The organism is Arthrobacter sp. S41 (genome assembly GCF_004320535.1).
Lineage (GTDB): Bacteria > Actinomycetota > Actinomycetes > Actinomycetales > Micrococcaceae > Glutamicibacter.
The window spans coordinates 1551420-1609090 of sequence record NZ_SIHY01000001.1 but is presented as its reverse complement, the minus strand read 5'-3'; the positions used below and the strand labels follow the sequence as shown (position 1 = coordinate 1609090).

Here is a 57671-nt window from a genome sequence, read left to right as displayed (position 1 = left end):
GTACCCGATGCTATTTATTCGTAGTGCCCGGGGCGGGTTTCGATAATGCCCTTTTTGTAATTGATGCGGTTGACCAGCCAGGTCACTGCCCAGAGCAGTACGCCAATAACCAGCAATAGGCCGGCAATTTCGTACTGCACCCAGTCCTCGCGCGAACGGGCCCACGGGCCGGCGAGGAACAGGCAGAAGGCTACGCCGAGAATCGGGATGACGGTCGGGGTACGGAAGGCATCTTCCGGTGCCTTTTCGCGGCGCAAGACCAGCAATGAAACATTAACTACGGCGAAGACGCAGAGCAACAGCAGTGCTGTGGTTCCACCCAGCGAGCCAACAATGCCGTTCTCGCTATCCAAGTTGACGTAAGCCACCAAAGCAATGGCCAGCGCGGTGCTGAACAAGATGGCTACCCAAGGGGAGCGGCGGGTGGAGTGCACCTTGCCCAAGAACTGCGGGAGCACGCCTTGACGGGCCATGCCGTAGAGCAATCGGCTTGCCATCAGCATGTTCATCAGCGCGGTGTTGACCACGGCAAAAACGGTCAAGAACGGGAAGATAGCGTCCACCGGAATGTTCGGGGCGCCCAGGCGCACCACGTCCAGCAAGATACCGGCATCTGGATTCTTCGGGTTCAGCAAGTCGCCGGTAGGGATCACCATGATCACGGTAACTGCCACGAGCATGTAGATCACTGCACACAAACCCAGACCAATAAACATGATCTTCGGGAATACCTTGTTTGGGTTCTTGGTTTCTTCCACCAAGTTCACCGAGTCTTCAAAACCAACCATGGCGAAGAAGGCGATGGCGGTACCCATGGTTACCGCGGCAAAAAGACTGCGGTCCGACGGGGTCTCGAAGACTACAAGACGGCTGATATCACCCTGACCGGACGCAATAACAGAGAAGCCGATGCCGATGATCACTGCCATGATGGCCAGCGAAATAATGGTCAAGACGAGGTTGAACCTGACGCTCTCACCCACACCTCGCAAGTTGATCAGCGCAAGGATCACGATGATGGCAATGGCAGCCCACATGCCCGCTTGTGGCGTGGTGGGGACACCATCAATGAACTGGCCAAAACCGATCAGAAGGTTCTGACCAACCAAGGTTGCTGAGGTCGCGGCACTAGTAATGCCTGAACAGGCCACGGTGAAAGCCACGATGAAAGTGACAAAATGGATGCCAAAAGCTTTGTGCACGTACAGAGCCGCGCCAGCGGCGTGTGGGTACTTGGTGACCAGTTCGAGGTAGCTAAAAGCGGTCAAAGTTGCGATGGCAAAAGCAACGAGGAACGGCAACCAGGCCGCGCCACCCACTTGGCCAGCAACCTTACCGGTGATGGCAAAAATGCCTGCGCCGATGATATCGCCCATGATGAGGAATAGCAGCAGCTTGGGGCCGATCACCCGCTTGAGTTCTGTATCCTGGCCCTGGGGTACTGGCGTGTCACTATTCACAGTCATGCGATCGAGATCATCTCCTTCAGTAGTAGGTGGCAAGCATGACAAATTTAGTTGTTGCACCCATAGTCGGCAAACCGTCTTCTGAGTTGGCTCACAGTATCACGAGTCCAAAGGTTGCAAAATGACGATAAGCGGTACTACGCCCCTCTAGCTGTGACCTGACATACGGATGGGATCTTAGTAGCATGTTGGCGAGCCAAGTGAGAATTGCGCTGGATCCGACTAGGGTTAGTTGAAAAGCGACAAGCACTTTAAGGACGTAGATGGACTCGGTGATTAGCGAAGATTTCGCACCTTTGGCTCAAGCTCTGGAAGCACGAGCTGCTGAAGAAGAAAACTACTCGGCACAGCTCGCTGTTTATCACCGGGGTGAACTCGTGCTCAGCCACAGCGTCGGTGAGCATTTAGCGGCGGATGCACTGACCTGTGTCTTCTCGTGTACCAAAGGCATGGGCGCACTGGTCATCGCCTTACTCGTCCAAGATGGCCTGATTGATCCAGCTGCCCCAATGACCACCTACTGGCCAGAATTTGGCGCCGGTGGAAAGAATAAGCTCACCGTTGGCGAGGTGCTCAGTCACCAGGCTGGCGTTCTTGGTGTTCCCGGCGGTGTACCAAGTGAAGTCCTACTGAACTCGGCTGAATATGCCAAGGTTCTGGCGTCCATGCCAAGCATCTGGCCGCTGGGTCAGAACATCGTTGGATATCACGCCATCACCATGGGCGTACTGATGGAAGAACTGGTTCGCCGCGTCGCCGGCAAAGAGCTTAAAGATGTTTTTGAAGAGCGCATCCGTAAACCTCTGTCGGCAGACGTTTATATCGGACAAGACCCGTCACTGGAATCACGCTACCGAGATGTCTTAGCTGGCGTTGAAGCGCCAAGCGAATTTTTTGATCCCTTCTCGCCAGCTGGCCTGGCGGTAAACTCCGCCTCCGGATTCGCCTTGGCAGACGGTCCGGTTTACAACTGGCATGAGCTGGCCAACTCAGCCCAGGTACGTCAGATCGGTCCGGCGTCCATGGGTGCGGTAGCCAACGCTCAAGGCCTGGCCGGAATCTATGCCGCATCCTTCGGCGCCGTTCCATCCCTCGGCGCGATGCAAGGATTCCTCAGCGCGGACACCTGGTCACAGGTCTCCACCGAACTGGTTTACGGACTGGATCGAAGCAACGGTTTGTTGCAGGCTTTTGCCTTGGGATTCATGAAGGCTACCGCCCGCAATAATTACGGCTCCATCTTCGCCTACGGTCACGACGGAGCTAACTCATCTTTGGCCTTTGCCGACCCTGCCTACCAGCTCGGCTTTGGCTTCATTCCCTCACGCAACGAAGGACCCAAAGACACATCTACCGGGGTCAAGCTCAGTCAGCTGGCGCGCCAGCTGATCCTCGCCAAGAACGCCAAGGCTAAATCAAACTGAACCTTGGCAAACTGAACCTTGGCAGTGAACAGAAAAATTTAGCAGATACAAAAGTGAGATTGAAGTGAAGAAGTATTTGGCATTGGGTGATTCGTTCACCGAAGGCGTCGGCGACGTAGATTCGAATCGACCTAACCAGGTGCGCGGATGGGCCGACCGAGTCGCTGAAGTGCTCAGCGCGCAGGGCGACTGGGAATACGCCAACCTCGCGGTACGCGGAAAGAAAATCGGTCAGGTCATCAACCAGCAACTGGACCAAGGCCTGTCCATGAAGCCAGATCTGGTGAGCATCTACGCCGGCGGAAACGACATCTTGCGCCCCAGAGCAGATCTTGATGCGCTGATGCGTGGTTATGAAGGGATGGTCCGACGCTTCACCGAGGCCGGAAGCACCGTTGTACTCTTCACCGGTTTTGACACTGTCGAATCTCCCTTGTTCTCCAAGACCCGTCCGCGTACTGCGATCTATAACGAGAAAATTCGCGAGATTGCCGATAAGTACGGCGCGGTCATTGCGGACTACTGGCGTTGGCGCGAATTCTCAGACTTGCGTTATTGGTCTGTAGATCGCCTGCACATGAACGAGCTGGGACATGCACTGATGGCCGCGAGGGTTCTTGACGTTCTTGGACGACACCAGGTCACCGACGAAAACTGGGCAGATAAACTTCAGGCTCCGGTTCTGCCGGATCACGCGGTGAACTCTCGCGGCGAAAAGCTGAAGCAAGAATTGGGTTGGGCTACCGAACATTTGGTTCCTTGGGTTAGGCGCAGGCTCTCGGGCACATCCTCGGGTGATTCCTTGTCAGCAAGGTATCCGCAGTACGTTCAACTCACGGCGGTCACGAAGTAAAACTTTTGTGACAGTTCAACGCAGCGCGACTCTTTGACCTAAAGCGCGAGGCAGGTAACATGGTTGTGTGCTGCAGATCTAAGATCAGCAGCACACGCCATAGACGGATGGCGGGAGAGTCCCGTTCACACCATGGACGGGCGCCGTAGGAGCAATTCCTCCCCAGGAAACTCTCAGGCCCCCGTACCGCCATCACGAGGCAACTCTGGAAAGTAGCCGGCCAGATCCGGTTCACCGAAGGTGCAAGTGCTCGGCTTTGTTGGCCGAACACGTAAAACTCTCAGGTAGTGCAACAGGGATGGGGAGGCAAAGCGTCCTTCCTTTGGCATGCGCCAAGACAGATCCCGTGGAGACTCCAGCACCATGACCATCACGCAGACTTCGGCTTCTACGAACAGTGAATTCGTTACTCGCCACATCGGCCCGCGTCCTTCTGACGTCGCCACCATGCTTCAGACTCTTGGCTACGACAGCCTAGAATCACTGATTGATACCGCAGTTCCCGCAGATATCCGACAAGGTGCCGCACTGGATATTCCAGCAGCACTAAGTGAAACCGAAGCGCTGGCCCACCTGCGTGCGGTAGCCTCCAAAAACGTCATGAAGACCCAGATGATTGGTCAGGGCTTCTACGACACCCTCACCCCAGCGGTGATTCGACGCAACATTGTCGAAAACCCAGCCTGGTACACCGCTTACACCCCGTACCAGCCAGAAATCTCCCAGGGCCGCCTCGAAGCCCTACTGAACTTCCAGACCATGGTGATGGATCTGACCGGTCTGCCAATCGCCAACGCTTCTTTGCTGGACGAATCTTCGGCCGCCGCAGAAGCCGTGCTGATGATGCGCCGTGCTAACAAGAAGAAGGCCAAGGGCAAGACCGTCCTGGACTCCAACATCTTCCCGCAGACCATCAAGGTTGTGCAGGGCCGTGCCGACGCACTGGGCTTCGAAGTTGAAGTTGCTGACCTCTCCGCAGGCCTGCCAGAAGGCGACATCTCCGGCATCGTATTGCAGCAGCCAGGTAACAACGGCTCCATCGCAGAACACGCAAGCATCATCGCAGCCGCCAAGGACGCCGGCGCAATGGTCACCGTCATTGCTGACCTTTTGGCTTTGACCATGATCACCCCTCCGGGTGAACAAGGCGCCGATATCGCTGTGGGCAACACCCAGCGTTTTGGTGTTCCACTGTTCTTCGGTGGTCCACACGCGGCCTACATGGCCGTTGCCGATGGTCTGACCCGCTCGATGCCAGGGCGCTTGGTTGGTGTCTCGGTTGATGACGCTGGCGTTCCTGCCTACCGTCTGGCACTGCAGACTCGCGAGCAGCACATCCGCCGCGAGAAGGCGACCTCCAACATCTGTACCGCTCAGGCATTGTTGGCCATTTGTGCCTCGATGTACGCGGTGTACCACGGCCCAGCCGGGCTAAAGCAAATCGCAACCCGCGCCAACAACCACGCTCGCGTGATTGCCACCTCGCTGGTAGCAGGCGGCTTCACCCTCGCATCCAATACCTTCTTCGACACCGTTGTGGTGAACGTGAAGAACGCCGAGGAAATCATCTCCAAGGCGATCACCGCGGGCATCAACCTGCGCAAGGTCAACGACACCCAGGTTGGTATCTCCACCGATGAGGCCACCACCTCAAGCATCGTCAAATCCCTTCTTGAGGTCTTCGGCGTAGAGCTTTCGGCTCCAGAAGGCTTTGAGATCCCAGAGTCGCAGGTTCGCACCAGCGACTACCTGACCCACCCGATCTTCAACACCATCTCTTCCGAGACCCAGATGATGCGTTACCTGCGTCGTCTCTCGGACCGCGACCTGGCACTGGACCGCACCATGATCCCATTGGGGTCGTGCACCATGAAGCTGAACTCGGCTGCCGAAATGGAATCCATCACCTGGCCAGAGTTCGCTTCCATCCACCCTTACGCGCCGGCAGAGCAGACCGAAGGTTGGCGTGAACTGATCACCGACCTTGAAGGTCGACTGACCGCGATCACCGGTTACGCTGGCGTCTCCATCCAGCCAAACGCTGGTTCCCAGGGTGAATACGCGGGCCTGCTAGCCATCTCGGACTACCACGCATCACGCGGCGAGGGTCAGCGAAATGTCTGCCTGATCCCAGCCTCGGCTCACGGCACCAACGCGGCTTCCGCGGTACTGGCTGGCATGAAGGTTGTCGTTGTAAAGACTGCTGCCGATGGCACCATCGATTCCAATGACCTGGATGCCAAGATCGAAGCCAACAAGGACGTGTTGGCTGCGATCATGATTACCTACCCATCCACTCACGGTGTGTACGACGCTGACGTACGCGAAGTGTGCGACAAGATCCACGCCGCCGGCGGCCAGGTATACATCGACGGTGCCAACATGAACGCACTGGTTGGTCTGGCACAGCCAGGTTCCTTCGGTGGCGACGTTTCGCACCTTAACCTGCACAAGACCTTCTGCATCCCTCACGGTGGTGGCGGCCCAGGCGTTGGCCCAATCGGCGTAGGCGAGCACCTCTTGCCATTCCTGCCAGGCGACGCTTCGGGCACCTACACCGAACGTGACGGTGTGCCAGTGGTTGCTACCGCTTTCGGTTCGGCCGGCGTACTGCCAATCTCTTGGGCTTACATTGCGATGATGGGCGGCGACGGTCTGACCGAAGCTACCAAGCATGCAATTTTGAACGCCAACTACATTGCCAAGCGTCTGAACGAGCACTTCCCAGTACTGTTTACCGGTAACAAGGAATTGGTTGCCCACGAGTGCATCCTTGACCTGCGCGAATTGACCGCCAAGACTGGGGTGACCGCAGAAGATGTGGCCAAGCGCCTGATCGACTTCGGCTTCCACGCACCAACCTTGTCCTTCCCAGTAGCAGGCACCCTGATGGTGGAACCAACCGAGTCTGAGGACTTGGGCGAGATTGAGCGCTTCATCGAAGCGATGATCACCATCCGTCAGGAAATGGAAGAAGTGCTCTCGGGCGTTTACACCATTGAACAGTCGCCACTGCGCCACGCTCCACACACCGTTACCGCCGTGGTCAACAGCAACTGGGACCGCAAGTACTCGGTAGAGCAGGCTGCGTTCCCGGTATCGCGTCTGAAGTTCGACAAGTACTTCCCGGCTGTTGGCCGTATTGATGGTGCTTCCGGCGACCGTAACCTGATCTGCTCCTGCCCGGCTCCTGAAGCCTTTGAAGACTAAGAGGATTTCACGATGACTGAGACTACCCACGAACTAAAACGCACCGCCCTCTATGAACAGCACAAAGAGCTGGGCGCAAACTTCACTGACTTCGGCGGCTGGGATATGCCACTGAAGTACGGTTCAGAATTGGCCGAGCACAAGGCTGTTCGTTCCACTGCTGGGCTTTTTGACCTGTCCCATATGGGCGAGGTGTACCTGGCTGGACCGGAAGCGGTCACCGCGCTGAACACCGCGCTGGCAGGCAACTTTGGCATCATGAAGGTGGGCAAGGCCAAGTACTCGCTGATCCTCAATGATGACGGCAAGATCATTGATGACTTGATCGTGTACCGCCTTGAAGAAGAAAAATTCCTTGTGGTTCCTAACGCTGGCAACGCTGTGGTGGTAGCCGCAGCCCTTGCAGAGCGTGCAGCTAAATTTGATGTCCAGGTCGATAACGCTTCGGAGCGTCAGTCGCTGATTGCAGTGCAGGGACCGAACGCGCAGGACATCGTCTCCAAGCTGGCAGCTGACCAAAGCACCGTTGACTCCGTCACAGAGTTGAAATATTACGCAGCGGTTTATCTGGTGCTCGGCGGTCTTGACGTTCTGGTTGCGCGCACAGGATACACCGGCGAGGATGGCTTCGAATTGATCATCAACAATGATCAAGCGGCCGAGCTGTGGGAAAAAATTGTCACAATTGGTGCGGATCACGAGTTGGTTCCGTGTGGCCTTGCCGCACGTGACTCGCTGCGTCTGGAAGCTGGCATGCCGTTGTACGGCAACGAGCTAAGCCTAGAACGCACCCCATTTGATGCGGGATTTGGCCCTGTAGTCTCCTTCAAGAAGGAAGAAGACTTTGTGGGCCGAAAGGCTCTTGAAGCCCTGCGAGAGCAGACTCCAGCACGCAAGCTGGTCGGTCTGAAGGGTCTGGGCAAGCGCGCCGGACGCGGTGGCTACGCCATCGTTAAGGACGGCGCTACTGTTGGTGAAATCACCTCAGGACAGCCATCTCCGACCCTCGGCTACCCGGTAGCCCTGGGGTATGTGGATGCGCAATACAGTGAAGTTGGCACCGAGCTAGAGGTCGATCTGCGAGGTAAGACTTTGCCATTTGTCGTCGTCGAACTGCCGTTCTACACGCGAGCCAAGTAACGTTAAACATCAGTAGGGCCTAGCCATACGCCCGCTTATTCCCTTGGGAGAGGAAATACCGTGAGTAAAGTTCTTTCGTCATTACGCTACTCGGCAGAACATGAGTGGATCGATGCATCGTCCCCAGCCAAGGTCGGCATCACCCAGATCGCTGCTGACGCCCTGGGCGACGTTGTCTACGTAGACCTGCCAGAGGTTGGCGATTCGGTCAGCGCAGGTGAAACCTGTGGTGAAGTTGAGTCCACCAAGTCGGTTTCCGACCTGTTCTCGCCTGTTACCGGCACCGTAGTTGCGATCAACGACGAGGCTGTAGAAAACCCGGCAATCTTGAACGAAGACCCATATGGTGCCGGCTGGCTGTTCACCGTAGAGGTCGCCGAAGAAGGTCCGCTACTTTCGGCAGCAGACTACGCAAGCGCGAACGGTGGAGATGTCCAGTAATGAGCAACCAGAATTTTGAATCTCTGGCACCAGCATCGCTGACCCAGTCCCTAGCAACTCTGGATCCTGAGATAGCACAGCGCATCGACGCCGAGCTAGCTCGCCAGCAGCGTGGCCTGGAAATGATCGCTTCGGAGAACCACACCGCCCAGGCTGTTATGCAGGCTCAGGGTTCGGTGCTAACCAACAAGTACGCCGAAGGTTACCCGGGACGCCGCTACTACGGTGGTTGCGAAGAGGTTGACGTCATTGAGACGCTGGCCATCGATCGCCTCAAGGCTCTTTTTGGTGCCGAGTACGCCAACGTTCAGCCACACTCCGGTGCTCAGGCTAACGCTTCGGTTTACCACGCACTGGTTCGCCCAGGCGACACCGTACTGGGTTTGAACCTGGCGCATGGTGGTCACCTGACCCACGGCATGAAGATCAACTTCTCCGGTCGTCTATTCAACATCGTTCCTTACGGTGTAAATGAAGAGACCAACCTGGTGGACATGGACGAAGTTGAGCGCCTTGCCGTGGAGAACCAGCCAAAGATGATCGTTGCTGGTTGGTCCGCTTACCCACGTCAGCTGGACTTCAAGCGCTTCCGCGAAATCGCTGACAAGGTCGGCGCTTACCTGTTCGTGGATATGGCTCACTTTGCAGGTCTGGTTGCAGCTGGTCTGCACCCATCGCCTGTGCCTTACGCCCACGTGGTTACCTCCACCACCCACAAGACCCTTGCCGGTCCTCGTGGTGGCATCATTCTGTCCAACGACGCGGATATTGCCAAGAAGATTAACTCTGCAGTCTTCCCAGGCCAGCAGGGTGGTCCACTGGAGCACGTCATCGCTGGTAAGGCTGTAGCTTTCAAGATTGCAGCTTCCGAAGAGTTCAAGGAACGCCAGCAGCGTACCTTGGCTGGTTCGCGCATTCTTGCTGAGCGTCTGACCCAGGAAGATGTTGCTGCCAAGGGCATCAGCGTTTTGACCGGTGGCACCGATGTGCATCTGGTGCTCGTTGACCTTCGTAACTCGGAGCTTGACGGACAGCAGGCAGAAGATCTTTTGGCACAGGTGGAGATCACGGTTAACCGCAACGCGGTTCCATTTGATCCACGTCCGCCAATGACCACTTCGGGCTTGCGCATTGGTACTCCAGCACTGGCAACCCGTGGCTTCTCGGAAGCTGCATTTGCTGAGGTCGCGGAGATCATCGCGCAGACACTGATCGCCGGTGCCGATGGTAATACTGCAGTTTTGCCAGAGCTGAAGGACCGAGTTCTGAAGCTGGCCGAGTCTCACCCGCTGTATCCGGAGCTTGCTAAGGTTTCCGAGTAACATCATCAGCTATTGATGAGGGCCCGGAAGGCGGAAACATTCGCTTTTCGGGCCCGCAGTTTTTCCTCCACATTTGTCCACCCATAACTGTGTGGATGTCCCGTTGCAAGGATGACCTCTTGCGCACCCCTTCATCTTTCCGGCAGTTAGCTATCGGAATGCCCAAGTTCTAAGGATGTGACCCGCCATGGCGGTAAGCGTATTCGATCTTTTCTCGGTTGGTATTGGACCGTCCTCCAGCCACACCGTGGGGCCAATGCGTGCGGCACACGCATTCATTGCCCAAGTAATCCGTGAAGAGAAGATAGCAGCCCTGGAGACTATCCGGGTTGATGTCTATGGGTCACTGGCCGCTACCGGTCGTGGGCACGGAACATTCACCGCCATCATGTTGGGACTTGAAGGTTTTGAGCCTGAAAAGGTGCTTCCTGCCCAAGTTGATGAGCGACTGGCGCAGATGGAAGAAACTGGCATTTTGCAGCTAGCTGCTCAGCTAGATCAGCGCAAAGATTTGAAGTACACGGTGGGGGACATGGTTCAGCACCCGCTGACCGTTTTGCCTCGCCACACCAATGGTGTGAAGTTTGTGGCCCTCGATGCCCAGGGTAACGAGCTGGTCAATGAAACCTTCTTCTCCGTTGGTGGTGGTTTCATCGTGCGCGAAGGTTCCGAAGAGCGCATCGAAAAGAACCTTGAGGAAAAGCTGCAGAAACAGCCTTATCCATTCACCACCGCGGCACAGTTGTTGGAACATGTGAAGGACACCGGCAAGTCCATTGCCGAAATCATGATGGCCAATGAGCTGACCTACCGCAGCCGTGAAGAAATTCGTTCGGGCCTGATCCACATTTACGCGGTGATGGAAGAGTGCAAGGACTCTGCCTTGGAGCGTACCGGCGTGCTGCCCGGTGGGCTCAAAGTTCGTCGTCGTGCACCAGAATGGCATGAGCGTTTGCGTAAGGAAGACAAGGACCGTGATCCTGTGTATTGGCAGGAATGGATCAACCTTGTGGCCTTGGCGGTTAATGAGGAAAATGCTTCCGGCGGTCGTGTTGTTACGGCGCCGACTAATGGTGCTGCTGGCATCATTCCGGCGGTGCTCTTCTATGCCACTCACTACGCTCCGGGCGCTAAGTACTGGAACGATGAAGAGAAGAACGATGCAGTTGTGAACTTCTTGCTGACCGCTGGTGCTGTTGGTGTGCTTTATAAGGAACAGGCTTCGATCTCTGGTGCAGAGGTTGGTTGTCAGGGTGAGGTTGGTTCGGCGTCGTCGATGGCGGCAGCTGGCCTTGCCGAAATTTTGGGTGGTACTCCAAAGCAGGTGGAAAACGCTGCTGAAATTGCGATGGAGCACAATCTTGGACTGACGTGTGACCCAATTGGTGGTTTGGTGCAGATCCCTTGTATTGAACGCAATGCGATTGCCGCGTCCAAGGCTGTTAACGCAGCGAAGATGGCGCTGATGGGCGACGGTGAGCACCACGTCACCCTTGATGAAGTGATCATCACGATGCGTGAAACGGGCAAGGACATGAGTGATAAGTACAAGGAGACGGCCATGGGCGGCTTGGCCGTTAACGTGGTTGAATGCTAATCACTAGCTGATTTTTGGTTTCGGGAGGTCGGGTAATCCGGCCTCCCGAAGCACTTTAATGCACGGATTCACTGTCTTAGTCCTGATTTCTATCGCTTGTCAGATACTGAATGATTTATCCCCTAGATGCCATACGTCTATTTCGTCATTAGCACTTTGAGTAGGTATTATGAATTCTTGTCGATTCTCTGTTCGGTGCCAGTGCGGACGAGAAATAAGTAGACTTTTCCACTATTTGTCGAGGGTGGAAGCGTGGGATTGATACGAAGTCCAAGCCATTGGAATGCAGCGTCTGAGCGAAGAGGCAGGCAGGTCCAAGGCATACTCCTGCTCCCGACACTGGGGCACCGCGAAAGAATCGCCCACGGAATAAAACGGCCTTTCACAACGTCTCACTATGTATGCCTCAAAGCAAACTATTCTCACCAGTGACCATCCCAACCAAGAGTGGAAACGGTCTGCAGCTACGCAACCGTGTTGTTCTGCCGCCCATGTGTCAGTATGCAATCGATAAGCGTGACGGTGTTCCAACCACGTGGCAACTAGCTCACCTTGGCTCGATGGCACACGGCGGTTTCTCGTTGGTGATTTCCGAAGCTACCGCAGTGGCAGCTGAAGGGCGCATCTCTGACCGTGATGCCGGGCTGTGGAATGAGGAGCAGGTTGAAGCCTGGAAGCCCATTACGCAATACGTTCGTTCCCATGGCGCAGCCGTAGGCGTTCAGCTTGCGCACGCTGGCGCTAAAGCTTCGACCTATGGATGGTTAAAGGAACTGGAAGATGCCGGAAAGCTCGGCAGCATCAGTGACGAAGACGGTGGCTGGGAAACTTTCAGTTCCTCATCCTCGGACGTATTTGGGCTGAAGCCGGCAACCGCCATGAGCACCGAACAAATCGCAGCCTCAGTCCAAGATTGGGCAGACGCAGCACAACGTGCTGACGAGGCCGGATTCGACCTGATTCAGATTCACGCGGCCCACGGTTACCTGATCCACCAGTTCCTCTCGCCACTATCCAATGAGCGTACCGATGAGTACGGCGGAAGTTACGAAAACCGTACCCGTTACCTACGAGAAGTTGTTGAAGCCATCACCGCCGTATGGCCAGCGGATAAGGCCCTAGGCATTCGCTTCTCGGGTGAAGACTGGGTTGAAGAGGGCTGGCGCATCGCCGATACCGTGAAGCTTGCCAAGCAAATGTATGACCTTGGCGTGCGGGCCTTCGATCTGTCCAGCGCAGGTATCGGTGCTTTCGCCGGTCCTACGGGTCCCGGATACCAGGTGCCGCTGGCTCAAGCGGTGAAACAAGCATTGCCAGAGGACGCGTTTGTGACGGCCGTTGGTGTCATCACTGATCCGACTCAAGCAGAACATATTGTGGTGACCGGTCAGGCTGACGGGGTTAGCATCGCCCGAGCCGCCTTAGGCAATCCGCAGTGGCCAAACCATGCCGCTCAGCAGCTAGGTGCGCAGAAATCTCACCCACCTCAGTACTGGCGCGGCCGCTGGTAAAAGGCGTTGCCATGCTGAATTCTTCCGAATCCTCAGTTAGTTTCTGGTTACCTCTTCCAGCCGTTGAATAGTGATGTTAGGTTAGTCCCACGGATCTAGTCGCAACGCGGCCAGGAGTCGCGTGCGGAAGGGAGTCAGCATGGCACTACGCGCGGATTCTAATGGAATCGACGCTTCGCTCTATCGAAGGAATGGTTCTTGGAGCACAGCTCTCGTTGATGCTTCGTTGGGGACAACTGGAGCACAGGAAGCCGCTGATCGACTTCCAGACGAGGTCGCAAAACTGCTTAAGTCCCAGCAGGCTCAGCCTCAAGATGTACAAGCGCTCATTGGCGTATTGGAACCAGCAAGTGGGCTACGTGCACCAGTTGCACGGTTCGTCGCAGTTCATGATGGCGAAGTAGTTCTTAACGAAATCATTCCGGGTCTCAAGGTCTCCTCTCCTTCAGTTGACGTAGGACCGTTCCCGAATTTCACAGCCATCGCCCGTGCCCGCGGGGGTCTTTCTCTTACCTCGTCGCTGAGGTCGGAAAAGATGGCGGCGAGGTTCATCTGTATAACACTGCCTCTCCGGAGCGCATTGCTAGCCAAGGTATCGTCGGACTGCCTGAAGAAATCCATCACGCCCGAAAAGTGCCCGGCGAATATGACCAACCCAAGGCGCAGTCCGCAGCCGACGAAATGGTTCGCCGCAATGCTGACGAAGTCGCTGAGCTGATCAGAAACATGTTTGCCGAGAACTACGTGCGATTGATCGTGGTTTCTGGTGACATCAAGGCGCGCGAAGCGGTTATCGCTCAGCTACCGGTTGCCCTACGTGACTATGTTGAAGTCATTGATTCGCATACCCGAACCGGTGGCGCCGACTCCAAACAAGTAGATGCCCAGATCTCCAAACTGATTGATGACGTGAAGTCCAAGGATCTTGCGGATCTGGAGGCCAAGGTCTCCGCGCAGTCCGGCAATGGACGAGCCTTGTTAGCAGTTGGACTTGATGAGGTTGTCACGGCTCTGCAATCGGCTCAGGCAGATACCGTGCTGGTCGGACAGTATCAGGACGAGCACACCCTACGGGCACTAAGTGCTGAACCGTGGATTGCTCACCAGGAAGGCGATGACCACGCCGAGTTGGTTGCTGGTGAATGGCCTGCACCGGAAGTGCTGTTGCGTGCCACGGCACTAACGGATGCGACAATCCGTTACGTTCCTGATTCGCTAATCCCTGATGGTGCCGGAATCGCCGCCCTGCTGCGTTGGGCAAAATCCTAAACAGTCACCAAAACAACAATTGGGTTCTTGCTACGAAGATGATCTTCGTGGCAAGAACCCAATTTTAGTGTTCGACACTTTCTAGCCCACCGAATCGTTACCTACACCGACAGTTAATTAGTCCTGGTCGTGTTGCTGCGGATCGTTGTGCGTCGGTTCGCCCGGTGTTGGGCCAACCTGAGGTGAGCCGCTAGGAGGCTGAGAACCAGGGCCCAGCTGATTTGGATCGTGGAGCATAGGCGGTGGTGGCGGTGGATAGTTGCCCTGCGGATGGTTCTGCTGAGCGTTATGTTGCCAAGGTTCAACCGGCGGAGCCCAGTAGGCCTGGTTAGGGTACGGCATTTGCTGAGGAGCTGACCATGGCTGAAGTACCGGAAGTTGGGGTGGAGGTGGAAGTGCTCCAGCAGTGCGTTGAATGTCTTTCTTGTCGGCCAGCTTGGTTAGTACCGCGGTGAGCACGGCCATGAAGAGCACCGAGATGATTAGTGATGTTCCATCCGAGGACTCCTCATTCAGATCAATTTGGCCCAGCGCACCAAGCATGAACAAGAACGTGTTGTTGATGATGTGCATAGCCATCGCCGCTTCCAGCCCACCGGTTCGCCAGGTGAGATAACCAGCTGCCACAGCAAAAGCGGCAACGTCCAATAATCCGTAGACATCGTAAAGGTGCCCGAAGGTAAACAGCGGTACAGGCAAAAGAATCGCAAACAGCGGATGTTTGAGCCAACTGCCCACAACCTGCATCAGCGCTCCACGGAATACCAGTTCCTCGGCAGCACATTGAAGCGGAGTAAGTAGAAGGACCAAGATGGCAAAGAAGAGCGGATCGGCCGGCACGTCATACGGGGCTAGTTGTCCGGAGTCCTCGGTGCTTAGGCCAGAAAAGCCAAAGCTCAAGGCGAAATAAACGGCGAACAAGATGGCGCTCGTGCCCAGTGCCAGACCGAACCAGCGCCAGCGCATTTTTCCAGCTACGGAAAACAGTTGACCGACAGGTTTAGAACCAAGCAAGAGATAGGCCAAATACACGGCCGGAATCATGACGATCAATGAAACCATCGTCATAGAAAAATCTAACGGTGACGTCATATCGAGCTGCGCATCAGCGAATAACGTTTCGTCGCTAGTGCCGGCGCCAGCATCTGTGGCCCATGTTGCGGGGTTGACCAGCATGGCAACAAATACCACCAACATCACCATGATGAGTAGGGCTACATAGAATCCAGTACCCGTTCCCGCAAAGGCTATAGGCCTCCACCAGCGGTAGTTGTGGCTACGGCGCATCAAACGGTGGAATGGATAACTTTGTTCCCCACTAGTCATAGGCATAGTGGCGGGCGGTGGCAAGGGCGAGCTCATAGCTCAATTCTCTCCCTGATCTGCGTTGACGGCATGAACCTTGCGGAGGATTTATTTGTCATCCTTAGGTGTTCGGCACAATACCCATACACTTGTAGCGAATGATTCGCATTAACTGACTTGGAGCGACGCCGCGTGGGCCACCATCATGACGAACCGATATTGCAAGATCCTAAGCGACGCCGCCGTGCCTCGATTATCTTGTGGGCACTACTTGCGCCCATAGGTGCGCTCGCCCTGGTGATGGTCCTCATTCTGTGGCCACAAGGAAATTACGACAAGTTTGCACTGGACGGCAACATGGATACCGCAGGTGGCGCCACGATGGCCACCGGTACCGTCATGCGTAGTGGAACAGAGCAATGCCCCTCTTCCAAAGGCTTGGAAGACGTCGGTGGCAAGGTTCTAGATTGCAACGTCACCTACGTCATGCCAGATTCTGGTGGCGCCGAAATTCAGCTGGAGATCCCGGCCGAGATGTTGCAATCCCGGGATGCGCGTCCGGGGGATAACCTGCGCTATCTTGACCTGTCCAAGGTTGATACGACCAGCGGAAGCCCGTACGTCTTTGTCGATTTCGTTCGCACCTTGCCGATGGCTCTCTTGGCGATTGCCTATGGAGTGGTTGTCGTGCTGGTCGCTGGATGGCGCGGAGCCAGAGCGGTTATCGGTCTGATCGGTGGCATTGCCTTCATGATCTTCTTTATGGTTCCGGCGCTTATCGAAGGCGGAAATCCGGTATTAGTTGGTTTGACCGGTGCCACGGCCATCATGTTTGTCGCGCTCTATTTTGCTCACGGACTGAATGCCAAAACCTCAACGGCCCTATTGGGAACTCTCTTCGGCCTCGGCGTTACGGCCGGCATGGTGTTATGGCTGACCGACGCGGCAGCCCTGACGGGGGCCAACGGTGAATCGGCAATCACGCTATCTACCGTGGCTCCGCAGATCTCGTTGCCGGGTCTATTGATCTGTGGTGTTTTGGTTGGCGGCATGGGCGTGCTCAACGATGTCACTATTACGCAGTCCGCTACCGTATGGGAACTGGCCGAAACCTCTCCTAGGGCGAGTGCCAAAGAATTATTCTTCCGTGGAATGCGTATTGGTCGAGACCATATTGCCTCGACCGTTTACACCATTGCTTTCGCCTACGCAGGCGCCGCACTGCCGATTCTGGCCATTGCAGCCCTGAGCAACCAAGGTTTTGGTGTGACACTGACCTCGGGGGAGATGGCTGAGGAAGTAATTCGCATCCTTATTGGTTCTATTGGATTAGTACTGGCAATTCCAGTGACTACTGCCGTCGCGGTGATGGTGGTAAAAGCTACTGGCACCGGCGGAGCGCACGGCAAGAGAGCACTATTTGCTACTCAAACCGACGCCTAGGTGCGAACGGTTCTCAAAAGTAATGTAGAATTGTTCTCAATAGCAACCTTGTTTAGATGGAGATCTTGAATGAAGAAGTATCGCTCTTTGCTTGCAGCCGCTGCCGCATTGCCAGTCGCAGGACTGATCCTGACTGGATGCAGCAATACCAGCAGTGAAGCATCGAATGCTGGTACCTCTTCACTGAACGTCGTGGCAACGACCAATGTGTACGGGCAGATCGCTCGCGCTATTGGTGGCGACAAGGTCAAAGTCAGCGAGCTTATTACCTCCGGCGCGCAGGATCCTCACTCTTACGAGCCCACCACCCGTGACAAGCTCACCGTGTCTGAAGCTTCGATTGTTGTAGCCAATGGCGGCGGGTATGACCAGTTTATGGATTCGTTGGTTCAGTCCCTACCGAGCGAACAAGCTGGCGGAGTTCAGCTGATTCACGCCGTGGACAGCTCACCTATTGCCAAAGAGCATGAAGGCGAAAGCGAAGAAGAGCATGCGGAGCATGAGGGTGAAGAATCCCATGAGCATGCCGCATACAACGAGCACATCTGGTACGACCTGGACTCGATGAGCGCACTAGCTGACGAGCTGGCCGATGATTTCGGTGAAGCTGATGAAGCTAACGCGCAGGAGTACACGAAAAATGCGCAGACCTTTAAAGAAGGAATCAAAAAGCTTCAGACCCAGCTCGGCGACGCGAAGCTGACCGGCAAGACGTTCATTATGACTGAACCGGTTCCCTTCCATCTTTTGGAAGATGCCGGAATGGTCAACGCCACGCCCGATGGTTTGAGTGAAGCCATTGAAGAAGGCGAGGGCATCGCGCCGATGACCCTGAAGAAGGCGCAAGACCAGCTGGACGGTGCTCAGGTTGATGCCTTGGCATACAACGTCCAAACTGAAGGCAACGAAACCAAGGTACTCCAGAAGGACGCGGAAAGTGGTAAGGTTCCTGTCGTCGACTTCGCAGAGACCATCCTGAATGATTCCAGTTATCTTGAGTGGATGAATTCCAACATTTCGAACTTGTCTTCCGCGATCAACGGCTAGGTCATACGTAGACTACTTATATGGCATTGATTTCTTCTCAAATTTCTCAAGCGGCAGGTAAGGCAAAGTCTCTGCTCGCAGAGCGATCTGTACGCGCTGAAATAGCCCAAGGAAATCGGGAAATACAACAAGCCGATCACGTCCTCTTCTTCGCTGAGGGACCGGGCCAGTTCTACCAACTAGGTGCCTGGCTGGGGACCTTTGAGCGTTTGGTCGAAGACGGCCTGAGCGTCGGTTTGGTGCTCATGGATTCTCTGAGCGCCAAACGCGCACTGAGCGAGACCACCGTACCGTTGCTCTTCACCCGCTCAATGGAACAGATCGAATCAAAGCTTCGAGGCTGGGGAACCAAGTCGATCAGCTACGTGAACAACGCGCAGCGCAACTTCACAATGCTGCGTGTTAACGGCCCGGCGCATATCCACCTAAACCATGGTGAGAGTGAAAAGGCCTCGATGGTCTCCAATCAGCTCAAAGCCTATGACTTCGCCTGTGTCGCCGGTCCGGCCGCAGTCGAGCGCATCACCGAGAACATTGCACGTTTTGATCCATCACATCTGATCCAGATTGGTCGGCCTCAGCTTGATGCCTTGGAGCAGGAAGGGCCTTCACAGAAGATCCGGGTGCTCTATGCGCCAACGTGGGAGGGCGATTCAGAAGCGATGGCCTACTCCTCTCTAGCAAAACTCGGTGAACGAATTCTCGCTCAGCTGGTTACGGACGACCGCTTTGAGGTGCGCTTCCGACCGCACCCAAAAACCGGTGACAAGTCTGCCGAGGCTGCAAAGGCAGTCACCGCGCTCAAAGCCAATTTCAGTTCAACCCTGGATCCAGTCAGCGATGCCTCGCAGTCTCTGGTGTGGGCCGACGTTGCCATCTGTGACACGTCTGCCATGGCCTACGACGCGGTGGCACTGAACATCCCGTTGCTGCTGGCCTCCGACCGTCCAAGCAAACTCGGTGACGGCCTGCCACTAGAGCAACGGCTGGGCAACGCCAATGGTTTGGCTGACCGGGTGGCGCGATTGGCCGCAACAGGCGTGGCCGGACAGCAAAAACAGCTGGCCCAGTACTTCTTCGCTACCACCGAACCTGGAATGGCAACGCAGAAGCTGAACCAGCTGTTAGCTAGCCTCTAGTCTCCGACTAGCGCTGCTTAAAAACAGTATCCTGCCATGCGCGATGGGCCGCAGGATCACGTGAGAACATCACGTGTTTGACGTTTGTGTATTCGTCAAAGGAATACTGGCTCATATCTTTGCCCATCCCTGAGGCTTTGTAACCACCGTGGGGCATATCCGAAACGATCAGGATGTGTTCGTTGATCCAAACACATCCAGCCTGGATCTGGGCGCTGGCCCGCATCGCGCGGTCAACATTTTTGGTCCAGGCGCTGGCGGCCAAGCCATACGGGGTGTCATTGGCCAGTTCAATTGCTTCGTCATCAGACTCGAATGGCAAGGCAACGAGCACCGGACCGAAGACCTCTTGCTGGACTATTTCAGAATCCTGAGTCGCCCCAACGATCAGTGTTGGACGGTAATAGAAGCCTGGACGTTCCTCGCGGCGCCCGCCGGCCAGAACCTTTGCACCGGATTCTTCGGCTCGCACAACCATCGCAGACACCTTTTCCAAGTGCGCTTCGCTGATCAAAGAACCCATGTCAGTGTCTATGTCCGTGGGATCACCAACCACCATGGCATCCATGAGTTGGGCCACCCGTGCGGTGAACTTTTCAAACACTGAAGAATGCACGTAAGCACGTGTGGCAGCTGTACAGTCCTGACCGGAATTGATCGTGGAGCCAGCTACCGCTCCGTGCGCTGCGGCTTCAATGTCTGCGTCATCAAACACAACAAATGGTGCTTTGCCACCGAGCTCAAGGTGCACTCGATTTGCACGCTCAGCGGCCATGGACATGATTTTTAGGCCCACCGCGGTGGAGCCGGTGAAGGAAGTCATCTTCACCAATGGGTGGCGGACCAGCGTAGAACCGACGCTTGGACCCTCACCAACCACCACGTTGATCACGCCATCAGGCAGACCTGCATCAGTCGCTGCTTTGGCGAAGAGCATCGACGTGCCAGGTGTGAGCTCACTGGGCTTAAGCACGATGGTGTTACCTGCCGCGATGGCCGGAAGCACCTTCCATGCAGCCATTTGTAATGGATAGTTCCAGGGGCTAATGGATCCGATCACGCCAATGGCCTCTCGACGGATCATTGACGTGGTGTTTCCTGCATAATCTCCGGCTGCTAAACCTTGAAGATTCCTCGCCGCACCGGCGAAGAAGTTCACGTTGTCGATGGATCCGGGAACATCAAACTCGGTAGACATTCGAATGCTCTTGCCAGTCTGAGCTGTTTCTACTTCAGCTAGCTCGTGTTCATGCGATTGAAGCTCTCGAGCAAAAGCCAAAAGATGGTCCGAGCGTTGACCCGGCGTCAGCGCAGACCATGACTTAAAAGCCTCAGCAGCTGCCTGCACAGCTTGGTCAACCTGAGCAACAGTTGCCGTATCAACGTCAAGCAATTTATCCCCGGTGGCAGGGGAGACGCGTGGAAGAACCGGTCCCAGTCCGCGCACCTGCTTGCCGTTTATTAACTGATGTCCTAATGATGGGGTGTAGTAATCCATGATGATTCTCCTGCGGAGGGTACTGAGATCAATGAAAAGTGCGGTGGTCTAGTGACGGAAAAATTCCGTCATTAGGAATCGAATCCCATGCCAATCTTGTCCATGAGGCGCAAGAATGCAGAGCGTTGTCCCTGATTGCGATCCGCTTTAATTAGGTGGTCGGTCATGAGTTTCACGCCCAGCCATGCCGCCGGTTCCGGTGGGAACGGGATGGGTTTGGTGCGCACTAACTCCAGCTCGGTCAGCTCAGTCTTTTCCCCGGCGAGCAAGTCCAGCATGACCTTCGCTCCGAAACGCGTGGCTCCGACTCCTAGCCCGGTGAAGCCGGCGCAGTAGGCTACTTTGCCTCCGTGTGTGAGATCAAAGAACGAGAAGAAACGTGAGCAGGTGTCGATGGCGCCGCCCCAAGCATGCGAGAACTTCAGCCCGTTCAACGCAGGGAAACTGCCAAAGAAGTGAGCAGCTAGTTTTTCGAAGGTCTCCGGGTTGCTGTCATAGCTTGAACGAACCTTTCCTCCAAAGTGATACACGGCGTCGTAGCCGCCGTAGAGGATACGGAAATTCCCGTCGGCGTCGATGGTTGGCCGTGAATAGTGGAAGCGGTTGTTCATGTCGGCCAAACCGACCATCTGTTCCCAACCGATGGCTTCTCGCTGCGCATCGGTGAGTGGTTCAGTCATCAGGGCGTAGTCGTAGACAGGGACGATTCGGGCTCTGTGGCGCTTGATCAATGAAGGGAAAACATTCGTAGCCAGTGCTACACGGTCTGCCAAGATTTGCCCGTCGGTGGTTAGCACCTTGATCTGCTCGTTCATTTCTACCAGTTCAGTTGCCTGCGTATTTTCGTAGAGTTCAACGCCCAGCTCGCGGCATACTCGGGCAAGCTCCCATGCCAATTTGGCCGGATGCACCAGAGCGGTGGACTGATGGTCTAACGCCCCCGCCAAGAAATCTGGTGAGTTGATAACGTTCTTGACCTGGTGTTTGTCAAGATAATCCACACCAGGTGCTTCAGCTTCCTCCGCAGCCCAAGCAATCTGATGAGCCTCGGTGGCTACGCTCAGGGAGCCCTGCCGAACAAAATCAACGTCCATGGCGTAACGCTGAACAGTGGCCTCAAAATCATCGAGGTTCTGGGCGCCGAGTTCACTGAGCAAGGCATTTTCTTTGGGCAGATGATTCTCCCCATTTGCTTCGCCGTGAACTAACGAAGCCTCACAGAACCCGCCGTTGCGACCAGAAGCCGCCCAACCAATGCGTTGGCCCTCGATAAGAACAACATGACGGTTTGGGTCTTGCTCTTTGGCCTGCAACGCAGTCCACAAACCGGTATATCCGCCTCCGACAATTAAGAGGTCAGTGGTGATGAATCCGTGCAGTGCCGGTGTTGGTTCAGGACGTCGGGCATTATCTAGCCAGTAACTGGTGTGTTTGGCTGAGGTCAGGGAAGCGGCGATGTGCTCTGCAGAAGCGGCTTCTTCGTGGCGATCAAAGGTAATGGGGTTCTGTGTGCGCATTAGTTCATTCCTTGATTAGTAGCTTCATTTTTGGGAGCTAGTAAGTCAGCGGAACGACCATAGGGCCTTGAGGTTTTGCGGTTTGTTGGGCAGACAGGATGCCAGTTGAGAGCCAGTCGGCGATCAAGGCTTATCCCTCTTCTCGGAAAAGAAGTCCGCAAAATTGAATGTGATTCATTACTCATCTAATCCTGCGGACAAACCCTTGTCAAGAGTCATGGACCAAGCGATGCAGCTTGCCACTGAATATGACAATGTGCGGATAGAACGGGCGGACGAGCCCGCGCTTGAAGTCCAATGCGAATCGTAATTAGTTGATGATTTCGCCCTTGGGGCTTTGCGCTATTGCAGCGATTCTTTCGCGCCAGGCTTGAAGTTCCGCGGGGGAGAGCCGGGTGAAGTCATGCACTTCGCGGATCACTTTTAGCGGGTGAGTACTGCGGTAGGAACGAGTCGGATTACCCGGGAATTTCTTGTCGGTGACATTGGGGTCATCCTCAAATTCGCCTGTCGGTTCAACCTCGTAAACATGAGGGGCGCCATCTATGGACGCGATTTCGGCTGCTAGCCCCGCACCGTCAGACAGCGCGGTGAAGTAGACGTGGTTCATGATGACTTCTGGCCGGTAATTCGACGGGTATCCCGCAGACGGCTAATCGCCTGGTACCAACTCTGCTTTGGTGCCGTGAAAGAACGGTCCCGATTCAAGATCCTTGCTCATAGAACCAGAGCTTAGCTAATGAGATGACGCAGGGAAAGAGCCACTCACCATGCCTCGGCCCGGCGAGCATTTGGCCGGTAATCAGCTCGTAAACACGTATATTTGGTGGTGAACCACGAACAAGCTTTGGAGATTTCCACGTGCCAATTTTGAACAAAGACATGTCCCTATGCATCTCGCTTTCGGGTCGACCATCCAACCTTGGAACCCGGTTCCATAACTACCTGTATGAAGAACTTGAACTGAACTTCATCTACAAAGCCTTCTCCACCGATGATCTTGCTGGCGCGATTGCTGGTGTCCGTGCGTTGGGTATCCGTGGCTGCTCCGTTTCCATGCCTTTCAAAGAGGACGTGATGAAACTTGTCGACGAAATTGAACCGTCTGCCGCAGCGATCGATTCGGTCAATACAATCGTGAATACCAATGGTCACTTGGTTGCTTCCAACACTGACTTTGAAGCGATCGCAACGTTGATCGCACGCCACGAGCTGGACAAGATCCACAGCGTATTGGTCCGCGGTTCCGGTGGAATGGCTAAGGCCGTCGTTGCGGCGTTCCGCGATGCAGGCTTTGAAGATGTCACCGTGCTGGCACGCAATGAAAAAGCCGGCGCCGAATTGGCTGAGAAGTATGGCTACAAGTTCGTTGCGGCAGACCCTGCCCCAGGACATCAGATTCTCGTCAACGTCACCCCGTTGGGCATGGACGGCGCACAGGCCGATACCCAGTCCTTCACCGATGAGCACATCAACGTTGCCGAAGCCGTATTTGATGTTGTCGCATTCCCGAGCCAGACACCACTGATCCTTGCCGCCCAAAAGGCTGGCAAGCCGGTAATTACTGGTGCAGAGGTCATTGCACTCCAGGCCGCAGCACAGTTCGAAAAGTACACCGGCCACTCGCTGACCGATGATCAGGTAGCGCGAGCTTCAGAGTTCTCTCGCCTGTAAGCATCAATCTGACTGTCTCATAAAGAAGAAGTGCCAGCACTGAAAATTCAGTGCTGGCACTTCTTCTTGCCTTGCTATATACGCGTTGACGAACAGTCAGGGCGCCAAGCTAGCCGCGCAGTACAACCTCAAGGTCTTCAAGCGCTTGGCCAGCTGGGTATTGGCCGTTGAAGAGTTTTGAACCGTCTTCAGTAAGAACTGCAGAGAAGCGAGTCTTGACCAAACCGAATGCACGGGAAACCGAAGTCTCAGTCAATTCAGCAATAGCCACACGCTCAGTTGCTGTATCGATGGTCAGCTTGATTGCGTCGTCTTGGTTTTCCACGCGAGGCTCAATCAGATCTAGCTTCATCATTCCGCCGTGGCCGGAGAACGAAACTTGGCCGTTAAACCACACCTCATTATCGGGAGCTTCTTCTGAAAGCGAAGCAGGGAAGACCAATGAATTGCCGGCCTGCCACACACCATTGCTAGCTTCAATGCGTCCATCAGCCAAGGAAGAAATATAACCGACGAACGAGGCCTTCAGACCCCATTCCAAATGTGGCTGGAACGGATCGCCTGTTGGCGCACCATTTCCCATCATTGTTGTCTTCCTTCCACAGATTACTGACACTAAATGCTCTGTTGATCAGTATTTCATATCTGGGTTAGCTCGTTGGCTCTGGGTTCGCTGCCAGCCGATCATTACGCGGTGCTTCATTTATTACCGGACGATAGTCATCTTCCACGGCGATCGTCGCAGGGTCAAAAGTAGTCCCGTCCGGCAGAGTGAGGGTGGCTACCGCCGAAGATCCGGTCCAATGGTGGATCTCTAATTTGGTGGGGGAGAACTCTTGCTCAATGTTGGCCTGCAGATGATCCAGGGCGCGAGCGTATCCGCTGAATCCAGCACCGAGGCAAACCACCACTAACAAAGCGGCCAAGGCTGAGGTCAGTAATTCAGTACGGATCGACGCACGGCGTGCATAGGTCTGTTCACCGTCGCGAAGCGTAGCGAACTTCTTTCGGCGCACCAGCCCATGGATCAGCACAGGTATACAAATTACGAACAAGATCACCGCGACAACTAGAAACAGCATTGGCGTGGCAAAATCTACCTTGAGGAACTCTCCCATGTATTTACCCTAGCCCTGTAGTAGTTCCACGTCACTAGATCAGATCACCTTTCCCGAGTTGTGGATTCCTCATTGTCCTCCCAAAAGCGCAAGAGGTTATTCGACAAAACTATCAGCGACGATCAGTGCTTGCTCCAGACGATCCAACGCAACAATCAGCACCTCATCTTCGATGTTCATCGCCGGCACCACATGCAACCGGTTGAAGTTAGCAAACGGTAGTAAACCGGCGTTCTTCGCTGCCGTTATCACCTGGTTCATCTCGGGGCTACTGCCACCATAGGCGGCCAGCGGTTCACGAGTCTCCCGATTCTTTACCAGTTCGATCGCCCAGAACACTCCGGTGCCACGCACTTCACCAACCGACGGGTGATCTTTGGCGAACTGTGCCAGGCGTGGCCCGATGATTTCCTCTCCCAAGCGCTGCGCATTTTCAACCATGCGCTCATCTTCCATCGCAGTGATGGTCGCGACCGCTGCGGCGCAGGCCAGGGGATGGCCCGAATAGGTTAGCCCGCCCGGGTAAGGGCGCTCGCGGAATGTCTCAAAGATCTCAGGGCTGATCGCCACTCCACCGAGCGGAACGTAGCCAGAGTTCACTCCCTTGGCGAAGGTGAGCAGATCCGGCACCACATCAAAATGATCCACGGCGAACCACTTTCCGCTGCGACCAAAGCCTGCCATCACCTCATCTGCGATGTAGACGATGCCGTGCTTCTTAGTCAGTTCACGAACCCCTTGCAGGTAACCGGGAGGTGGCAGGTAAATACCCGCGGTTCCAGGAATGGATTCAAGAATGATCGCCGCAATGGTGCCCGGGCCCTCCAGCAGGATGGTGTCCTCCAAATGCTTGAGCGCGCGCTGCGTTTCCTCTTCTAAGGTGGTGGAGTTGAAGTAGGAACGGTAAGGGTAGGCCGGGAAAAAGTGCACTACCCCGTCACTGCCCTGATCCGAGGCGAAGCGCCGAGGATCTCCGGTCAGATTCACCGCCAGCTGCGTGCCACCATGATAGGAGCGATAAGCCGAAAGCACCTTCTGCTTGCCGGTATGCACCCGCGCCATACGCACCGCATGCTCTACTGCGTCGGCCCCACCATTGGTGAAGAAGATCTTGTTCAGTTCCCCTGGGGTGTGTTTGGCGACCAGCCGGGCCGCCTCGGAGCGCGCATCGTTGACGTGCTGAGGCGCGATCGTGGCGATCTTGGCGGCCTGCTCTTGGATGGCAGCGATGACTTTGGGATGCTGATGGCCGATATTGGTATTCACCAGCTGACTGGACAGGTCGATGAGCTTGTTGCCGTCCCCGTCCCAGACATAGGACGCCTCGGTTTTTAGGATGGTCATCGGGGTAAATGGTCCCTGCGCCTGCCAGGAGTGGAAGACATGCTCACGATCCAGTTCATAGGCACGCTGCCCGGCTGCGATCTGTGCGTCGCTGATTTCTGCGTTGGCTGCTACTTGCTCGCTCATGATGCTCCTAGTCGTTCTGCGGGAAACCGAGGTTGATGCCACCGTGGCTAGGATCTAGCCAACGTTTGGTAACCACCTTATTGCGGGTAAAGAACTTAAAACCTTCGGGGCCGTAGGCATGCTGATCCCCAAAGAGTGAGGCCTTCCAGCCGCCGAAGGAGTGGTAACCCACCGGGACGGGGATCGGTACGTTGACCCCGACCATGCCCACCTGAATCTCGTCCTCAAAGCGGCGGGCCGCCCCGCCGTCATTGGTGAAAATCGCGGTGCCATTGCCGTATGGCGAGGCGTTGATCAGTTCGATGCCCTCGTTGAAGGACTGGACGCGCACCACCGAAAGCACCGGGCCGAAGATCTCGTCCGTGTAGATGGACATGTTGGTGCCGACCTTATCGAACAGCGTCGGGTGCAGGAAGAAGCCTTCACCCTCGGCATCCACGGTGCCGGTGCGACCATCAACCACCAGGTCCGCTCCCGCCTCGATTCCGGCATCGATGTAGCCGGCCACCTTGGCCTTGTGCTCACCGGTGATCAGCGGGCCCATATCGCAGCCGCGGGTTCCATCACCCACGCGCAGCGTCTTGGCGCGCTCGGCGATCTTGGCCACCAGCTCATCGGCGATCGAATCGATGGCCACCACCACGGAGATCGCCATGCAGCGCTCTCCGGCGGCGCCAAATCCGGCATTCACCGCCATATCGGCGGCCAGATCCAGGTCGGCATCGGGCAAGACCAGCATGTGGTTTTTCGCCCCGCCAAAGGCCTGGACACGCTTGTTATGCGCGGTGCCGGTGGCGTACACGTATTGGGCGATCGGGGTGGAACCAACAAAGGACACCGAGCTCACCCGCGGGTCGGTCAAGAGAGTATCCACCGATTCCTTATCTCCATGCACCACGTTGAACACGCCTTCCGGGCCGCCGGCCTCGGCAAAAAGTTGGGCAAGCCAGATGGCGGCCGAAGGATCCTTCTCCGATGGTTTAAGCACCACGGTATTACCTGCGGCGATCGCGACCGGGAAGAACCACAGCGGCACCATGGCCGGGAAGTTAAACGGCGAGATGATCGCTGCCACGCCGACCGGCTGGCGCAGCGAGTGCACGTCCACCCCGGTGGAAGCGTTTTGCGAGTATTCACCCTTCAGCAGATACGGCGCGTTGCAGCACAGCTCCACGACTTCCAGGCCGCGGGCCACTTCACCGAGGGCGTCGTCCAGCACCTTGCCGTGCTCGGCGGTGATGATCGCGGCCAGCTCGCCCTTGCGCTCGGTCAGCAACTGGCGGAAGTTGAACATGATGGCGGTGCGCCGTGCCAGCGAGGTGTCGCGCCACTTAGGGAACGCCGCGGCGGCGGCAGAGATGGCCAGCTCGGTGGTGGCCTTGGAGGCCAGCTGCACGGTGCGGGCCACTTCACCGGTGGCCGGGTTGTAGATCTTGCCGGTGCGATCTTGAGTCGACGTGGCGGCGTTATTAATCCAGTGCTGCAGGTTTTCGGTAGGTGTCATGGCTTCATCATGGTCGAGAAAAGTGAGTCAGAACACCGGCACTATGTCATGATTTAAGCTCGATCGATGACGGAGTGTAAAAATGCTGACGGTTAATGAGGTGCTGTCCCTGCCCATCGTGCAAGGCGCAGAACCCGAAGTGCTCTGCGCTGACGGCCTGGACGCCGAACTGCGCTGGGTGCACGTTACCGAATCCAGCGAAAACATCGCACTACTGCTCGGCGGAGAACTGGTCCTCACCACCCTGCGCAACGTGAGCCACGTCCGCGAATTTATCACCGCCCTGCGCACCGCCGGCGCATCCGGGGTCATCATCGAAAACACCAGCGGCAGCAATTTTTCCGTCGCCGATCTGGGCTTACCGGTGATCGTACTGCGCCGCCAGACCCGCTTTGTGGCCATCACCGAGGTCATCCACCAACTCTTGGTCGCCCAACAGCTTGAAGCCGTGCAATTTTCTCGCACCGTGCACGAAATCTACACCGAGCTCTCACTCAAAGAGGCGGACGAAGCGCAAATTGTCACCCGCACCGCCGCACTACTGGACGCCCCGGTGGTCCTAGAAGATGTCCGCCACCGGGTCTTGGCGCACGCCGGCGCGCAACTTGATGACTGGATCAACCGCTCCAAATTTGTCGGCTTCCTGGAGCACACCGGGCGCAGCACGGGGGCGGAAAACTGGTTGCAAACTCCGGTGGGGGCGGCCCGCCGACGCTGGGGCCGGCTGATCGTCCCCACCGAATTAGCGGACGATGAACGTGCGGCCATGGTCCTTGAGCGTGCCGGGCAGGCGCTGACCATCACCCGCCTGTCCGGGCGCGATGAACGCGAACTGCTCTACCAAACCCGCACCGCCACCTTGCACGAGCTGATCGCCGGACATAACTACAGCGACAAGGAGCTGGCCAGCCGGACCCAAGCCTTGGGCCTGACCGCCACCGCCTACTACGTGCCGGTGGTCATTTCCAGCAGCGCGGCAGCCACGGCCACCCAAACTCAGCTGGCTGACCGTGCCCTGCTTGAAGTGCTCGATCAGCTCGCCGACACCCTGCACCTGGGCTTCCTCGCGGGTCTGCTTAAACCCGGGTACTTAGGGCTGATCCTGCCGTTGCGCGCCCGCGAATTACTGGACTCCACCCTGCAAGGATTCACCCGCCGCTTGGCCGAAGAACACAGTTCCCCGCTGGCCATCGGGGTGGGTTCCGAAGGCAACCTGCGCACCGCCATCACCGGGCTGGAACAGGCGCGAGCGGTGAGCGAAATTGTGCCGCACCTACCCACGCGCGCCCGCCCCTATTACCGCTTTGCCGACCTGCGCCTGCGCGGGGTTTTATCTGCCATGGGCAACGACTCGCGGATGCGCGCCTTTGCCCACGCCGAACTGGCCGGGTTGCTGGACCCGCTCGATGAACCCGCACTTGACCTGCTCGAACTCTACCTCGCGCACGGCGGCAACAAGTCCGCCCTAGCTAAGGCCGGCTATCTCTCGCGCCCCACGCTCTACACGCGCTTAGCCAAGCTCGAAGCCAAACTAGGGGTGGGGCTGCACTCCGCCGAATCCCGAGCCAGCTTGCAAGTTGCATTGCTCTGGCACCGCCTGCACGGCTAGTTCTCCACATCCCGCCCCGCGGTTTCTGCGCGCGCTTGCGCCCCGGCGCACACTGACAAACATGAGCACAGCAACCGCCCAAGCGCTACAAGATCTGGCCACGGCCAACAAGCTTTACGCGTCCGCTACTGCTGTGCTTTCAACCTCCGAACTTCCGGCCGGGCACGCTGCCTACTTCGTGTTGGCCACCGAAAACCATGCCTCCGTCCAGTCGCGCGCCCAGCTGCACGCCGCCCACGCACTACGCACTTCCGGCGCCCACAAACTCGACCAAACTTCCCTGCAAATCATCGCCGATCTCGGCGCCGAACCGAGCGTGGAGCAGCTGATCGCCGCCGAAGGGCACACCACCATGGGGCGCACGCACTACCGCTCCGCCCGCGCCATGATGCATGACTGGCTGGACATCCCGTGCAGCACGGTGAACGATCGGCTGGTTCAGGCCGACTGCCTCATCGGCGGCATCGACGAGTCCGGCGCACCGCTTCCGCCCTGGCTGCCCAAGCTCTCGCAGCAATTCGCCAACCCGGAAGTTGATCCTCGCCTGGTGTTGGCCACCGCGACCAAGCTGCATTCGGTCCGCAAAGACCTGGATGACGGCGCGGCGGGCGAGGCCCAAAAAGAGCAGCTCGAATCCCAAGCCCTGCAGATGATTGACGGCGAACCCAAGTCAGCCCGCAAGCACATTGGCGAACTCGTCGCGCAGGTCAAAGCCGGCAAGCGACCGCTCAAGGCACTGCTTGAGGAGGTCGGGCTCTACCGCCGAGGCCTGCGCAAAGGCCTAGTTGAGTACATCCTGCGCGTCCTGCCCTCACAGGCGGCGGTGATTGAGGCTTTCTTTGCGGCCTTGGCCAACCCGTCCACGCTGGCCGGCAACCGCGACGCCTTGCAAGATACCGAGGCTGAATTCACCGGCGAGCAAGGCTCCGGCTGGGATGACGAATCGACCAAACCCGACTGGGCCCGGCAGGACTCTTCCTCCACCGACCCGCCGCCCGATCCGCCTGATCCGGGCGACGCGCCCGCCGACCCACCAGCTCCACCTGCTCCACAGGCCGACCCGCAGCCAGCGTGGGAAGACTTGAAGCCGGAGCGAAGGCGCCTGATCGGAGTGATGGCGTTGTTGATGGCCGATCATTCATCTCGAACCGCACAAGACACCGGCACCCGAAAAGGTTTGGCAACAGGTCAAGTCAGCGTCATTTTGGATTACGAAAAAATGATGGCAGGAGCCGAAAAATATGCAGTCAGCTCTTCGGGATTTACCCTCGCCCCCGGCGAAGTGCGCGCGATAATGTGTTCGGCGGGAATCTACCCGGTCATCCTCAACGGCAAATCGCTACCACTAGACCTTGGCCGCAGCCAACGCCTGTTCTCCAAAGCCCAGAGCAGAGCTCTACGCGCTGCCTATCGAGGATGCTCTTACCCGGGCTGCTCCATGCCCGTTGAACGATGCGAGCTCGACCATCTTGACGCCTGGGAAAAAGGTGGCGCCACGGATATCAATTCGGCCGCCCTGGGCTGTCCGGTCCATCACGTCGAACGTCATTGCGGCTTGTTCCACGCGGTGAAAATCCCGGGCTGTCGACCGATGGTACTACTGCCCGAGGCCTTGGATCCGGAACAAAAATTGCGGGTCAACACGTATTTCATGACGCCCGACGAGGCCATCAAGGCCGACCAGCTCGCCGATCGGATGACGGAATTATGGCGTGCCGGCGAGCTCCAAGTAGAAATCGTCGGCCCCTGAAGCCTGGCCCCGAAGCCGCCCCTGAAACAAGCCTCGAATCCCCCTATAGCCGGCCCGCCCTCAGCTACAGCGCGTGCAAATGCCCGCGGATACTCTCCCCAGGATCCTGCTGATTTTCGCCGGTGAGCAAAACAAAAGCCTGCCCAAAAGTCAGTTCGTGAATATGCTGTTCGGTCAGGCCCAATTCCTGGGCGATTCGCGCGGTACTGGCCCGGTGGTCAAACTGTAGTGAAGGGAAGACCAGCGAGAAGACCCGCGAGGTTTCCGGCGCGCTGTTGCGCACCGGCTCAAGCAGCATCTCTTGGCATAGCCAGGTGTAGGTGCTTTCGCCCAGCACCCCACACGCTCGAGCATGAGCCAGTATCACCGTGGCCGGCACCCCAAAATGTTTTTCAAGCGTGAGCAATTGAGGAATCTGCAAAAGGTTCGAGACCCGAATCTGCAAGGACAACGCCGGCATGAGCAGGTGCGCGGCGAATTGATCGGCCTCCAACTCAGCGTAGGCGATGTGATCGGCATTTCGGCTCAGCGACGAGTGCAGTACCAGGTGCCCCAGCTCATGGGCCAACGCAAAGCGTTGCCCCGCACTAGTGCCCGAGGCCAGGAAGATGAACGCTTGGCCCTCTTCCCAGAAGCTGAAGGTTTTCACCGCGTCGAGCTCGGCGGGCAAACTGAGCACCCTCACCCCGTGAGATTCAAGCAGGTGCAGTACGTCGGGTAACGCCCCGCAGCCAAGATCCCAGTCCAAACGCAATTGTGCTGCCGCGTCAGCCGGGTTGTAGCCGGTCAGTTCCGGCACTTCGGTCTGTGGCAAATGGAAAGTTTGGGTGATCAGTCGGTATAGCTCCACACCGGTGCGCCCGGCGGCCGCTGCGGCGAGCTTCTGCGCGTTGCTGGTACGTCGCGGACTGCGGAAGAAGATCCGTTCAGCGTCGATCCCGGAGGTGGCGGGAAGGCGGAAAAATTGCTCGGCACAACCTAGCGTCTGCGCCAACGCAGTACTCAATTTTTCGGGGGCCTGGGCCAGTTCCCGCTCGCCCACGCCCAGTGACGCGGCCAGCGCTGACCTGCTCAGTGCCACACGTTCACGTGCGAGCCTGATTCGGGTCGGTTCCAGTGTCATGAGGTTCCTGCCATCTTCCAAAAGGCGATCTTGATCGTCCAATGACCTCAGACTAGTGGCCTATGACACAAAGCACCAATTGAGCGACAAACCGTGAAGAACCGCCGCTTCATATGACGCTGACTTGCAGATTTATGGCCCGCAGGCAGATCCTGCGGGCCAAATGGGTTAGATCTTGTTGACCGCTTCTTTCAGCACGGTGCGCAAGATCGATTCAATCTGGTCGAACTCGGGTTGTCCGATGGTGATCGGTGGCGCCAGCTGGATCACCGGGTCTCCGCGGTCATCGGCTCGGCAGTAAAGACCCGCCTCCCACAAAGCAGGGGAGAGGTAGCCGCGTAGCAGTCGCTCGGACTCTTCGTCGTTGAAGGTCTGCTTTGTTGCCTTGTCCTTGACTAGCTCGATCCCATAGAAGTAGCCGGCCCCGCGCACGTCGCCCACAATGTCCAGGTCGCGCAGCTTATCTAGGGTCGATTTGAAATTGTCGGCGTTGTTTTTGACGTTCTCGTTCAGCCCCTCGCGTTCGAAGATGTCCAAATTGGCCATCGCGACGGCAGCGGCGACCGGGTGCCCACCGAAGGTATAGCCGTGGTAAAAGGTGGTGTCTCCCTTGGTGAACGGTTCAAAGAGCTTGTCCGACACAACCATCACACCAAGCGGTACATAACCACTGGTCAGGGCCTTTGCCGAGGTGATGATGTCGGGGACAAAGCCGAAGTCATTGCAGGCGAACATCGAGCCGATGCGTCCGAACGCGCAGATGGTTTCATCGGAGACCAGCAGCACGTCGTGCTCGTCGCAGATTTCGCGCACCCGATCAAAGTAGCCAGGTGGCGGCGGGAAGCAGCCGCCGGAATTCTGCACTGGCTCCAAAAAGACGGCAGCAACGGTGTCCGGGCCTTCAAATTCGATGGCTTCGCGAATACGCTCCGCGGCCCAGAGTCCAAAGTCCTTCTCATTGTCGGCGAACATTTCTGGCGCCCGGTAGAAGTTGGTATTTGGCACCCGGAAGGTGCCCGGAACCAGCGGTTCAAAGGGAGTTTTCATATCCGGCAGCGAGGTGATGGCCAGGGCGCCTTGCGGGGTGCCGTGATAGGCCAAAGCGCGGGAGATGACCTTGGTCTTGCCAGGCTTGCCCTTCATTTTGAAGTGCTGCTTGGCTAATTTGAAGGCCGATTCCACCGCTTCGCCACCGCCGGTGGTGAAGAACACGCGGTTGAGGTCTCCCGGGGCGTAACTGGCAAGACGTTCAGCCAGGTCAATCGCTGGTTCATGGGCGTAGGACCACAGTGGCATGAAGGCCAGCTTTTCTGCCTGCTTGGCCATCGCTTCGGCCAGTTCGGCTCGGCCGTGACCCGCGTTAACCACAAACAGACCGGAGAGCCCGTCAAAGTACTCACGACCGGCGTCGTCGTAAATCTTGTGCCCCTGCCCGCGCGAAATGATCGGAACGTGGCCACCCTGTGCGATGGAAGAGTGCCGGGCCATGTGCATCCAAAGGTGATCGCGAGCTGCTTGCTGGCGATCGGTACCGCGTGGTGTGTTCATCGTGTTCCCCAGTTGTATTCCTGTTTTTTCAGTGAAAGGTACGTGAAGGTATTGGTGCTGAGCACGCCGTCGATCCCGCGGATGGTGCCAATCACGCGCAAGAGGTCTTCGTCGTTAGAGCAGATGACCTCGGCGAGAATGTCGGCGGTTCCGGTGGTCACCAGGCAATAGTCGACTTCTGGCAGTTCGGCGATGCGATCGGCGGTGCCGTTGATGTCTTGATTGGCGACAATGCTGATCATTGCCTGGCGGGTGAAGCCCAGTTCCAATGGGTTGGTGACTGCGACGATTTGCATAACGCGACTCTCGACCAGCTTCTGCACGCGTTGGCGTACCGCTGCTTCGCTCAGGCCCACTGCTTTGCCGATGGCGGCATAGGAACGACGCCCGTCTTCCTGCAGCTGTTCGATGATCTCCTTGGAAATTTCGTCGATGACCTGTGCTGAGTGCGAGGGTAACGTCATATCGACCTCCTTGGGTCTTGGGGGCTTTGAACCGACCCTACAGCCACTGATTCAGTTGCGAAAGGGGGTATTTTGTAAGTTTCTCGTTTCCGGTTCGTTAAATACCTGAGGAATCTTTTGTTTAGCTCTTGTTTGACTTTTGTATAGCTGACAGGATGAACGACATCAGTTTCCTATGTGACCGATCTCATTTTCACGATGCAAAAGGACGGATGCCATGTCGCACTCGCAACGACGACTACCGCAAGATCCTCAAGTTCGAGCACTGGTCCAAGCCATGGGTCAACGCAGCTTTTCTCGCCGGTCCGTGCTGTCCACCGCAGGCGCGTTAGGGCTGACCGGCCTGCTGGCTGCCTGTGGCACCGGCGGCTCCAAGGACACCAAGACCGAGGCGGTGGTGACCGATCTTTCCGAGTCCGATCAGAGTGTGAACTGGGCCAACTGGACCCTGTACCTAGACTACGACGACAAAAAGAAGACCTACCCGACCCTCGACGCGTTCACCAAGAAGACCGGCATCAAGGTCAACTACGCAGAGGACATCGACGGCAACGATTCGTACTACGGCAAGGTGCAGGGGCAGCTTAAGGCCGGCCAGGACATCGGCCAAGACATCGTGACGCTCACCGACTGGATGGCTGGGCGGTTGATTCGTCAGGGGTACGCCCAGGAACTGAACCTGGATAACATCCCGAACGCAGCGAACCTGCTGCCAAGCTTGCAGAACGTCGATTTTGATCCAGGGCGCAAACATTCGCTGACCTGGCAGACCGGTTACGCGGGCATCGCCTGGAATAAGAAGGCTTTCCCCAAGGGTCTGAAGTCCCTGGATGACCTCTGGGATCCAGCGCTGAAGGGCCGGGTCACCGTGCTGGATGAAATGCGCGACACCATGGGGCTATTGATGTTGCAAAACGGTGTGGATGTGGCCGGAAAATGGGGCGAATCTGAGTTTGGTGCGGCCACCGACGTGCTGCGCAAGAATATCGACAACGGCCAGATTCGCCAGGTCAAGGGCAACTCCTATAAGCAGGACTTCATCTCCGGGGACGCGATCGCAGGCATTGTGTGGTCCGGTGACGTGGTGCAAATGAATTTTGAGAACGACGACCAGTGGGAGTTCATCCTGCCTGAAGCCGGCGGCACCCTGTGGAGTGACAACCTGATGGTTCCGGTGGCCTCGCCGCACAAGACCAATGCGGAGAAGCTGATGGATTTCTACTACGATCCGGCCGTGGCCGCCGAGGTCGCCGCCTATGTGAACTACATTTGCCCGGTGGTCGGCGCCAAAGAAGAGATGGAGAAGATCGATCCGGAGCTGGTGAACAACCCGCTGATTTTCCCTACCGATCAGGACCTGGCCAAAGCACATGTCTTCCGCTCGCTGGAGCCAGACGAGGAATCAACGCTGGCAACTCAATTCCAGAACGCGATCGGCGCCTAAGATGCACAATCAAAGATCGCACGGGCAGAACCGCGGGCAGCATAAGGACGTGATAGGGGTATGACCACTTTGGCTCAACATACACAGAGCCCCGTAACTTCGGGTGCTGACCTCGAACTTTCGGGCATTAGCAAACGCTTCGCCAGCTTCAGCGCGGTGGAAAACCTGGACCTACTGGTTCCAGCGGGAACATTTTTTGCCTTGCTGGGGCCCTCGGGCTGCGGCAAATCCACCACCTTGAGAATGATCGCAGGACTCGAAGCTCCGAGCGAAGGCAGCATTTTGATCGGCGGGCAGGACGTCACCGCACTGCCCAGCCACCGCCGCGAAGTTAATACCGTTTTCCAGTCCTATGCGTTGTTCCCGCACTTGTCGGTGCTGGAAAATGTGGCCTTTGGGCTCAAGCGCAAAAAGGACAAACAGGCGATTGACAAGGCGCGGACGGGTCTGGAGCTTGTTGAGCTCGCGCACCTGGCCAACCGCAAACCTGCGCAACTCTCCGGAGGTCAGCAACAGCGCGTGGCCCTAGCCAGGGCGCTGGTTAATCGCCCGCAGGTGTTGTTACTTGATGAGCCGCTCGGCGCGCTGGATATGAAATTGCGCCGGCAAATGCAGCTGGAACTGAAGAAGATCCAGACCGAGGTGGGGCTGACCTTCATCCACGTCACCCACGACCAGGAAGAGGCCATGACCATGGCCGACGTGGTCGCGGTGATGAACGGCGGGCGGATCGAACAAATGGGTCCGCCGCGCGAACTGTACGAATTGCCACGCACCGCTTTTGTGGCCAACTTCTTGGGCAAATCCAACTTGATGCGCGGCACGGTCAGCGCAGTGACGGATGGCATGCTCAGCGTGGAAGTTGTCGGGCGCACCATCTTGCTTCCAGCTGAGCGCGCGGTGCAAACCGAGGGAGACGTGGTGGTCGGTGTCCGCCCAGAAAAGATCACCATCGACCGAAACCCAGTTGATGGGCAGAATCAGCTCACCGGTACTGTCGTGGACGTTTCCTTCACCGGCACCACCACGGAATACCTCGTGGACGTCGCGCAAATCGGCCTGATCGGCACCTTCACGCAGAACCGTGGCCAGCAACCGGCGGCAGAAGGTGACACGGTGTTCCTTGGGTGGGAAGCTGAGCACTCCTTCGGGCTGGCCGGGGATGAACGTGTGGACGCAGGGGTCGAGTCATGAGCGTCGATCTGCGTAGCAAGGACGAGCTACGGGCAGAAAAACGCAAAAACCGCACTGGCATTTTTCTGATCACTCCCGGGTTGTTGGTCCTGGCTTTGTTCTTCGCTCTGCCCGTGGTGATCCTGCTGGCGATGAGCCTGTACTCCAAACCACCCGGCGCGGAGGTCGGCGAATTTGTGCCGGGCCTGCAGTTCAGCAATTACGCGACGGTGCTTTCGGCCTACTGGCCAGAGCTCTTGCGTTCCTTCTGGTTTGCGCTGATCTCCACCGTGCTGGCATTGCTGATCGGCTTCCCGATGGCTTACCTGGTGGCCGTACGGTTGCGCGAAAAAACCCTGTTGCAAGGCATCTTGCTGGTCCTGTTGATCGCCCCGTTTTTCTCCAGCTTTATCCTGCGCACCCAGGCCTGGAAGCAGATCCTGGCCGATGAAGGATTTGTGGCGCAGACGCTGAAATTCATCGCGATCCTACCCGCGGACGGACACCTGACGGCCACTCCCTTTGCGGTGGTGGCCGGCCTGACCTACAACTTCCTGCCCTTTATGGTGTTGCCGATCTATGCGAACCTCGGCCGGCTTGATACCCGGTTGTTGGAGGCCTCCGGGGATCTGTACGCCAGCCCGATCACCTCCTTTGCCAAGATCACGCTGCCGATGAGCGCGCCGGGTGTTTTTGCTGGCACCTTGCTGACCTTCATTCCGGCCGCTGGCGACTACGTGAACTCGGCGTTGCTGGGCAATAACCGAGATACCACGATGATCGGCCAGGTTATTGACTCACGGTTCTTCAAAATCATCGACTACCCGGGCGCTGCGGCGCTGAGTTTTGTGCTGATGGTTTCGATCCTCATTCTGGTCACGATCTATATCCGCCGCTTTGGCACCGAGGAGTTGATGTAGCGTGAAGCAGAAAATTGGACGCTGGCTGATTCCGGTGATCGGCGGTGCGGCTTTTATTTACCTGCTGGTGCCGATCGCCTACATCTTTGTCTTCTCCTTTAATGACGGTGGCCGAGCCAACCTGCAATGGCAGCGCTTCACCCTGGATAACTGGATGAACCCGTGTGGGGCTCCAGCGGTATGCCAGTCGTTGGTGCACTCCTTGCAGATCGGCACGGTGGCCACGGTGATCGCTACGGTATTGGGCACCGGGATCGCGATCGGTTTGGTGCGGTACAAATTCCGCTTCCGCAAGCTGACCGACGTGCTCATTATTTTGCCGCTGGCCACCCCGGAAGTGGTGCTCGGTGCGTCGCTGCTGGCACAGTTTTTGAATCTGGGGTGGGAGCTGGGTTACGGCACCATCGTGATCGCCCACGTGGTCTTCTGCATGTCCTTTGTGATCGTGACGGTTAGGGCTCGCGTCTCCTCGCTGGATTCACGATTGGAAGAGGCGGCAGCCGATCTTTACGCGTCACCGGCCGCGGCCTTCTGGAAGGTGACCTTCCCGCTGTTGCTTCCCGGCATTATCGCCGCGGCGTTGTTGTCCTTCGCGATGAGCTTCGATGACTTCATCATTACGAACTTCAACTCGGGCGCGTTCCAGACTTTCCCGAAGTTCATCTATGTTTCGGCCACCCGTGGCATTCCCGCCCAAGCGAATGTTATCGGTTCGGCAATGTTCATCGTTGCCCTATTAGTAGTGGTCACAGGCCAAGTGATCAGCTATCGCAAGAAGCGGCAGCTAGAAAATTCGTGATTATCCAGAGGCTTGCACCGCACGGTGCAAGCCTTTGGTTTTCCTCAGAAAAGCTCAGGTTTAGGCGGTTGCCTAGCTTGACAATGTATTCTCTTACCCGTTGACTACCGCACTTCCTGCACTGGCAGGGCCTGAACGATTGGACCACCGATGAGCGAGAAGCCTGTTTGGCTGACCCAGTCCGAACGCGACGCATGGCTCGGACTTCAATCCGTCATGACCCTGCTCCCGTCCGCGCTGGACTCCGATCTGCAGGGGCTTGAAGGCATTACGCTCTTCGACTATCACATGCTGGCCATGCTCTCCGAGGCGGATAACCATCAGCTTTCGATGACCCAACTGGCTTCGCATACCAGCGCCTCGTTATCCCGGCTTTCGCACGTGGTTAAGAAGCTGGAACAGCGCGGCTGGCTGCTTCGAGTGCAATCTCCGGACGATGCACGTGTGAAAATCGCCTCATTAACGAAGGCTGGATGGGAAGCGGTGGTGCGAATGGCGCCTCATCACGTCGCTTCGGTTCGTGCACTTTTGTTCGATCCCCTTGATGACAAGGACGTTAAGAGTCTGGCGCGGATTACGCGGAAGATTACTGCCTCGCTTCAGCAAGATCACTGGATCTTAAAGCCGGGCGCGACCGATTTGGAACACTGAGGAATTCTCGATAAGCTAATCAGGCGTTAATCGCGTGTGTTGTTGTGCCGCCGCACGGTGGGATGGCAACTGCGCGTTGCCCGTAATACCGAATATCGTGACCACCTGAGTACGGGGACATTGCTCGACCGGTTACGAAGTTCACCGACATACATACTTTAAGGCTCTTCGGTTGGTTCTCACCCAGCCTGGTTACCTTCCTAGTGTGCAGTATTAACGGTGTTTCACTGGTTGGCGGGACTCATAACGCACAAAAGCGGTGCCGATATTTACTTATGGGCACTGTGCGCGAGTACCGCCGAATTTTACTACTAACTAACTGAGGAGTGATCATGGCAGCTGTTTGCCAGGTAACCGGTACTACTCCGGCCTTCGGACATAGCATCTCCCACTCGCATCGCCGCAACAAGCGTCGTTTCGATCCGAATATCCAGAAGAAGACCTACTACGTGCCTTCGTTGCGTCGCAAGGTGACCCTGACCCTTTCGGTCAAGGGCATCAAGCTCATCGATGCTCGTGGAATCGACGCTGTTGTTGGCGACCTGATTGCGAAGGGTGTGAAGCTCTAAGATGGCAAAGAAGGATAAGGACGTACGTCCGATCATCAAGCTGAAGTCCACCGCTGGTACCGGTTTCACTTACGTAACCCGTAAGAACCGTCGTAACGACCCAGACCGTATGGTTCTGAAGAAGTACGATCCAGTAGTCCGCAAGCACGTCGAATTCCGAGAGGAGCGCTAAGACATGGCCAAGAAGTCCAAGATCGCAAAGAACGAACAGCGCAAGGTCATTGTCGAGCGTTACGCTGAGAAGCGCCTCGAGCTGAAGAAGACTCTTGTAGATCCAAACGCAACTGACGAGGCTCGTGAAGCAGCCCGCGTAGGCCTGCAGAAGCTGCCACGCGACGCTTCCCCGATCCGCGTTCGTAACCGCGACGCGATCGACGGTCGTCCACGCGGTACCTTCCAGAAGTTCGGTATCTCCCGTGTTCGCTTCCGCGACATGGCACACCGTGGTGAGCTTCCGGGCATCACCAAGTCTTCCTGGTAAGACCTGCAAGTCATTTGACTTAGCAAAAGCCGCTCTCCTTTGGGAGGGCGGCTTTTGCCGTTAAGTTCGTCTTTAAGCACTAGCTTTTGCGTTGCCACCAACGGCGCTTGGGGATGATCGCTGGCTTTGGCTGGGCAACCGCGCGGCGACTTTGCCAAGCAAAGACCTCGGCATCCACCTCACGCAGCGGTGTAATCACCGGCGGACCGCCAAGTAGCTGGCGACGAGCATCGATAATCCGGGCGTTGAAGTCCTCGACGTGCGCGCGTACTGCCGCCGGCGTGGGTAAACGATCCAGCGTCTGCTCCAAGTGTTCGTCCTCAACCCGCAAGGTTAACGCCGGTGGGCCCAGACCGGTGATCTGTTCGCGGCGCATCATCGACTTCATCCACCAGTCTGGATCATTATTATTGGTCAGGTGGTCGATCTTCTGCCCCGATAGGGCAAGGTTCTCAAACTCGCCACGGGCAAAGGCCTCATCGAGCACGGAATTGGCAACCTCCCACGCTTCATCTTCAGCGTGTAGCTGCAGCGGGGTTTTGGGCTTTTGAACCGGCGCCATGCCGGTGGCCTGGGCATACTCATCTACCGGCAGAGGCGTTTGATCGCTGGCCTTGCCCATGGCGTAGCGTGCGGCGTTCAGCGCAGCATCCGAATTCTCCGGTTGGTTCATACTCCTATCGTGGCATTAGCTTGAGCGTGGGGCAACGCCTTGGTGAAAGGCAGGTGCCCGATGGTTAACGGGTCGGCATCAAGATCAAAGTGGGGCTGGTAGCCTGCGTTCAGGTACAGCTTAAGCGCTTCGGGTTGACGCGGACCGGTGGTGAGGTAGAGCTGTGTATAACCCAGATCGATCGCGGCCAACTCAAGTTCCTGCAGAACCCTACGCGCCAGGCCACGACGTCGGTGGTCTTCGTGGGTCCAGATGCGTTTGAGCTCGGCGGTGTGCTGGTCATAATGACGCAGCGCCCCACCGGCAACGGTCTGTCCGTCCTCCTCTAGAATGACAAATCGTCCCAGTGGGGCCGTGAATTCGTGGGCGGGGAAGCGCTCAAGTTCGGCGGCTACCGCACCGTTGCGATCCCCGTAGCGCTGGGTGTATTCCACGGTGAGCCCGGCAAAGAGCGGGGTTAGGCGAGGATCGCCAATCAAAACGGCATGGGCGGTGAGGTTGGGTGATTGCTGTTGCGTGGTCATCTTGATCTTCTAGCCTAGGGTCCGATGGGTTTGGGCGATGGCGCCGGCTAATTCCCACTGGTTCATGGCCGCCGGTGCGGAGAGCAGTTCGCGGGCCAGTGCGTCACTATCAGCAAAGGGCGCGGAATTGGAGTTCGGCCGGGAGAACGCCCCGCCTTGGAATCGACCGGCGGTAGCACCGGTGGCAAAGAGCCAACGGTGGATGCTCCCGCCACGACCGATGACTTGGCGCAGTGAAGTGATGTGCATTTTTCCTGAACCTCCGGGTTCTTCGGTGATCAATCCCTGGTGGTACAACGAGACCAGCAGGGGATCGGTGCTGGTTGAAATGTGGGTCGATGGTAGCCGTGCTTCGATGAACCACGGCGCGTGCACTTCGCCGGCGAGGGTTTGGGCGCAAAAAAGCTGGCGATTGGCGTCAAAACCGAATGAGGTTTCTGGACCCAAGAAGCTGATAAATCCTGCCTCGTGTAGGGCGAGTAGCTCGCGCAGACGGTGCGCCGGTGGGCCAGAATCGACAAAGCTGAAGAAGCCTTGCCACCATCCTGCTAGCTGAATTCGACCGGTGTCACTGAGTAGGGCGTCGACGACGGGCAGGGTGACAAAGGATTTGAGCAGACCAAAAAATAGTGCCTGGAACTGTGGATGATCGGCCGAATCGCGCACCCGCAAATCCTCTTTGATATGTTCGCGCACCAGCTGGTTGAGCTCTTGAGCTTGGCCTTGGGCGGGCAATGGCCGGGGGATGGGCAGCGGGAATTCTAGGTCCTCAAATTCCAGCCGGAATTCTGGGGCGACAAATTGGGCCACGAGGCTTGTGCGTTCGGGCGAATACCAAGAGATGGCATCGAAGCGGGCATGGAATTCGCTCCAGATACTTGGTGCGAATGAGTGGGGCGTGGCAAAAATTTCGCGGTAGTAAAAGAAGGCTGCTTCCTTGGCGATCAATGGCCAAACATGGGCAAAAAAGTCCAGTTCGCCGTGCTGCGCGTGTAATTCATTGACGGCTTCTTCGGTGAAGTAACCGGTGCTCAGCGGCGCAGTGGTGGTGCTGCGAATTTTGCTGTGATACGGAACCCCGCGCCGCGAACCGGCCAGAAGTTTCGGTTCCTGGCCGCTGGGCAGATAGCGCAAACTTCCGTTCTCGCCGGCAACAAACTTGCCCCCGCGGCCCTCAAAAAGCAGCACAAATAGGTCGGTGAAGGCCAGCCCCATGCCAGAAACCAAGACCTCGGTCCCGGCCGACAGTGTCTGAAAGTTGATGTCGTTGGTGTAGCCGGGCGGGATGTAGCCCAAATGATCGGCGGTGTCGGCGTGGGCGGCAAATTCTAGGGATCGGGCATCGGATTCCAACCGCGCGTCTAGGTGACCCTGAACGAGGACAACCTGATCGGCGACGATTTCACGACCTGAGGCAAGGAGCACTCGATGGGTGCTGGACTCGGAGAGCAGATCCACGGCCGTATCCTGATGGATTTTGATGACGTCCGGGCTGGCAAATGAGGCCTGCGCGCGGGCGAAAAACCAGCGTAGGTAGCAGGACTGCAAACGCCGGGTCGGAAAATCGGCAGGACCCAGGCGAGCAACCTCGGCTCGCAGCAGCGGATCGGTGAGCAATAAGGAAGGCACATCGTGAAGCTGCCCGTCGCGAATAAGCTGCACCCACTGATCTAAGGCAGGGCCGTCCTTGGCTGGGCCCAGGCACTGCACCGACGCGTCGGTAAACATCGTGACATCCGCGGCGCGCGAATTGAGTTTAAGCAGCGGGCTTTGATCTTCGCGCCAGATGCGTCCGGCACCCACCGGGAAGGGGTCAACGACATGTAGGTGCAGGGCGGTGTTGTCCAACAACTCACGGTTGGCACTGATGCGCTCGAGAATCATCGCGGTGCGTGGGCCGCCGCCGATAAAAACGATGTGCTGCTCGGACATTTTTCTCCTTTGCGCCGCCGGCCGGTAGGTGCGGAATCTGTAGTTAGCGCCAGATTAGGAGCCTTGCTTTGTCCGACGCTAGCGGGTGTGACTTGCAAGGACGCAAAGTTCACGGACCGAGATGCAGCAGCAACACGTCGTTATAAAACGCCCGGTTTTGGCCGTCACTTTTCGTCATTTCGACACATGGTGTCTTTGAGTGAACGAGCGTGAACTAGCCAGATGCGGTGGTCGTCCCCACGGCTCTAGCGTGTTCCTCAAGAGAAACAAAGCCATACAAGGAGCAAACGATGCCACCGACAAGTACCCGGGTCACCAACCCAGATCCCGTGCAGGACACAACGCCGGAGACTGCGCTGGACAAAGTTCAGAACACCGTGCAGAACACCGAGTCGGAGACAGTGCAGCCGGTAGTAACGCCGAGCTACACTACCGATAGTGCTATTGCTGACTACAAGGTGGTTGCCGCGGTCCATCCGTGGCGCTGGGTCGGCACCGTGGTTGTTGCCGGAATCGCCGCAGCGATCCTGTACTCGTTGATTACTAACCCACGGTGGGAATGGGGTGTGGTGGCGCAATGGTTCACCGCCGAATCCATTCTTCGCGGACTCGGGCAGACTCTGAAGCTCACGTTGATTTCCGGCAGCCTGGGCTTTGCGCTCGGCTTTGTGCTGGCGCTGATGCGGTTATCACGCTCGCCATTATTTAGCTCGGTGTCGTGGACCTTCTCCTGGATCTTCCGATCCACCCCGCTATTGGTGCAGCTATTGCTTTGGTACAACCTCGGCTACCTGTATGAAACCATCCGGCTGGGGGTCCCGTTCACCTCAATTACCTTCGCCGAATTCCAGACCACGAGCCTGATCAGCCAGTTTGCTGCCGCGGTGCTGGGGCTGACCCTGAACCAGGCGGCCTACAGTGCGGAAATCATTCGCGGTGGCATTCTCTCGGTGGACCAGGGCCAGATCGAAGCGGCCACCGCATTGGGTATTCCTCGCTGGCGCCGCTCCACCCGGATCGTGCTCCCGCAGGCCATGCGAGCGATCTTGCCGACCGCCTTCAACGAAATCATCGGCCTGGTCAAGGGCACCTCGATCGTCTACGTGCTGGCTTATTCGGAACTGTTCTACACCGTGCAGGTCATTTACAACCGCACGCAGCAAGTGTTGCCGATGCTGCTGGTGGCCACCATTTGGTACATCGTGATCACTTCGGTGCTCAGCGTGGCCCAGTACTACATTGAACGTCACTATTCCCGCGGTGCACTGCGCACCTTGCCACCAACCCCGTTACAAAAACTGCGTGGTTTCTTCACAACCCACGCCGCCACCGGCACCTCGATCAATTCCTCGAAAGGACAGCTATGAGCCTGGCAACCACAGAAGTTAGCACCCGCGGAGAAGTAGCGGTGCGTTCGGTAGACAAGAGCTACGGTACAACCCAAGTTCTGCACGAGATCGATCTTGATGTTGCCCAGGGTGAAGTCTTGGTCATTATTGGGCCATCGGGCTCAGGAAAATCCACCTTGCTGCGCACCATCAACCACCTGGAAAAGGTGGACCGAGGCACCATCAGCCTTGATGGCGAATTGATCGGCTATAAGGTGCGCAACGGCAAACTCCATGAACGAGGCGAAGCAGAAATCTTGGCGCAGCGCACCGAGGTGGGCATGGTGTTCCAGAATTTCAACCTCTTCGGGCACCTGACCGCCCTACAAAACATTGTTGAAGCGCCCATCCACGCTCGCAAGGTTCCCAAGGCCAAAGCCCAGGCGCGGGCCAAAGAATTACTAGCCCGCGTGGGATTGGCGGATAAAGCTGATGCCTATCCTCGCCAGCTCTCCGGCGGTCAACAGCAGCGTGTGGCCATCGCGAGGGCCCTGGCCCTGGATCCCAAGGTGGTGCTTTTTGACGAGCCGACCAGTGCGCTGGACCCTGAGTTGGTCACCGAGGTGCTCGAAGTGATCAAGGACTTAGCCAAGTCAGGTACGACGCTGATCATCGTCACCCACGAGATCGGGTTTGCCCGCGATGTCGCCGACCGAATTGTGTTTATGGATGGCGGACGAATCGTGGAGCAGGGGACCCCGAGAGAACTACTGGCCAACCCACAGCACGAGCGCACCAAATCCTTCCTCTCCAAAGTCATCGAACCGGCTTTTAACATCTAAAGCTTTGTCACTAAGGACTCGCACCATGAAAAAGTACGCAGCAGTTTCTGCCCTCTCTGCGATCGGCCTGCTCACCCTCGCCGGTTGCGCTGACCCAGGCGCCGCCGCCCCGGCAGCATCCTCGGGCGCTGAAGCCAAGAGCAGCACAACCTACAACACCTCACCAGAGCAAGACCGCATCCGCTCCACCAAAGATCAAAAGCTGGCCGACGCGGTCCCAGAAAAGATCAAAAAGGACGGCAAGCTCACCGTGGCCACCACCGCCGGCTCGGTACCACTCTCCTTCCACGCCACCGATGAAAAGACCGTGATCGGCACCGAAGTGGACCTGGCCCAGTTGGTCGCCGACAAGCTGGGACTAGAACTGGACTTGCAGGTGACCAGTTGGGAGAACTGGCCGCTGAAAACCGAATCGGGCGACTTTGAAGCAGTCTTCTCCAATGTTGGGGTGAACGCGGATCGAGTGAAGAAGTTCGACTTCTCCACCTACCGTGCAGCGTTTATGGGCTTTGAAGCTCGCGCCGACAGCGATATCACCGTGAAATCAGCCGACGACATTACGGGCAAGAAGATCGCCGTGGGTTCCGGGACTAACCAGGAAAAGATCCTGCTGGCATGGAACAAAGAGCTAGAGGACAAGGGCAAGGCACCAGCAGAACTGCAGTACTACTCCAGTGAAGCCGACACCATCTTGGCTCTATCCTCGGGACGCATCGATTTGAACATCGCGCCTTATCCTTCCACCGTGTACCGCGAAAACCAACGTGATGATCTGAAGGTGGTTGGCAAGATCAACGCCGGATGGCCTAATGAGACGCTGGTTGCCGCAACAACCAAGGCCGGCAACCGCCTCTCTGAACAGATCACCGCGGCACTGAACGAAACCATCAAGGAAGGCACCTACGCCAAGGTGCTAGATCGCTGGTCGTTGAGTGAAGAGGCTCTGCCGGAATCAGAAACCATCAACGCGGCGAACTACAAGGGCAAATAATGCGTTTTCAAGTACTAGACATTATTCCGCACCAGTCTGACCCGATCACCGGCCTGCAGGTTGATACCGCGCAACGCTTTGAACAGGTAGTGCAGTCCGCGATGCGGGCCGAGGAACTTGGCTTTGATTCCTTCTCAGTAGGCGAGCGCCACGCAGGTGCCTTCATTTCTTCCTCGCCGGCCGTTGTCCTTGGGGCTATTGCCGCGCGGACCAAGAAGATTCGGCTGCACACCGGTGTGGTGGTGCTTTCCATTCTTGATCCGGTGCGCGTAGCCGAAGATTTTGCCACCGTGGATCAGTTAAGTCATGGGCGCCTGGAGCTGGGAATTGGTAAGGGCAACGAAGTGGCGCACTTCCCGCTCTTTGGCAGGAAGGTTGAGGATCAATGGGACTTGCTCGAAGAGAACTACGAGCTGCTCAAAGCCCTCTTTGCCGATGAGCCAGTGAACTTCACCGGACGGTTCCGCAGCGAATTAGAACAGGTCACCACCAGCCCACGCCCGTTCCAGTCACGACTGCGGATCTGGCATGGTTCGGCCACCTCGCTTCGTTCGGCAGAACTGGCCGCCAAACATGGTGACCCACTCTTCTCGGCCAATGCGATCCAGCCCAAAGAAAATTACAAGGTGCTCATCGATCACTACAAGCTGGCCTATGAGCAGGCAGGCCACGATCCGGCGGCACGGTATATAGGTTCGGGCAGCGGGGCGGGAGGCGTGTACCTGGCCGATAGCACCAAGGCGGCCATCAAGGAATTTGGGCCGGTGTACGAAGCACTGACTAACCGGCGCGATGTACCGGGGAACAACACCCCGTACCGCAGCATTGAGCACGCGGTGGCCGAAGGACCCCTCTTGGTGGGTAGCCCCGAGTTTGTCGCCGAGAAGATCTTGGATTATCACCAGAGCTTCGGTCACGACCTGCAGTCCATTTCGCTGCCAACCACCGCGCCCTATGCGGCACAAATTGAAACGTTGGAACGCTTCGCAAAGGAAGTGATTCCGCTGGTGAAAACCGAGACCACCTTGTGGACCGAAACAGATCCACAGTTCAACAACACCTTAGAAAAGGAGTATGCAGTATGAGTGAGTACTCCCTGCTGCTGGCGCTCAATCTTGATGGCGCCGGTAACGATCCGAACGATTCGGCCCTCGCAGCGTTACGCGCTGAATCTGCTGAATTCCACGGCGTGAGCTTCTCCAGTGATGGCCTGCTCGACTCGGTGCAACGCGCCAGTTTTGTTGCCGCGAAAACCCAGCGCATCGCGGTGCTGCCGGTGATTGATGCCCTCTTTACCGAGCCCTTTCACACTGCAACCCAGCTGGCCAGCCTAGATATCATTTCCCACGGCCGGGCCGGATGGATCTTAGAAACGCAGAACGATTCGGTACAGGCCGACGCAGTAGGTCGCAGCATATTGCCCGAGGACCAGCTAAGTACCGAAGCTGCCGACGTGGTCACCACCCACCGTCGACTCTGGGACAGCTGGGAAGACGACGCGGTCATTCGTGATGAGGCAACCGGACGCTACCTAGATGCCACCAAGTTGCACTACGCGGATGTTGAGGGGAAAAACTTCTCGGTCAAGGGCCCGGCTATCACCCCACGCCCACCTCAGGGACAGTTGCCGATTATTGCTCCGGCCCCGCTATTTACGCCCGATGGTCTGCAACACTGCCGACTGAACGGTGCCGACGTGGTGAAGGTGAACGCAGCCAACCTTGATGAGCTACTCGCCAAAGCACAGACCGCCAGCAGCAAGGGCGCGGTAGCCATCGAACTAGACGTTTATCTGGACACCGCAGGGGATACCGGGGCCCGCCGGGCGGCCGAACAATCCGTGCAGCGAACCCCTCGCGCCGAATTTATCGGCAGTGTTGATGAGCTCATTAGCTTCCTTAAAAAGTTCGCGGAAGCTACCGCCAACCCGGAAGATCAACGCCGACATCTTGTCCACCTGCATCCGGGAGATCTGAGGATCGACGCAAGCGTACTGCTTGACGAAGTACTACCAAAACTGAAGCACAGCAACTTGCTGGCACCCATCGGTGACACCCTGCGCGAAACCTTCGCACTGCCGGTGGCCAAAAACCGCTTCCAGGAGGCATCATGAGCACCCAGAACCAACTACGATTCGGCGTCTTTTTCCAAGGCGTGAACTCTTCGACCGTATGGCGCAGCGAAAAGGCGGGATCCCAGATTGACTTTGCTTCCTTCCGTCAGATTGCACAGACCGCAGAGCGTGGCTTATTCAGTGCCTTCTTCCTCGGTGAGGGACTGCGCCTGCGTGAACACCTAGGTGGCATTCATGAACTGGATGTGGCCGGTCGCCCCGATGCACAGACCATGCTCGCAGCCCTGGCCGCGGTAACTAGCAACATTGGTTTGGTAGCCACCCAGAACACCACCTACAACGACCCAGCAGATTTGGCCCGTCGGCTCTCCTCCTTGGACCTGATTTCCGAGGGTCGCGCTGCCTGGAACATTGTCACCACCCACAACGCCTGGACCGGCGCAAACTTCCGCCGAGGCGGCTACCTAGAGCACCACGAGCGTTACTCTCATGCAGAGGACTTTGTGCGTACCGTACGTCAGATATGGGACGATTCCACAGTTCACCACCGCGGCAATCACTACAACGTTGACTACACCGGCACCGTTCCGGCCAGCGCACAACATCGGCCTGTGCTCTTCCAAGCCGGCGACTCAGCCGAGGGACGCGACTTTGCTGCCCGCCAGACCGACGTCATTTTCTCCGCCCACGTTGGACTGGAAGACGCACTGGAATTCCGCAAGGACATCAACGCTCGTGCAGCCAAGGTGGGACGTGCCGAGAACTCGGTGAAGATCATGCCCGGAGCTGAGTTCATCGTGGCAGAAACTGCCGCAGCAGCCGAAGAAAAGTACCACTGGGTCCGCGAACACCAGATTGGCCCACACCAGGCGTTGGCCTACCTTGAACAGTTCTGGGGTACTCGACTGGAGAACGTCGATCCTTACGGGCCACTGCCCGAATTTGATCCAGTAGTCGAGCAGAGCTCAGTGACCCGAGGTAGTGGCTTCCAAGGTGCTAAGTCTCTAGAGCTGGCTGCCGCATGGCGTGCCGAAGCCAAGGAGAAGGGGCAGAACATTATCGAGTTTGTCCGTTCCCGTTCACACCGTGCGGACCACACCTTCACCGGTTCCTATGATCAGATCGCGGACCGTTTGGCTCAGTACGCAGAACTTGGTGCGGTTGATGGCTTCAACATCACCCCGTGGCTGATTCCTACCGGGCTTGATGACATCGTCAACCACCTGGTCCCTCGGCTTCAGGAACGCGGAGTCTACCCACAGGCCTATGCGGACACTCTGCGAGAAAACCTCGGACTAACCATCGACGAAACCCATGAGCAGCGGGCCATCCAGCGACTCAAGACAGTGCAGGAAGTATCATGAAGCTCCACAAATCCCGTTACGCCTTCACCACCCTTGCGCTGATCGGTTTGGTGTCCCTCAGTGCGTGCGCCGATCCATCCGAGGCCAAGGAGAACACCGAATCTCAGGCACCGACCAATGCTGCTGACACGGCGCTATCGAGCCCGCAGCAAGAGCGTCCGGACGTCGCGGTAAATAAAAAAGCTCAAAAGGTGGTTCCAGAAAAGATCTCGGCCGACGGAAAACTCACTATCGTGACCGCACCAAGTTCAGCACCACTGAGTTTTTACGCCACCGATAACACCACACCGATCGGCAATGATGCTGACCTCGCAGCGGCGCTCGCCGATGCTCTCGGCTTGGAACTAGAACTAGTTCCAGTGTCATGGGCGGACTGGCCGTTGGGTATTGAGTCCGCCAAGTACGAGGCCGCGATCAGTAACGTGACGGTGACCGAAGAGCGCAAAAAGAAGTTTGATTTTGCGACCTACCGCGAGGACCTGCTCGGATTCTACGCCGATAAGGATTCGGACATTGGGCCAATCAAAAAAGCCGAAGATGTGGCTGGTTTGAAGATTATCGTCGGCTCGGGAACCAACCAGGAAAAGATCTTGGTTGAGTGGGACAAAGCTAATCAGGCCAAGGGTCTGAAACCAGTGGATTTCCAGTACTACGACGATGATTCGGCTTCAACCTTGGCGCTACTTTCTGGGCGTGCTGATGCAAGCTTTGGACCGAACGCATCCGGTGCCTACAAACAGGCGACTGCCGGAGAAGTTAAGCAGATTGGTTCCTTCCCCGGTGGGTGGCCGGATACCGCGCAGGTCGCGGTGACCACTAAGAAGGGTAGCGGACTGGCGGAAGCTGCAGAAGTGGCCATTGATGGGCTGATTAAATCTGGCGCCTACAAACAGATCTTGGATAAGTGGGGTTTGAGCGAGGAAGGAATTACCGATTCTCGGTTGAACCCACCAGGTCTGGCAGGCTAACGGTTGTAGTAGCGTGGGGAGCATGAATCGTGCAGTGCGTTTGGGTTCCCTAGAACAGTTGGGGCAGTCCGTGCCCCAGGCCAGTATTCGTGCCAACTATGAGCGCTGGAAGTCGTTAGGCGTCGGTAAAACAGCAGTGGTTACCGGCGCCAACGCAGGCTTAGGATTCTTTGCGTCCTTGGGTTTGGCTGCAGCGGGAGCGCATGTGATTCTGGCCTGTCGTAACCAGTCACGTGCCGAAAAGGCCATGGCCGCCATCCGCCGTCGAGTGCCAGAGGCCAGTGTTGAATTTATGCAGTTTGACGCTGCTTCAACCCTGTCTGCGATGGCGCTGGCCGCCGAGCTTCGAGGGCGTCAGCTGGACATCCTAGTGGCCAACGCGGGAATGATCCACACCCCGAGTACCCGAGAAGCCGGAGCCTTGGGTTATGAGCAAACCATGACCACCAATGTGATTGGACACGCCCGACTCGTCGGGGAATTGGCTGAGAAATTCAAGGAAGGACAGCTACGGCTGATCACCCTTGGATCAATGTCCACTTTGCTGATGCGCACCGATCCAAAAAATCTGAAGCTGGCGCACGACTACAACCCGTACCGTGCCTACGTTCAGTCCAAGGCTGTACTGCAAAGCATGGGAATTGGTTTGGATCATCGATTACGTCAGCTGCAGTGGCCGTCTCGTTCGGTAGCCGTGCACCCGGGTTATTCGGTCTCTGGGCTCACTCCGGTGATTGAGGAAATCAACGAACCTGACTTTGCAAAGCGCCTAACGGGTCGATTACAGGGCAGTTTCGCGCAGGGCAAACATGAAGGTTCGGTGGCCATTGTCGAGGCAGCGCTAACCGAAGGGTTGGAGCGCTGTGCCCCCGGCGTCTTCTTCGGCCCGCAATGGACCTCCAAAGGCCGAATTACGCTAGCCAGACCGGCAAATGTCACTCGGAGCAAGGTGCTTCAAGATGCGGCATGGGAGATATTGATACAAGCGAATGAGGGAGTAGATCCCTTCGCGCTATAGGGCTCAGGTGAACTTTCACACCTCGATTCTCTAGATGAAATCGGCAAAATCCGCGTGATGATGCCATTTTGTCGCCAACAACTGGTAAGTTCAACACTGATAAGTCCGCGCGACCGTGCGGCATTCAAAACCCGGACCCGGGTTTTGAGGCACTAGTCCAGGAGGACAATACATTGGCTATGAACCGTAGCGAACTTGTTGCTGCTGTTGCAGCGAAGACCGAAAACTCCCAGGTTGCCGTTAACGGTGTTCTGGATGCTGTCTTCGAAGTTTTCGTCGACCAGATTTCCAAGGGCGAAAAGGTAACCATCCCAGGTTGGTTGGCAGTGGAGCGCACTGACCGTGCAGCTCGTACCGGCCGTAACCCACAGACCGGTGAAGCAATCCAGATCCCAGCTGGCCACTCGGTCAAGCTGACCGCTGGTTCGAAGCTGAAGGCAGCTGTTGCCAAGAAGTAAGCCTCTCTAAAGCTTAAGCAAGGCCCACTCTCCGATGCCGGGGGATGGGCCTTGTGTTCTTAACTGGCGTACCAGAAGTGGGCGTTGAACCCAAAAATGGTGCCGTTAGCCAAAGAATTCTGTAAGAAGATGAAAAAATCCCGGTATTTCGGCTGTTTTCGGCCATTTCGGGCCTCAACGTTTGATATGTTCTCACTGATAAGCCCGTGCGACCGCGCGGCATTCGAAGTCCGAAATCGGGTTTTGGATCACTAGTCCAGGAGGACCATACATTGGCTATGAACCGTAGCGAACTTGTTGCTGCAGTTGCAGCGAAGACCGAAAACTCCCAGGTTGCCGTTAACGGTGTTCTGGATGCTGTCTTCGAAGTTTTCGTCGACCAGATTTCCCAGGGCGAAAAGGTAACCATCCCAGGTTGGTTGGCTGTAGAGCGCACCGATCGTGCAGCTCGTACCGGCCGTAACCCACAGACCGGTGAAGCAATCCAGATCCCAGCAGGCCACTCGGTCAAGCTGACCGCTGGTTCGAAGCTGAAGGCAGCTGTTGCCAAGAAGTAAGCTTCTCTAAAGCTTGAGTAAGACCCGATTTGTTGCCGGAGATTTTCCGTCAGGCAGGTCGGGTCTTCTTTTTGACAGCGTTTGAGCGGATCTTCTACTTCGCGTAGAATCAGGCGTGCTCAACACCGATCATGGAGAACAGGCTGCAAACCGTGCCACACAAACCCGCAACCCGCGTTATGCGCGGCTGGTTGGCGGCAAGCGTGTGCACTTGGACGGCTTTTGCAGCTCACGCGCATAGCGCTCCAACACAAATGTCGTTGGTAGCCATGGGCCTGATCAGCTGCATTTCTGCGGTGATCGCCATGACGCTAGTGGGCAAAAAATTCTCCGTTTGGGCTACCAGCTTAGTGGTGCTTGCCAGTCAAGGACTGTTCCATCTGAGCCTGTTGGTGATGAGCCATGACAGTACTGGTGTTGCTGGCATGGAACACATCCAGCACACCGGGCGCAGCATCGAACTGGCGCACAACATCAGCTCCCACTATGCCAACGCACATAGTGAATCAATGCTTTATGCACACGTCATGGCTGCAGTAGTCAGCATTATCGTGCTTCACTGCGGCGAGCGTTTGCTCGGGGCTCTGGCCTCATGCCTCACTTTGTCGACTGCCCGAAAAATCCTTTCGCTTGTCCGTGTGCAAGTTCCTGAAGCTCGCGCACTGCCGGCATACTTCCCTTTGCGTTTTCAACCCAAGTTGGCGCAACTGGGGCGATTGCCCGAACGCCGCGGGCCACCTTCCTTCGTTCTTGTTGCCTAAGACATAGAACGAATTACCCCACCAGGGGCTTGGAAGGAAAACAATGAAGAGCAAAACCCTACCCACAATGAATTTGACCCGCCTCGCAGCCGTAGTGGCGTTGGCGATCCTTGCAGTATTTACCTCGGTGACCGCCGCCTCTGCTCACGACGAACTGGTGAGTTCAAATCCCAAAGCTGGGGCAACGTTGAAGCAGGTTCCCGAGGAGCTCACCCTGGAATTCTCCGGTGAACTGCAGACCATGTCAGGTGTGAACTCCACCGTGGTTGAGCTGAGCAATGATGGCAAAGCTGTCGAAGCGAAGGCTGAAACCAAGGGCAAGACCGTAACTGTCACCCCGGCGAAATCGTTGGAAAACGGCGAATACGAGCTGGAATACCGCGTCGTTTCTTCGGACGGACATCCAGTAGAGAGCAAGCTGGATTTCACCGTCAACGCATCAGCTAAGCCAACTCCCTCGATGATCAGTGCTCCAAGTGAATCTGCGCAGGCTGACCAGCCTAGCGACGCGCAGCAGGAGAATGACAACCCACTTCAGGCCGCAGGCAGCAATGTCAGCCCGGTCATCTGGGTAGTTATTGGCGTTGTGATCCTTGGTGGCGCCATTGCCGTTCTGGCCAAGTTCATGCGCAACAACAAGTAGTAAGCGCACACCTCGTAGACCGGCAGGCCAAAGATCCACCTTGGCCTGCCGGTCTCTGGTTTAGAAGCCGTTGATTAGCACCTCGCGCACGAGATTTACACGCGTGCACTGTGGGTGTGAGATGCGCCGTAGCGGTGTAGTTCCGGCCGATCTGGTCTGTGACCGTCGAGCAAAAATGAGATGATTAGAAGGATATGGATACAGCAAAGCGCACGGTTTCAGTCACCCGCTTCATCCTGCCCGGGCTGCTCGCTTCAGCGGTAGTTTTCCTGGTTGCGGTGTTGTTCACCGGCATCGCCCGTCCGGCCGAATTGGCCGATCCTGGAGCGTTTGTGCGCTGGAGCCTGCCGATCGCGCGAGCGATCCATCATTCATCCATGTCAGTGGCCATAGCCGCGTTAGTCTTTGCTGCCGCCATTGTGCCTCGAAGCATCAAAACCACACGCGATGAGCAAGGCGCGGATCATCCAGCCTTTACTCGCGCTATGAATATTGCCGCCGGTTCTGCAGTGTTGTGGACCCTTTCTGCAGCTACCGTCATGGTGCTGACCTTCTGGGATCTGGCCGGCCTTCCGATGAGCCTGGATGGGCAATATTCAGCCGCAATTCTGGACTATATTCTTTCCATCACCACCGGCCGGGCCTGGGCCTGGATGGTAGTGATTGCCGCAGTCGTGAGCTCGCTCGCCTTGGCGGTACGTTCCAAAACCGGAGTTGGTGCCACCGCGCTCTTCTCCTTCGCAGGCATCCTGCCGATGGCCTTTATCGGCCACGCTGCCGGCGGCGATGACCACTTTGCTGCTGTGAACTCCATCGGCCTACACCTGTTGGCCGTCGTACTGTGGTTCGGCGGAATTATTGTCTTGGCACTACTAGCTCCCACGCTGGAAGGCCAAGCACCGGGACGCAAGCGTGGCCAGGTACTGGCTGGAGTTGTCCTGCAACGCTATTCCGGGTTGGCAACCATTGTTGTCTTCCTGATGATCGGTTCGGGTCTGGCCTCGGCGATCATCCGCATCACCAACTGGGGACAGTGGGCCACACCTTATGGCGCGCTAGTCATCGTCAAACTTCTGATTACCTTGGCCCTGGGCGCACTCGGACTGGTTCACCGCCGCAAGGTCATTCCGCAGCTTTTGGCCGGTAAGTACACCGCGCTGCGTGCTGCATGGCAGGTAGTTCTAGTTGAAGTCATCCTGATGGCCTCGGTCATGTCGGTAGCCACGGTGCTGGCTCGAACCGCACCGCCAACCAGCGACGATGCCCCGGCAAAAACCACCCCGGCCCGTCTGCTCACCGGCTACGATCTGCCACCAGCCCCAGACACCGCCAGCTGGCTCACCACCTGGCGCATGGACTGGATCTGGGTAGCGGTATGCCTCTTTGGGCTAGCGGCCTACCTCTATGCCTTCATCACGTTGGCTCGTCGTGGCGACAAGCCCAGCGTGCCGCGCCTGATCAGTTGGGTTGTTGGCCTGTTCGCACTGTTCTACGTCACCAGCGGTGCGGTGGCCGTCTACGGCAAAATCCAGTTCTCCACGCACATGGTTGATCACATGTCGCTGACCATGATCGTGCCCATCTTCTTGGTACTCGGTACGCCTATTACCCTGCTGCTGCAGGTTTTGCCTGCCCGCGTTGACGGCACCCGTGGAGCACGCGAATGGATCCTGTTCCTGGTTCACTCTCGTTATTCGAAGGTAATCACCCACCCAATTTTTGCTGCGGTAAACTTCGCCGGGTCCATCGTGATCTTCTACTTCACCCCGATCCTGGAACCGGCCATGCGCTACCACGCCGGCCATGAGCTGATGAACTTGCACTTCCTGCTCACCGGATACCTCTTTGCGCTGAGTCTGGTGGATGCGGATCCGGTGCCTAAGCGTTACCCATACCCAATGCGCCTGGTAGTTTTGCTGGCTACCGTCGCCTTCCACGCCTTCTTCGGTGTGGCATTGATGAGCACCGAAAACCTATTGGCTCCCGACTACTTCGGCAATATGGGACGCACCTGGGGCGGCAGCGCTCTGGAAGACCAAGTGGTGGGCGCCGGCGCCATGTGGGCCATCGGCGAGGTACCCACCTTGGTCTTGGCCATCTTTGTGGTTTTGTCTTGGCTCAAACAGGACAAAAAAGACACCAAACGTTATGACCGACAGGCAGAACGCGACAACGATGCCGAGCTGGAAGCCTACAACGCGATGTTCGCCAAATTTAATCAGGCCGATCGAAGGAATCCCAATGCCTAAGACCATCAAGACATTGAGCATCCCGCTGGTGTTGTGCACCGCTTTGTCCTTGGGCGCCTGTTCCTCGGAACAGAGCCAGATGCCACAGGACCAGACGCATAAGATTGCCGCTGAAAGCACGGCCTCACCCAGTGCTAGCCCCAGCGCCTCAGCATCGAGCTCCGAGGAAGATCCGACTACCCCTGAGATGGCCACAGCAGCTGGCTCGGTGATCGCCTCACAATTGGGCTTCCCAAGCAGCGCTAAAATCAAGGGCAAAGATCTTGACTCTCTGGCCACCCCACCGACCGATACGCTCAAGGGCATCGTGGTCTTGCCAGCTCAATGCTCGGCTCCGATCAACGATTTGAACTGGTCGCCGGTGCAGTTGGGCACCCAAGCGGCACGCACTGACTTCACCAACGAATCCCAGTCCATTACCGGCTCGGTCGAAGTAGCTAAGTTGGGCAAGGACGGGAACGCGTCGGTTGTCCAGCACACCAAAAACGTGAAGAGCATTCTTTCTGAATGCAAGAGCGTCAAGCTGAACACCAACGAGTACACCGAGACCCTTAAGTTCTCCGATCCCAAGGTGGACTCGGTGGATTCTGCGCTGTACTACAGCCGCGACGGGGAATACGCCCAAAATTCGCTGGTCCTGATCAAAAAGAGCAAAGAGTATGTGGCGATGGTTTCCTTCGTTGCCAGTAACTCGTTGTCCGACGAAAAGTTCAACAAGGTGGCAACCAGCGTCATGGATGCTGCCCTGTCCCAACTTCCATAGTCGGGCAGAGCCAGAGGAATAGAACCGGGCTGGCACCGGTTGCACCT

The 57671-nt window shown here is 57.0% G+C and carries 52 protein-coding genes, 1 pseudogene and 1 riboswitch; of the genes and pseudogenes, 38 read left to right on the top strand and 15 right to left on the bottom strand.

What is annotated here, in order from left to right; genetic code table 11:
* Positions 1 to 14: 14 nt before the first annotated feature.
* Positions 15 to 1466, bottom strand: a complete 1452-nt coding sequence (locus EYR88_RS07395) for an APC family permease (RefSeq protein WP_131089010.1) — start codon at positions 1464 to 1466, stop codon at positions 15 to 17.
* A gap of 263 nt (positions 1467 to 1729) precedes the next feature.
* On the opposite strand from EYR88_RS07395, the gene EYR88_RS07390 reads away from it, so the two are divergent.
* From EYR88_RS07390 to EYR88_RS16230, 10 genes are all read left to right on the top strand, one after another.
* A complete protein-coding gene (locus tag EYR88_RS07390) occupies positions 1730 to 2890 on the top strand; it encodes a serine hydrolase domain-containing protein (RefSeq protein ID WP_131089009.1) in 1161 nt (386 codons plus the stop codon).
* A 64-nt stretch (positions 2891 to 2954) separates the two neighbouring features.
* A complete protein-coding gene (locus tag EYR88_RS07385; protein WP_315973786.1) occupies positions 2955 to 3743 on the top strand; it encodes an SGNH/GDSL hydrolase family protein in 789 nt (262 codons plus the stop codon).
* A 101-nt stretch (positions 3744 to 3844) separates the two neighbouring features.
* Positions 3845 to 3942, top strand: a riboswitch (glycine riboswitch).
* A 164-nt stretch (positions 3943 to 4106) separates the two neighbouring features.
* Complete coding sequence (gene gcvP, locus EYR88_RS07380) at positions 4107 to 6953, top strand: aminomethyl-transferring glycine dehydrogenase (RefSeq protein WP_207306472.1); 2847 nt, start codon at positions 4107 to 4109, stop codon at positions 6951 to 6953.
* A gap of 12 nt (positions 6954 to 6965) precedes the next feature.
* Positions 6966 to 8093, top strand: a complete 1128-nt coding sequence (gene gcvT, locus EYR88_RS07375; RefSeq protein WP_131089008.1) for a glycine cleavage system aminomethyltransferase GcvT — start codon at positions 6966 to 6968, stop codon at positions 8091 to 8093.
* A 60-nt stretch (positions 8094 to 8153) separates the two neighbouring features.
* Positions 8154 to 8534, top strand: a complete 381-nt coding sequence (gcvH, locus tag EYR88_RS07370) for a glycine cleavage system protein GcvH (protein ID WP_131089007.1) — start codon at positions 8154 to 8156, stop codon at positions 8532 to 8534.
* Positions 8534 to 9856, top strand: a complete 1323-nt coding sequence (glyA, locus tag EYR88_RS07365; protein WP_131089006.1) for a serine hydroxymethyltransferase — start codon at positions 8534 to 8536, stop codon at positions 9854 to 9856. The genes gcvH and glyA overlap by 1 nt, the downstream gene beginning before the upstream one ends.
* 187 nt (positions 9857 to 10043) lie before the next feature.
* Entirely contained in the window at positions 10044 to 11453 is a 1410-nt protein-coding gene (locus EYR88_RS07360) for an L-serine ammonia-lyase (protein WP_131089005.1), read from the top strand.
* Between the two features lie 401 nt (positions 11454 to 11854).
* A complete protein-coding gene (locus EYR88_RS07355; protein WP_131089004.1) occupies positions 11855 to 12964 on the top strand; it encodes an NADH:flavin oxidoreductase/NADH oxidase in 1110 nt (369 codons plus the stop codon).
* Between the two features lie 161 nt (positions 12965 to 13125).
* Positions 13126 to 13368, top strand: a complete 243-nt coding sequence (locus EYR88_RS16235; protein WP_242632480.1) for a hypothetical protein — start codon at positions 13126 to 13128, stop codon at positions 13366 to 13368.
* A gap of 148 nt (positions 13369 to 13516) precedes the next feature.
* Complete coding sequence (locus EYR88_RS16230; RefSeq protein ID WP_242632547.1) at positions 13517 to 14233, top strand: hypothetical protein; 717 nt, start codon at positions 13517 to 13519, stop codon at positions 14231 to 14233.
* A 117-nt stretch (positions 14234 to 14350) separates the two neighbouring features.
* Here EYR88_RS16230 and EYR88_RS07345 read toward each other — a convergent pair whose 3' ends face one another.
* Positions 14351 to 15595 carry a CPBP family intramembrane glutamic endopeptidase gene (locus EYR88_RS07345; RefSeq protein WP_131089003.1) on the bottom strand — a complete coding sequence of 415 codons (1245 nt, stop codon included), beginning with the start codon at positions 15593 to 15595 and terminating at the stop codon, positions 14351 to 14353.
* Positions 15596 to 15730: 135 nt separating this feature from the next.
* On the opposite strand from EYR88_RS07345, the gene EYR88_RS07340 reads away from it, so the two are divergent.
* The 3 genes from EYR88_RS07340 to EYR88_RS07330 all read left to right on the top strand — a co-directional run bounded on the left by EYR88_RS07340 (position 15731) and on the right by EYR88_RS07330 (position 19167).
* Entirely contained in the window at positions 15731 to 16981 is a 1251-nt protein-coding gene (locus EYR88_RS07340; protein WP_131089002.1) for a YibE/F family protein, read from the top strand.
* A 69-nt stretch (positions 16982 to 17050) separates the two neighbouring features.
* Positions 17051 to 18028, top strand: coding sequence for a zinc ABC transporter substrate-binding protein (locus tag EYR88_RS07335; RefSeq protein WP_131089001.1), 978 nt, complete (start codon positions 17051 to 17053; stop codon positions 18026 to 18028).
* 20 nt (positions 18029 to 18048) lie between these two features.
* A complete protein-coding gene (locus EYR88_RS07330; protein ID WP_131089000.1) occupies positions 18049 to 19167 on the top strand; it encodes a CDP-glycerol glycerophosphotransferase family protein in 1119 nt (372 codons plus the stop codon).
* Between the two features lie 7 nt (positions 19168 to 19174).
* Here the strand turns inward: EYR88_RS07330 and EYR88_RS07325 are convergent, their stop codons facing one another.
* The 3 genes and pseudogenes from EYR88_RS07325 to arr all read right to left on the bottom strand — a co-directional run bounded on the left by EYR88_RS07325 (position 19175) and on the right by arr (position 22903).
* On the bottom strand, positions 19175 to 20665 hold the full coding sequence (locus EYR88_RS07325; RefSeq protein WP_131088999.1) for a gamma-aminobutyraldehyde dehydrogenase: 1491 nt from the start codon (positions 20663 to 20665) through the stop codon (positions 19175 to 19177).
* Between the two features lie 71 nt (positions 20666 to 20736).
* Positions 20737 to 22182, bottom strand: a complete 1446-nt coding sequence (locus EYR88_RS07320; protein WP_131088998.1) for an FAD-dependent oxidoreductase — start codon at positions 22180 to 22182, stop codon at positions 20737 to 20739.
* A gap of 310 nt (positions 22183 to 22492) precedes the next feature.
* Positions 22493 to 22903 (bottom strand): annotated as a pseudogene (arr, locus tag EYR88_RS07315) (NAD(+)--rifampin ADP-ribosyltransferase).
* Positions 22904 to 23043: 140 nt separating this feature from the next.
* Here arr and EYR88_RS07310 point away from each other — a divergent pair.
* Complete coding sequence (locus EYR88_RS07310) at positions 23044 to 23856, top strand: shikimate 5-dehydrogenase (RefSeq protein ID WP_131088997.1); 813 nt, start codon at positions 23044 to 23046, stop codon at positions 23854 to 23856.
* Between the two features lie 109 nt (positions 23857 to 23965).
* Here the strand turns inward: EYR88_RS07310 and EYR88_RS07305 are convergent, their stop codons facing one another.
* The 4 genes from EYR88_RS07305 to EYR88_RS07290 form a co-directional block, all read right to left on the bottom strand.
* A complete protein-coding gene (locus tag EYR88_RS07305; protein WP_131088996.1) occupies positions 23966 to 24442 on the bottom strand; it encodes an HtaA domain-containing protein in 477 nt (158 codons plus the stop codon).
* A gap of 64 nt (positions 24443 to 24506) precedes the next feature.
* Positions 24507 to 24974, bottom strand: coding sequence for a hypothetical protein (locus tag EYR88_RS07300; RefSeq protein ID WP_131088995.1), 468 nt, complete (start codon positions 24972 to 24974; stop codon positions 24507 to 24509).
* A 96-nt stretch (positions 24975 to 25070) separates the two neighbouring features.
* Positions 25071 to 26444: an aspartate aminotransferase family protein gene (locus EYR88_RS07295; protein WP_131088994.1), complete on the bottom strand. Its 1374-nt coding sequence runs from the start codon at positions 26442 to 26444 to the stop codon at positions 25071 to 25073.
* Positions 26445 to 26451: 7 nt separating this feature from the next.
* Positions 26452 to 27948, bottom strand: a complete 1497-nt coding sequence (locus EYR88_RS07290; RefSeq protein WP_131088993.1) for a CoA-acylating methylmalonate-semialdehyde dehydrogenase — start codon at positions 27946 to 27948, stop codon at positions 26452 to 26454.
* Positions 27949 to 28030: 82 nt separating this feature from the next.
* Here EYR88_RS07290 and EYR88_RS07285 point away from each other — a divergent pair, with 82 nt between their 5' ends.
* The gene (locus EYR88_RS07285; protein WP_131088992.1) at positions 28031 to 29557 is read left to right on the top strand and encodes a PucR family transcriptional regulator; all 1527 of its coding nucleotides are present in this window, start codon (positions 28031 to 28033) and stop codon (positions 29555 to 29557) included.
* A gap of 61 nt (positions 29558 to 29618) precedes the next feature.
* Positions 29619 to 31307 carry an HNH endonuclease signature motif containing protein gene (locus EYR88_RS07280; RefSeq protein WP_131088991.1) on the top strand — a complete coding sequence of 563 codons (1689 nt, stop codon included), beginning with the start codon at positions 29619 to 29621 and terminating at the stop codon, positions 31305 to 31307.
* A 64-nt stretch (positions 31308 to 31371) separates the two neighbouring features.
* Here the strand turns inward: EYR88_RS07280 and EYR88_RS07275 are convergent, their stop codons facing one another.
* The 3 genes from EYR88_RS07275 to EYR88_RS07265 all read right to left on the bottom strand — a co-directional run bounded on the left by EYR88_RS07275 (position 31372) and on the right by EYR88_RS07265 (position 34442).
* Positions 31372 to 32430, bottom strand: coding sequence for an ImmA/IrrE family metallo-endopeptidase (locus EYR88_RS07275; RefSeq protein WP_131088990.1), 1059 nt, complete (start codon positions 32428 to 32430; stop codon positions 31372 to 31374).
* Positions 32431 to 32598: 168 nt separating this feature from the next.
* Complete coding sequence (locus tag EYR88_RS07270) at positions 32599 to 33978, bottom strand: aspartate aminotransferase family protein (RefSeq protein WP_131088989.1); 1380 nt, start codon at positions 33976 to 33978, stop codon at positions 32599 to 32601.
* Positions 33975 to 34442: an Lrp/AsnC family transcriptional regulator gene (locus tag EYR88_RS07265; RefSeq protein ID WP_131088988.1), complete on the bottom strand. Its 468-nt coding sequence runs from the start codon at positions 34440 to 34442 to the stop codon at positions 33975 to 33977. Before EYR88_RS07265 ends, EYR88_RS07270 begins: the two co-directional genes overlap by 4 nt.
* A 217-nt stretch (positions 34443 to 34659) precedes the next feature.
* On the opposite strand from EYR88_RS07265, the gene EYR88_RS07260 reads away from it, so the two are divergent.
* The 8 genes from EYR88_RS07260 (at position 34660) to rpsN (ending at position 40479) form a co-directional block, all read left to right on the top strand.
* Positions 34660 to 35886 (top strand): spermidine/putrescine ABC transporter substrate-binding protein, encoded by a 1227-nt coding sequence (locus EYR88_RS07260; protein WP_131088987.1) that lies wholly within the window; start codon positions 34660 to 34662, stop codon positions 35884 to 35886.
* Positions 35887 to 35946: 60 nt separating this feature from the next.
* A complete protein-coding gene (locus EYR88_RS07255) occupies positions 35947 to 37080 on the top strand; it encodes an ABC transporter ATP-binding protein (protein ID WP_131088986.1) in 1134 nt (377 codons plus the stop codon).
* Complete coding sequence (locus EYR88_RS07250; RefSeq protein ID WP_131088985.1) at positions 37077 to 37979, top strand: ABC transporter permease; 903 nt, start codon at positions 37077 to 37079, stop codon at positions 37977 to 37979. The genes EYR88_RS07255 and EYR88_RS07250 overlap by 4 nt, the downstream gene beginning before the upstream one ends.
* Before the next feature lies 1 nt (position 37980).
* On the top strand, positions 37981 to 38778 hold the full coding sequence (locus tag EYR88_RS07245) for an ABC transporter permease (protein ID WP_131088984.1): 798 nt from the start codon (positions 37981 to 37983) through the stop codon (positions 38776 to 38778).
* Between the two features lie 150 nt (positions 38779 to 38928).
* Positions 38929 to 39429, top strand: coding sequence for a MarR family transcriptional regulator (locus EYR88_RS07240; RefSeq protein ID WP_131088983.1), 501 nt, complete (start codon positions 38929 to 38931; stop codon positions 39427 to 39429).
* A gap of 332 nt (positions 39430 to 39761) precedes the next feature.
* A complete protein-coding gene (gene rpmB, locus EYR88_RS07235) occupies positions 39762 to 39998 on the top strand; it encodes a 50S ribosomal protein L28 (RefSeq protein ID WP_060702424.1) in 237 nt (78 codons plus the stop codon).
* Between the two features lies 1 nt (position 39999).
* The gene (rpmG, locus tag EYR88_RS07230; RefSeq protein ID WP_022874359.1) at positions 40000 to 40170 is read left to right on the top strand and encodes a 50S ribosomal protein L33; all 171 of its coding nucleotides are present in this window, start codon (positions 40000 to 40002) and stop codon (positions 40168 to 40170) included.
* A gap of 3 nt (positions 40171 to 40173) precedes the next feature.
* Positions 40174 to 40479 (top strand): 30S ribosomal protein S14, encoded by a 306-nt coding sequence (rpsN, locus tag EYR88_RS07225; RefSeq protein ID WP_131088982.1) that lies wholly within the window; start codon positions 40174 to 40176, stop codon positions 40477 to 40479.
* 79 nt (positions 40480 to 40558) lie between these two features.
* Here the strand turns inward: rpsN and EYR88_RS07220 are convergent, their stop codons facing one another.
* From EYR88_RS07220 to EYR88_RS07210, 3 genes are read right to left on the bottom strand one after another with little or no spacing between them, the layout of a single operon-like run.
* Positions 40559 to 41152: a DUF1992 domain-containing protein gene (locus EYR88_RS07220; RefSeq protein WP_131088981.1), complete on the bottom strand. Its 594-nt coding sequence runs from the start codon at positions 41150 to 41152 to the stop codon at positions 40559 to 40561.
* Complete coding sequence (locus tag EYR88_RS07215; RefSeq protein ID WP_131088980.1) at positions 41149 to 41676, bottom strand: GNAT family N-acetyltransferase; 528 nt, start codon at positions 41674 to 41676, stop codon at positions 41149 to 41151. Before EYR88_RS07215 ends, EYR88_RS07220 begins: the two co-directional genes overlap by 4 nt.
* Before the next feature lie 9 nt (positions 41677 to 41685).
* Positions 41686 to 43608 carry an FAD/NAD(P)-binding protein gene (locus tag EYR88_RS07210; protein WP_131088979.1) on the bottom strand — a complete coding sequence of 641 codons (1923 nt, stop codon included), beginning with the start codon at positions 43606 to 43608 and terminating at the stop codon, positions 41686 to 41688.
* 290 nt (positions 43609 to 43898) lie between these two features.
* On the opposite strand from EYR88_RS07210, the gene EYR88_RS07205 reads away from it, so the two are divergent.
* From EYR88_RS07205 to EYR88_RS07140, 14 genes are all read left to right on the top strand, one after another.
* Positions 43899 to 44975, top strand: a complete 1077-nt coding sequence (locus EYR88_RS07205; RefSeq protein ID WP_131088978.1) for an amino acid ABC transporter permease — start codon at positions 43899 to 43901, stop codon at positions 44973 to 44975.
* On the top strand, positions 44972 to 45778 hold the full coding sequence (locus EYR88_RS07200; protein ID WP_131088977.1) for an amino acid ABC transporter ATP-binding protein: 807 nt from the start codon (positions 44972 to 44974) through the stop codon (positions 45776 to 45778). The genes EYR88_RS07205 and EYR88_RS07200 overlap by 4 nt, the downstream gene beginning before the upstream one ends.
* 25 nt (positions 45779 to 45803) lie before the next feature.
* Positions 45804 to 46769, top strand: coding sequence for an ABC transporter substrate-binding protein (locus tag EYR88_RS07195; protein WP_131088976.1), 966 nt, complete (start codon positions 45804 to 45806; stop codon positions 46767 to 46769).
* Positions 46769 to 47854 carry an LLM class flavin-dependent oxidoreductase gene (locus tag EYR88_RS07190; RefSeq protein WP_131088975.1) on the top strand — a complete coding sequence of 362 codons (1086 nt, stop codon included), beginning with the start codon at positions 46769 to 46771 and terminating at the stop codon, positions 47852 to 47854. Before EYR88_RS07195 ends, EYR88_RS07190 begins: the two co-directional genes overlap by 1 nt.
* Complete coding sequence (locus tag EYR88_RS07185; protein WP_131088974.1) at positions 47851 to 48882, top strand: LLM class flavin-dependent oxidoreductase; 1032 nt, start codon at positions 47851 to 47853, stop codon at positions 48880 to 48882. Before EYR88_RS07190 ends, EYR88_RS07185 begins: the two co-directional genes overlap by 4 nt.
* Positions 48879 to 50207 (top strand): LLM class flavin-dependent oxidoreductase, encoded by a 1329-nt coding sequence (locus EYR88_RS07180; RefSeq protein WP_131088973.1) that lies wholly within the window; start codon positions 48879 to 48881, stop codon positions 50205 to 50207. Before EYR88_RS07185 ends, EYR88_RS07180 begins: the two co-directional genes overlap by 4 nt.
* Positions 50204 to 51175, top strand: coding sequence for an ABC transporter substrate-binding protein (locus EYR88_RS07175; protein WP_131088972.1), 972 nt, complete (start codon positions 50204 to 50206; stop codon positions 51173 to 51175). The genes EYR88_RS07180 and EYR88_RS07175 overlap by 4 nt, the downstream gene beginning before the upstream one ends.
* Positions 51176 to 51197: 22 nt before the next feature.
* Positions 51198 to 52193 (top strand): SDR family NAD(P)-dependent oxidoreductase, encoded by a 996-nt coding sequence (locus EYR88_RS07170; protein ID WP_131088971.1) that lies wholly within the window; start codon positions 51198 to 51200, stop codon positions 52191 to 52193.
* Between the two features lie 173 nt (positions 52194 to 52366).
* Positions 52367 to 52651, top strand: coding sequence for an HU family DNA-binding protein (locus EYR88_RS07165; RefSeq protein WP_061954273.1), 285 nt, complete (start codon positions 52367 to 52369; stop codon positions 52649 to 52651).
* Positions 52652 to 52923: 272 nt separating this feature from the next.
* Positions 52924 to 53208 carry an HU family DNA-binding protein gene (locus EYR88_RS07160; protein ID WP_028268375.1) on the top strand — a complete coding sequence of 95 codons (285 nt, stop codon included), beginning with the start codon at positions 52924 to 52926 and terminating at the stop codon, positions 53206 to 53208.
* Positions 53209 to 53360: 152 nt separating this feature from the next.
* Positions 53361 to 53969 carry a hypothetical protein gene (locus tag EYR88_RS07155; protein WP_131088970.1) on the top strand — a complete coding sequence of 203 codons (609 nt, stop codon included), beginning with the start codon at positions 53361 to 53363 and terminating at the stop codon, positions 53967 to 53969.
* A gap of 43 nt (positions 53970 to 54012) precedes the next feature.
* Positions 54013 to 54612 (top strand): copper resistance CopC family protein, encoded by a 600-nt coding sequence (locus EYR88_RS07150; protein WP_131088969.1) that lies wholly within the window; start codon positions 54013 to 54015, stop codon positions 54610 to 54612.
* Positions 54613 to 54806: 194 nt separating this feature from the next.
* Positions 54807 to 56861 carry a cytochrome c oxidase assembly protein gene (locus EYR88_RS07145; RefSeq protein WP_131088968.1) on the top strand — a complete coding sequence of 685 codons (2055 nt, stop codon included), beginning with the start codon at positions 54807 to 54809 and terminating at the stop codon, positions 56859 to 56861.
* Positions 56854 to 57624, top strand: a complete 771-nt coding sequence (locus EYR88_RS07140) for a hypothetical protein (protein WP_131088967.1) — start codon at positions 56854 to 56856, stop codon at positions 57622 to 57624. The genes EYR88_RS07145 and EYR88_RS07140 overlap by 8 nt, the downstream gene beginning before the upstream one ends.
* The last annotated feature ends 47 nt before the right edge of the window (positions 57625 to 57671 follow it).

Coding starts and splice junctions, on each gene's coding strand:
- EYR88_RS07290 (WP_131088993.1), bottom strand. CDS start 27,948: ATGACACCTACCGAAAACCTGCAGCACTGGATTAATAACGCCGCCACG.
- EYR88_RS07240 (WP_131088983.1), top strand. CDS start 38,929: ATGAGCGAGAAGCCTGTTTGGCTGACCCAGTCCGAACGCGACGCATGG.
- rpmB (WP_060702424.1), top strand. CDS start 39,762: ATGGCAGCTGTTTGCCAGGTAACCGGTACTACTCCGGCCTTCGGACAT.
- EYR88_RS07390 (WP_131089009.1), top strand. CDS start 1,730: ATGGACTCGGTGATTAGCGAAGATTTCGCACCTTTGGCTCAAGCTCTG.
- EYR88_RS07260 (WP_131088987.1), top strand. CDS start 34,660: ATGTCGCACTCGCAACGACGACTACCGCAAGATCCTCAAGTTCGAGCA.
- EYR88_RS07145 (WP_131088968.1), top strand. CDS start 54,807: ATGGATACAGCAAAGCGCACGGTTTCAGTCACCCGCTTCATCCTGCCC.
- EYR88_RS07305 (WP_131088996.1), bottom strand. CDS start 24,442: ATGATGGGAAATGGTGCGCCAACAGGCGATCCGTTCCAGCCACATTTG.
- EYR88_RS07190 (WP_131088975.1), top strand. CDS start 46,769: ATGCGTTTTCAAGTACTAGACATTATTCCGCACCAGTCTGACCCGATC.
- EYR88_RS07285 (WP_131088992.1), top strand. CDS start 28,031: ATGCTGACGGTTAATGAGGTGCTGTCCCTGCCCATCGTGCAAGGCGCA.
- EYR88_RS07210 (WP_131088979.1), bottom strand. CDS start 43,608: ATGTCCGAGCAGCACATCGTTTTTATCGGCGGCGGCCCACGCACCGCG.
- EYR88_RS07180 (WP_131088973.1), top strand. CDS start 48,879: ATGAGCACCCAGAACCAACTACGATTCGGCGTCTTTTTCCAAGGCGTG.
- EYR88_RS07395 (WP_131089010.1), bottom strand. CDS start 1,466: ATGACTGTGAATAGTGACACGCCAGTACCCCAGGGCCAGGATACAGAA.
- EYR88_RS07355 (WP_131089004.1), top strand. CDS start 11,855: ATGCCTCAAAGCAAACTATTCTCACCAGTGACCATCCCAACCAAGAGT.
- EYR88_RS07360 (WP_131089005.1), top strand. CDS start 10,044: ATGGCGGTAAGCGTATTCGATCTTTTCTCGGTTGGTATTGGACCGTCC.
- EYR88_RS07330 (WP_131089000.1), top strand. CDS start 18,049: ATGGCATTGATTTCTTCTCAAATTTCTCAAGCGGCAGGTAAGGCAAAG.
- EYR88_RS07140 (WP_131088967.1), top strand. CDS start 56,854: ATGCCTAAGACCATCAAGACATTGAGCATCCCGCTGGTGTTGTGCACC.
- EYR88_RS07320 (WP_131088998.1), bottom strand. CDS start 22,182: ATGCGCACACAGAACCCCATTACCTTTGATCGCCACGAAGAAGCCGCT.
- EYR88_RS07295 (WP_131088994.1), bottom strand. CDS start 26,444: ATGAGCGAGCAAGTAGCAGCCAACGCAGAAATCAGCGACGCACAGATC.
- EYR88_RS07335 (WP_131089001.1), top strand. CDS start 17,051: ATGAAGAAGTATCGCTCTTTGCTTGCAGCCGCTGCCGCATTGCCAGTC.
- gcvT (WP_131089008.1), top strand. CDS start 6,966: ATGACTGAGACTACCCACGAACTAAAACGCACCGCCCTCTATGAACAG.
- EYR88_RS07215 (WP_131088980.1), bottom strand. CDS start 41,676: ATGACCACGCAACAGCAATCACCCAACCTCACCGCCCATGCCGTTTTG.
- rpmG (WP_022874359.1), top strand. CDS start 40,000: ATGGCAAAGAAGGATAAGGACGTACGTCCGATCATCAAGCTGAAGTCC.
- glyA (WP_131089006.1), top strand. CDS start 8,534: ATGAGCAACCAGAATTTTGAATCTCTGGCACCAGCATCGCTGACCCAG.
- EYR88_RS07185 (WP_131088974.1), top strand. CDS start 47,851: ATGAGTGAGTACTCCCTGCTGCTGGCGCTCAATCTTGATGGCGCCGGT.
- EYR88_RS07325 (WP_131088999.1), bottom strand. CDS start 20,665: ATGGATTACTACACCCCATCATTAGGACATCAGTTAATAAACGGCAAG.
- EYR88_RS16235 (WP_242632480.1), top strand. CDS start 13,126: ATGGAATCGACGCTTCGCTCTATCGAAGGAATGGTTCTTGGAGCACAG.
- EYR88_RS07200 (WP_131088977.1), top strand. CDS start 44,972: ATGAGCCTGGCAACCACAGAAGTTAGCACCCGCGGAGAAGTAGCGGTG.
- EYR88_RS07175 (WP_131088972.1), top strand. CDS start 50,204: ATGAAGCTCCACAAATCCCGTTACGCCTTCACCACCCTTGCGCTGATC.
- EYR88_RS07280 (WP_131088991.1), top strand. CDS start 29,619: ATGAGCACAGCAACCGCCCAAGCGCTACAAGATCTGGCCACGGCCAAC.
- EYR88_RS07195 (WP_131088976.1), top strand. CDS start 45,804: ATGAAAAAGTACGCAGCAGTTTCTGCCCTCTCTGCGATCGGCCTGCTC.
- EYR88_RS07265 (WP_131088988.1), bottom strand. CDS start 34,442: ATGACGTTACCCTCGCACTCAGCACAGGTCATCGACGAAATTTCCAAG.
- rpsN (WP_131088982.1), top strand. CDS start 40,174: ATGGCCAAGAAGTCCAAGATCGCAAAGAACGAACAGCGCAAGGTCATT.
- gcvP (WP_207306472.1), top strand. CDS start 4,107: ATGACCATCACGCAGACTTCGGCTTCTACGAACAGTGAATTCGTTACT.
- EYR88_RS07205 (WP_131088978.1), top strand. CDS start 43,899: ATGCCACCGACAAGTACCCGGGTCACCAACCCAGATCCCGTGCAGGAC.
- EYR88_RS07270 (WP_131088989.1), bottom strand. CDS start 33,978: ATGAACACACCACGCGGTACCGATCGCCAGCAAGCAGCTCGCGATCAC.
- EYR88_RS07300 (WP_131088995.1), bottom strand. CDS start 24,974: ATGGGAGAGTTCCTCAAGGTAGATTTTGCCACGCCAATGCTGTTTCTA.
- EYR88_RS07255 (WP_131088986.1), top strand. CDS start 35,947: ATGACCACTTTGGCTCAACATACACAGAGCCCCGTAACTTCGGGTGCT.
- EYR88_RS07250 (WP_131088985.1), top strand. CDS start 37,077: ATGAGCGTCGATCTGCGTAGCAAGGACGAGCTACGGGCAGAAAAACGC.
- EYR88_RS07170 (WP_131088971.1), top strand. CDS start 51,198: ATGAATCGTGCAGTGCGTTTGGGTTCCCTAGAACAGTTGGGGCAGTCC.
- EYR88_RS07220 (WP_131088981.1), bottom strand. CDS start 41,152: ATGAACCAACCGGAGAATTCGGATGCTGCGCTGAACGCCGCACGCTAC.
- EYR88_RS07345 (WP_131089003.1), bottom strand. CDS start 15,595: ATGAGCTCGCCCTTGCCACCGCCCGCCACTATGCCTATGACTAGTGGG.
- EYR88_RS07150 (WP_131088969.1), top strand. CDS start 54,013: ATGAAGAGCAAAACCCTACCCACAATGAATTTGACCCGCCTCGCAGCC.
- EYR88_RS07275 (WP_131088990.1), bottom strand. CDS start 32,430: ATGACACTGGAACCGACCCGAATCAGGCTCGCACGTGAACGTGTGGCA.